This is a genomic window from Roseovarius sp. (assembly GCF_965228755.1).
Lineage (GTDB): Bacteria > Pseudomonadota > Alphaproteobacteria > Rhodobacterales > Rhodobacteraceae > Roseovarius.
Window position 1 is genome coordinate 1 of the sequence record NZ_CBDDIG010000009.1, and the last position, 56,143, is coordinate 56,143.

At 67.1% G+C, this 56,143-nt stretch carries 52 protein-coding genes; 17 read left to right on the forward strand and 35 right to left on the reverse strand.

Annotation, left to right across the window (positions count from 1 at the left end; translation table 11 throughout):
* From ACO07J_RS16420 to ACO07J_RS16450, 7 genes are all read right to left on the reverse strand, one after another.
* Positions 1-449 (reverse strand): SMP-30/gluconolactonase/LRE family protein (locus tag ACO07J_RS16420; RefSeq protein ID WP_422030913.1); only part of this gene is annotated, 449 nt, incomplete at its 3' end.
* Positions 450-476: 27 nt separating this feature from the next.
* Positions 477-1,409: a 3-keto-5-aminohexanoate cleavage protein gene (locus ACO07J_RS16425; protein ID WP_422030915.1), complete on the reverse strand. Its 933-nt coding sequence runs from the start codon at positions 1,407-1,409 to the stop codon at positions 477-479.
* A 2-nt stretch (positions 1,410-1,411) separates the two neighbouring features.
* Complete coding sequence (locus tag ACO07J_RS16430) at positions 1,412-2,353, reverse strand: 3-hydroxyacyl-CoA dehydrogenase (protein ID WP_422030917.1); 942 nt, start codon at positions 2,351-2,353, stop codon at positions 1,412-1,414.
* The gene (locus ACO07J_RS16435) at positions 2,350-3,147 is read right to left on the reverse strand and encodes an SDR family oxidoreductase (RefSeq protein ID WP_422030919.1); all 798 of its coding nucleotides are present in this window, start codon (positions 3,145-3,147) and stop codon (positions 2,350-2,352) included. The genes ACO07J_RS16430 and ACO07J_RS16435 overlap by 4 nt, the downstream gene beginning before the upstream one ends.
* An 11-nt stretch (positions 3,148-3,158) precedes the next feature.
* Positions 3,159-5,219 carry an ABC transporter permease subunit gene (locus tag ACO07J_RS16440; protein ID WP_422030920.1) on the reverse strand — a complete coding sequence of 687 codons (2,061 nt, stop codon included), beginning with the start codon at positions 5,217-5,219 and terminating at the stop codon, positions 3,159-3,161.
* Positions 5,216-6,793 carry a sugar ABC transporter ATP-binding protein gene (locus ACO07J_RS16445; RefSeq protein WP_422030921.1) on the reverse strand — a complete coding sequence of 526 codons (1,578 nt, stop codon included), beginning with the start codon at positions 6,791-6,793 and terminating at the stop codon, positions 5,216-5,218. Before ACO07J_RS16445 ends, ACO07J_RS16440 begins: the two co-directional genes overlap by 4 nt.
* A 76-nt stretch (positions 6,794-6,869) precedes the next feature.
* Complete coding sequence (locus ACO07J_RS16450; protein ID WP_422030923.1) at positions 6,870-7,988, reverse strand: sugar ABC transporter substrate-binding protein; 1,119 nt, start codon at positions 7,986-7,988, stop codon at positions 6,870-6,872.
* A gap of 138 nt (positions 7,989-8,126) precedes the next feature.
* On the opposite strand from ACO07J_RS16450, the gene ACO07J_RS16455 reads away from it, so the two are divergent.
* From ACO07J_RS16455 to ACO07J_RS16480, 6 genes are all read left to right on the forward strand, one after another.
* A complete protein-coding gene (locus ACO07J_RS16455; protein ID WP_422030925.1) occupies positions 8,127-8,801 on the forward strand; it encodes a GntR family transcriptional regulator in 675 nt (224 codons plus the stop codon).
* A gap of 171 nt (positions 8,802-8,972) precedes the next feature.
* Positions 8,973-9,440: a hypothetical protein gene (locus ACO07J_RS16460; RefSeq protein ID WP_422030927.1), complete on the forward strand. Its 468-nt coding sequence runs from the start codon at positions 8,973-8,975 to the stop codon at positions 9,438-9,440.
* A gap of 46 nt (positions 9,441-9,486) precedes the next feature.
* Positions 9,487-10,518 (forward strand): hypothetical protein, encoded by a 1,032-nt coding sequence (locus ACO07J_RS16465; RefSeq protein WP_422030929.1) that lies wholly within the window; start codon positions 9,487-9,489, stop codon positions 10,516-10,518.
* A gap of 52 nt (positions 10,519-10,570) precedes the next feature.
* Positions 10,571-11,596: a hypothetical protein gene (locus tag ACO07J_RS16470; RefSeq protein WP_422030931.1), complete on the forward strand. Its 1,026-nt coding sequence runs from the start codon at positions 10,571-10,573 to the stop codon at positions 11,594-11,596.
* 1 nt (position 11,597) lies between these two features.
* Complete coding sequence (locus ACO07J_RS16475) at positions 11,598-16,583, forward strand: hypothetical protein (RefSeq protein ID WP_422030933.1); 4,986 nt, start codon at positions 11,598-11,600, stop codon at positions 16,581-16,583.
* On the forward strand, positions 16,570-17,700 hold the full coding sequence (locus ACO07J_RS16480) for a hypothetical protein (RefSeq protein WP_422030935.1): 1,131 nt from the start codon (positions 16,570-16,572) through the stop codon (positions 17,698-17,700). Before ACO07J_RS16475 ends, ACO07J_RS16480 begins: the two co-directional genes overlap by 14 nt.
* A gap of 5 nt (positions 17,701-17,705) precedes the next feature.
* On the opposite strand, the gene ACO07J_RS16485 is transcribed toward ACO07J_RS16480, so the two are convergent.
* The 14 genes from ACO07J_RS16485 to ACO07J_RS16550 form a co-directional block, all read right to left on the reverse strand.
* On the reverse strand, positions 17,706-18,383 hold the full coding sequence (locus tag ACO07J_RS16485) for a cysteine hydrolase family protein (RefSeq protein WP_422030937.1): 678 nt from the start codon (positions 18,381-18,383) through the stop codon (positions 17,706-17,708).
* A gap of 21 nt (positions 18,384-18,404) precedes the next feature.
* The gene (locus ACO07J_RS16490) at positions 18,405-19,412 is read right to left on the reverse strand and encodes a phosphotransferase enzyme family protein (protein WP_422030939.1); all 1,008 of its coding nucleotides are present in this window, start codon (positions 19,410-19,412) and stop codon (positions 18,405-18,407) included.
* A gap of 25 nt (positions 19,413-19,437) precedes the next feature.
* Positions 19,438-20,208: a 3-oxoacyl-ACP reductase FabG gene (gene fabG / locus ACO07J_RS16495; RefSeq protein ID WP_422030941.1), complete on the reverse strand. Its 771-nt coding sequence runs from the start codon at positions 20,206-20,208 to the stop codon at positions 19,438-19,440.
* A 34-nt stretch (positions 20,209-20,242) separates the two neighbouring features.
* Positions 20,243-21,055 (reverse strand): ABC transporter permease, encoded by an 813-nt coding sequence (locus ACO07J_RS16500; protein ID WP_422030943.1) that lies wholly within the window; start codon positions 21,053-21,055, stop codon positions 20,243-20,245.
* Positions 21,055-21,909: an ABC transporter permease gene (locus tag ACO07J_RS16505; RefSeq protein WP_422030945.1), complete on the reverse strand. Its 855-nt coding sequence runs from the start codon at positions 21,907-21,909 to the stop codon at positions 21,055-21,057. The genes ACO07J_RS16500 and ACO07J_RS16505 overlap by 1 nt, the downstream gene beginning before the upstream one ends.
* Complete coding sequence (locus ACO07J_RS16510) at positions 21,906-22,979, reverse strand: ABC transporter ATP-binding protein (RefSeq protein ID WP_422030947.1); 1,074 nt, start codon at positions 22,977-22,979, stop codon at positions 21,906-21,908. The genes ACO07J_RS16505 and ACO07J_RS16510 overlap by 4 nt, the downstream gene beginning before the upstream one ends.
* 68 nt (positions 22,980-23,047) lie before the next feature.
* Entirely contained in the window at positions 23,048-24,190 is a 1,143-nt protein-coding gene (locus tag ACO07J_RS16515; RefSeq protein WP_422030949.1) for an ABC transporter substrate-binding protein, read from the reverse strand.
* Between the two features lie 45 nt (positions 24,191-24,235).
* Positions 24,236-24,865: a microcompartment protein gene (locus ACO07J_RS16520; protein WP_422030951.1), complete on the reverse strand. Its 630-nt coding sequence runs from the start codon at positions 24,863-24,865 to the stop codon at positions 24,236-24,238.
* A 31-nt stretch (positions 24,866-24,896) separates the two neighbouring features.
* Positions 24,897-25,184, reverse strand: a complete 288-nt coding sequence (locus tag ACO07J_RS16525; protein ID WP_152491589.1) for a BMC domain-containing protein — start codon at positions 25,182-25,184, stop codon at positions 24,897-24,899.
* A gap of 25 nt (positions 25,185-25,209) precedes the next feature.
* On the reverse strand, positions 25,210-25,452 hold the full coding sequence (locus ACO07J_RS16530) for a EutN/CcmL family microcompartment protein (RefSeq protein WP_422030953.1): 243 nt from the start codon (positions 25,450-25,452) through the stop codon (positions 25,210-25,212).
* Positions 25,449-25,883, reverse strand: a complete 435-nt coding sequence (locus tag ACO07J_RS16535) for a hypothetical protein (RefSeq protein WP_422030955.1) — start codon at positions 25,881-25,883, stop codon at positions 25,449-25,451. The genes ACO07J_RS16530 and ACO07J_RS16535 overlap by 4 nt, the downstream gene beginning before the upstream one ends.
* Complete coding sequence (locus ACO07J_RS16540; protein ID WP_350131322.1) at positions 25,883-26,494, reverse strand: BMC domain-containing protein; 612 nt, start codon at positions 26,492-26,494, stop codon at positions 25,883-25,885. Before ACO07J_RS16540 ends, ACO07J_RS16535 begins: the two co-directional genes overlap by 1 nt.
* Positions 26,491-28,029: an aldehyde dehydrogenase family protein gene (locus ACO07J_RS16545; protein WP_422030957.1), complete on the reverse strand. Its 1,539-nt coding sequence runs from the start codon at positions 28,027-28,029 to the stop codon at positions 26,491-26,493. Before ACO07J_RS16545 ends, ACO07J_RS16540 begins: the two co-directional genes overlap by 4 nt.
* Entirely contained in the window at positions 28,026-29,306 is a 1,281-nt protein-coding gene (locus tag ACO07J_RS16550; protein ID WP_422030959.1) for an aspartate aminotransferase family protein, read from the reverse strand. The genes ACO07J_RS16545 and ACO07J_RS16550 overlap by 4 nt, the downstream gene beginning before the upstream one ends.
* Positions 29,307-29,450: 144 nt before the next feature.
* Between ACO07J_RS16550 and ACO07J_RS16555 the strand changes: the two genes are divergently transcribed.
* The 3 genes from ACO07J_RS16555 to ACO07J_RS16565 are packed head-to-tail and all read left to right on the forward strand — an operon-like array spanning position 29,451 to position 32,945.
* The gene (locus tag ACO07J_RS16555) at positions 29,451-30,209 is read left to right on the forward strand and encodes a DeoR/GlpR family DNA-binding transcription regulator (RefSeq protein ID WP_422030961.1); all 759 of its coding nucleotides are present in this window, start codon (positions 29,451-29,453) and stop codon (positions 30,207-30,209) included.
* A gap of 35 nt (positions 30,210-30,244) precedes the next feature.
* Positions 30,245-32,527: a propanediol/glycerol family dehydratase large subunit gene (locus ACO07J_RS16560; RefSeq protein WP_422030963.1), complete on the forward strand. Its 2,283-nt coding sequence runs from the start codon at positions 30,245-30,247 to the stop codon at positions 32,525-32,527.
* Complete coding sequence (locus tag ACO07J_RS16565) at positions 32,517-32,945, forward strand: diol dehydratase small subunit (RefSeq protein WP_422030965.1); 429 nt, start codon at positions 32,517-32,519, stop codon at positions 32,943-32,945. The genes ACO07J_RS16560 and ACO07J_RS16565 overlap by 11 nt, the downstream gene beginning before the upstream one ends.
* 199 nt (positions 32,946-33,144) lie before the next feature.
* On the opposite strand, the gene ACO07J_RS16570 is transcribed toward ACO07J_RS16565, so the two are convergent.
* Positions 33,145-33,726 carry a TetR/AcrR family transcriptional regulator gene (locus ACO07J_RS16570; RefSeq protein WP_422030967.1) on the reverse strand — a complete coding sequence of 194 codons (582 nt, stop codon included), beginning with the start codon at positions 33,724-33,726 and terminating at the stop codon, positions 33,145-33,147.
* Between the two features lie 95 nt (positions 33,727-33,821).
* Between ACO07J_RS16570 and ACO07J_RS16575 the strand changes: the two genes are divergently transcribed.
* The gene (locus ACO07J_RS16575) at positions 33,822-34,277 is read left to right on the forward strand and encodes a cupin domain-containing protein (protein ID WP_422030969.1); all 456 of its coding nucleotides are present in this window, start codon (positions 33,822-33,824) and stop codon (positions 34,275-34,277) included.
* Between the two features lie 383 nt (positions 34,278-34,660).
* Positions 34,661-35,077 carry a hypothetical protein gene (locus ACO07J_RS16580; RefSeq protein WP_422030971.1) on the forward strand — a complete coding sequence of 139 codons (417 nt, stop codon included), beginning with the start codon at positions 34,661-34,663 and terminating at the stop codon, positions 35,075-35,077.
* Positions 35,078-35,317: 240 nt separating this feature from the next.
* Here the strand turns inward: ACO07J_RS16580 and ACO07J_RS16585 are convergent, their stop codons facing one another.
* The 8 genes from ACO07J_RS16585 to ACO07J_RS16620 form a co-directional block, all read right to left on the reverse strand.
* Positions 35,318-36,934 carry a GMC family oxidoreductase gene (locus ACO07J_RS16585; protein WP_422030973.1) on the reverse strand — a complete coding sequence of 539 codons (1,617 nt, stop codon included), beginning with the start codon at positions 36,932-36,934 and terminating at the stop codon, positions 35,318-35,320.
* A 15-nt stretch (positions 36,935-36,949) separates the two neighbouring features.
* Positions 36,950-37,318: a cupin domain-containing protein gene (locus ACO07J_RS16590; protein ID WP_422030975.1), complete on the reverse strand. Its 369-nt coding sequence runs from the start codon at positions 37,316-37,318 to the stop codon at positions 36,950-36,952.
* A 77-nt stretch (positions 37,319-37,395) separates the two neighbouring features.
* A complete protein-coding gene (locus ACO07J_RS16595; protein ID WP_422030977.1) occupies positions 37,396-38,217 on the reverse strand; it encodes an ABC transporter permease in 822 nt (273 codons plus the stop codon).
* Complete coding sequence (locus ACO07J_RS16600) at positions 38,217-39,107, reverse strand: ABC transporter permease (RefSeq protein WP_422030979.1); 891 nt, start codon at positions 39,105-39,107, stop codon at positions 38,217-38,219. Before ACO07J_RS16600 ends, ACO07J_RS16595 begins: the two co-directional genes overlap by 1 nt.
* Positions 39,108-39,109: 2 nt before the next feature.
* A complete protein-coding gene (locus tag ACO07J_RS16605; protein ID WP_422030981.1) occupies positions 39,110-40,198 on the reverse strand; it encodes an ABC transporter ATP-binding protein in 1,089 nt (362 codons plus the stop codon).
* Positions 40,199-40,280: 82 nt separating this feature from the next.
* Entirely contained in the window at positions 40,281-41,324 is a 1,044-nt protein-coding gene (locus ACO07J_RS16610; RefSeq protein WP_422030983.1) for an ABC transporter substrate-binding protein, read from the reverse strand.
* A 104-nt stretch (positions 41,325-41,428) separates the two neighbouring features.
* The gene (locus tag ACO07J_RS16615) at positions 41,429-42,742 is read right to left on the reverse strand and encodes an NAD(P)/FAD-dependent oxidoreductase (protein WP_422030985.1); all 1,314 of its coding nucleotides are present in this window, start codon (positions 42,740-42,742) and stop codon (positions 41,429-41,431) included.
* Positions 42,743-42,850: 108 nt separating this feature from the next.
* Positions 42,851-44,338, reverse strand: a complete 1,488-nt coding sequence (locus tag ACO07J_RS16620) for a PLP-dependent aminotransferase family protein (RefSeq protein ID WP_422030987.1) — start codon at positions 44,336-44,338, stop codon at positions 42,851-42,853.
* A gap of 113 nt (positions 44,339-44,451) precedes the next feature.
* On the opposite strand from ACO07J_RS16620, the gene ACO07J_RS16625 reads away from it, so the two are divergent.
* The 4 genes from ACO07J_RS16625 (at position 44,452) to mdoH (ending at position 49,548) form a co-directional block, all read left to right on the forward strand.
* The gene (locus ACO07J_RS16625; RefSeq protein ID WP_422030989.1) at positions 44,452-45,555 is read left to right on the forward strand and encodes a mandelate racemase/muconate lactonizing enzyme family protein; all 1,104 of its coding nucleotides are present in this window, start codon (positions 44,452-44,454) and stop codon (positions 45,553-45,555) included.
* Between the two features lie 359 nt (positions 45,556-45,914).
* Positions 45,915-47,519: a glucan biosynthesis protein gene (locus tag ACO07J_RS16630; protein WP_422030991.1), complete on the forward strand. Its 1,605-nt coding sequence runs from the start codon at positions 45,915-45,917 to the stop codon at positions 47,517-47,519.
* 44 nt (positions 47,520-47,563) lie between these two features.
* Positions 47,564-47,737, forward strand: coding sequence for a hypothetical protein (locus tag ACO07J_RS16635; RefSeq protein WP_422030993.1), 174 nt, complete (start codon positions 47,564-47,566; stop codon positions 47,735-47,737).
* Between the two features lie 8 nt (positions 47,738-47,745).
* A complete protein-coding gene (gene mdoH, locus ACO07J_RS16640) occupies positions 47,746-49,548 on the forward strand; it encodes a glucans biosynthesis glucosyltransferase MdoH (protein WP_422030995.1) in 1,803 nt (600 codons plus the stop codon).
* A gap of 4 nt (positions 49,549-49,552) precedes the next feature.
* Here the strand turns inward: mdoH and ACO07J_RS16645 are convergent, their stop codons facing one another.
* The 5 genes from ACO07J_RS16645 to ACO07J_RS16665 all read right to left on the reverse strand — a co-directional run bounded on the left by ACO07J_RS16645 (position 49,553) and on the right by ACO07J_RS16665 (position 54,259).
* Positions 49,553-50,029: a MarR family winged helix-turn-helix transcriptional regulator gene (locus ACO07J_RS16645; RefSeq protein WP_422030997.1), complete on the reverse strand. Its 477-nt coding sequence runs from the start codon at positions 50,027-50,029 to the stop codon at positions 49,553-49,555.
* A 58-nt stretch (positions 50,030-50,087) separates the two neighbouring features.
* Positions 50,088-50,876 carry an SDR family NAD(P)-dependent oxidoreductase gene (locus tag ACO07J_RS16650; RefSeq protein ID WP_422030999.1) on the reverse strand — a complete coding sequence of 263 codons (789 nt, stop codon included), beginning with the start codon at positions 50,874-50,876 and terminating at the stop codon, positions 50,088-50,090.
* Positions 50,877-50,902: 26 nt separating this feature from the next.
* Entirely contained in the window at positions 50,903-52,399 is a 1,497-nt protein-coding gene (locus tag ACO07J_RS16655; RefSeq protein ID WP_422031001.1) for a flavin-containing monooxygenase, read from the reverse strand.
* Positions 52,400-52,418: 19 nt separating this feature from the next.
* On the reverse strand, positions 52,419-53,255 hold the full coding sequence (locus tag ACO07J_RS16660; RefSeq protein WP_422031003.1) for an alpha/beta fold hydrolase: 837 nt from the start codon (positions 53,253-53,255) through the stop codon (positions 52,419-52,421).
* Between the two features lie 134 nt (positions 53,256-53,389).
* A complete protein-coding gene (locus ACO07J_RS16665; RefSeq protein ID WP_422031005.1) occupies positions 53,390-54,259 on the reverse strand; it encodes an HpcH/HpaI aldolase/citrate lyase family protein in 870 nt (289 codons plus the stop codon).
* Between the two features lie 154 nt (positions 54,260-54,413).
* Here ACO07J_RS16665 and ACO07J_RS16670 point away from each other — a divergent pair, with 154 nt between their 5' ends.
* Positions 54,414-55,289 (forward strand): shikimate dehydrogenase, encoded by an 876-nt coding sequence (locus tag ACO07J_RS16670; RefSeq protein ID WP_422031007.1) that lies wholly within the window; start codon positions 54,414-54,416, stop codon positions 55,287-55,289.
* 174 nt (positions 55,290-55,463) lie between these two features.
* Complete coding sequence (locus ACO07J_RS16675; protein WP_422031009.1) at positions 55,464-55,778, forward strand: DUF6968 family protein; 315 nt, start codon at positions 55,464-55,466, stop codon at positions 55,776-55,778.
* Positions 55,779-56,143 lie beyond the last annotated feature (365 nt).

Consider the following 56,143-nt stretch of genomic DNA (forward strand, 5'->3'; position numbering starts at 1 on the left):
CAGGGGCCGTTCGAGCAGATGATGCCGTCATCGAGCTTGTGCACGCTCATGTCGGGATCGACCCGGTAGAGCGCGCCGTTGGCGCCCTCTTCCATCGTGTCCATCGAGCCCGCGAAGAACCGGCCGCGCCGGTCGCACTTGCCGTCGTTGATGCGGTTCTGGTCCTTGCCCGCTTCGGGGTCTTCCAGCAACTCGCAGTCGCCGGTGGCGAAGTCGAGCAGCCAGAAGCCCTTGTCGAGCGAGACGATCGCGCCCTCGCCATCCTTGCGGAGCGCCATCGAGCCGATCTTGCCGGGCACGTCCCAGGCGCGGATCTCGGTGCCGTCGGCGGTGCAGCGGAAGACCCGGCCATCCATCGAGTCGATGAAGTAGAGGCGCTGCTGGTCCACGTCCCAGACGGGTCCCTCGCCGAGGGTCGTCTTCACGTCGAGCAATATGTCGATCTGCATGGTCTTTCCTCCCTGTTCCAGACCTGTTCAGAAATTCACCCGGTCGCCGCCCTTGAGGGCCAGCATCTCGCGCGCCTCGTCGGGGGTGGCGACCTTGAGGCCCAGCCCCTCGACAAGGCGGCGGGCCTTGTCGACCTGCTGGGCGTTCGATTCCGCCAGCTTGCCGCGTTCGATCCAGATGCTGTCTTCCAGCCCGACGCGGATATTGCCGCCCATCGAGACGGCCTGGGTGGCGATGCGGAACTGGTCCTTGCCGGCGCCGAGGACGGACCAGCGGAAATCGTCGCCGAACAGCCGGTCGGCGGTGCGTTTCATGTGCATCACGTCCTCGGGGTGGGTGCCGATACCGCCGAGCAGGCCGAAGACGGATTGCACGAAGAAGGGCGGTTTCACCAGCCCGCGATCGGCGAAATGGGCGAGGTTGTAGAGGTGCGAGATGTCGTAGCATTCGAACTCGAACCGGGTGCCGTTGCCGTAGCAGGTTTCGAGCACGTACTCGATATCCTGGAAGGAGTTGCGGAAGACGAGGTCGCGGGAGTTCTCGAGATGCTCGCGCTCCCATTCGTGCTGGAACTCCTTGTACTTGGCCAGCAGTGGGAAGAAGCCGAAATTCATCGAGCCCATGTTGAGCGAGGCGACCTCGGGTTGCCAGTGGGCGGCGGGGGCGGCGCGTTCGTCGACCTTCATGTAGGGCGAGCCGCCGGTGGTGATGTTCACCACCGCGCCGGTGGCCTGCTTGATGCGCGGCAGGAAGCCGGCGAAGGCCTCGACCGACTGGTCGGGGCGGCCGGTTTCGGGGTCGCGGGCGTGCAGGTGGAGGATGGCGGCCCCGGCCTCGGCCGCGCCGATGGCGGCCTCGGCGATCTCGTCGGGGGTGATCGGCAGGTGCGGGGTCATGGTGGGGGTGTGAATGGCGCCGGTGACGGCGCACGAGATGATGACCTTGTCGGGGGACGGCATGTTCAGTCTCCTATGTCCTTTGCGGCGCTGGCCTTGTGGGCGGCGAGCGCCATAAGCCGCCTGTCGCGCCACGCCTGGCGGCGGCCGAGCGCCTCTTCCGGCAGGGCCGCGCGGCGGTCTGCCTCGATCTTGTCGAGCACTTCCCCGGCCCAGTCCACCCCCGGCTGGCCGGCCATGTCGGTGTAGATGCCGGCATAGCGGGCGACGTAGTCGCGGATGCCGCCGGGGGCGTTGAGGTCGATGGTTTCGAACGGGCCGATGAAGGACCAGCGCAGGGCCAGCCCCTCGCGCAGGCCGATATCGACATCCTCGGCGCTGGCATAGCCGGCCTCGACCAGCCGGAACGCCTCGTGCAGGAGGGCGCCCTGCAGGCGGTTCATGACGAAGCCGTCCACCTCGCGCTGCATGACGATGGGGCGCATGCCGGCGGCGCGGAGCATGGTGGCGGTGCGCTCCATCAGGGCCGGATCGGTCCAGGGGGCCGGAACCAGTTCGGCGGCCGGGACGAGGTAGGCCGGGTTGATCGGGTGGTTGACCATGCAGCGGTGCCGCCCCTTGAGCCCCTCGGAGATGGCCGAGGGCAGCAGGGCCGAGGAGGAGGAGGCGAGCACGGTGTCGGGCGCGGCCAGGGCGTCGAGCCGGGCGAAGATCTCGCGCTTGACGTCGATCCGCTCGAAGGTGCTTTCCTGCACGTGTTGGACGCCGTCGAGCGCCTCTTCCAGCGTCGCGGCGGGGGTGATGCGGGCGAGCGCGTCGGCGGCGGTGCAATCGATGAGGCCGAGGCGTTCCAGTACGGGCAGCATCTCGGCGGCGAAGGCGCGGGCGGCGGCGGGGGCGTCGGGGTTCTCGTCCCAGAGGCGGACCTGATGGCCCGCGCGGGCGAAGACGATGGCCCAGGCGCGGCCGATGAGCCCTGCGCCGATACATGCGACGGGTGCGGTCATCCGAGTGTCTCCAGGTTGCCGTCGACGGGGAAGGATTGCCCCGACAGGTTGCGCCCGGCGTCGGAGATGAGGAAGGCCACGATATCGGCCACGTCGTCGGGCGGGGTCATGCGGCGCAGGGAGATCTGCCCGATATATTCGGCTTTCATCTCGTCATGGGAGACGCCCTTCTGCTCGGCTCTCCTGGCGATGACGTTCTCCATCCGCGGGCCTTCGATGATGCCGGGCAGGATGGCGTTGACGCGGATGTTGTCGGGGCCGAGTTCCTTGGCGAGGCTTTGGGTGAGGCCGATGACGCCCCACTTGGCCGAGGAATAGGGCGTGCGGAAGGCATAGCCGAAGCGGCCGGCGGAGGAGGACATGTTGACGATCGCCCCGCCGCCCGCCTGCTTGAGCAGGGGGACGCCGAAATGGGCGCAGAGGAACTGGCCGGTCAGGCAGATGTCGAGGCAACGGCGCCAGTCGGCGGGGGTGATGTCCTCGACCCCGCCGGTGGGGCCGGCGATGCCGGCATTGTTGACCAGCGCGTCGAGCCCGCCGAGCGTGTCGGCGGTCTGGCGGAAGAAGTCCTCCATCTGCGCCTCGTCGGAGACGTCGGCGGGGAGGGCCAGCTCTGCGTCCAGTTCCGCCTTGGCACGGTCGAGCGCGCCGGGGTCGACATCGCAGATGGCGAGCCGCGCGCCCTGGGCCTTCAGTTGCCGGGCGATGCAGAGCCCGATGCCCGCCGCCCCGGCGGTGACGACGATGCGCTGGCCGGCGATGCCGGGAAGGGTCAGGGTGTCGGTGGTTGGCAAGGTTGTCTCCTTTACTCGCGAAGGGCCAGCACGGCCGCGAGGATGACGAGGCCGAAGAACACGGACCGGAAGGCGAAGGGCAGTGCCGTACCGGCCAGAAGGGTCTGCATGGCGGTGAGCAGCAGCGCCCCACCGACCATGCCGAGGTAATGCCCGCGCCCGCCGGTGATGAGCGTGCCGCCCACGACGACCACGGCGATGGAGGGCAGGAGGTAGTCGTCGCCCATCCCGAGGCTCGCCTGGCCCGAGAAGCCCGCCAGCAGGATGCCGACGATGGCGGCGCAGAGGGCCGAGAGGATGTAGACCGAGACGATCACCCGCCCGGTGCGCACGCCCGAGAGGCGCGCGGCAAGTTCGCTGTTGCCGACGGCGTAGACCCGGCGGCCGAAGGCGGTTCGGCCGAACAGCAGAAGGGCGAGGATGACGAAGATCGCCAGCCCGAAGATAATGGGGGTGACACCGGCGATCTTGCCGGTCATCAGCCAGCGCAGCGCCGGCGGGGCGAAGCCCGCGGGCGTGCCGCCCGACCAGAGCAGGGCGGCGCCTTGAAGGAGGCCGTTCATCGCGAGCGTCACCACGATCGGCGAGAGGCCCAGCGCCACCACGCCCAGCCCGTTCAGGAGGCCGATCACCACCGCCACGCCGAGGACCACGGGCAGCGCCGTCCAGAGGCCCATATCGGTGCCGCCCACCAGCCCGGTCAGCAGCACGCCCGAGAGCGCAATGCACCATGGCAGCGACAGGTCGAGCCCGCCGGTGAGGATCACGGCCCCCTGCCCCAGCGCGAGGATGGTCAGGAAGCAGGACAGCACCAGCAGTGAATCCCAGTAGCGCCAGCCGCTGAAGACGTTGCCCAGCACGATCTCGGTCGCGATCAGCACCAGCACGAGGCAGACGAAGCTGGGCAGCACGTAGCGCATGGTGTGGCCGTGGCGTTGCAGGAAGGTGGGGCGTGGGGCGGCATCGGCCGGCCGGGTGAAGGCGAGGCGCCGGTCCTCGCGCGGGCGCTGGGAGACGAGCCAGCCCTTGCCGCGTGCCCGAAGCGCCTCGGACAGGTCGCGCAGGCGGTGCGACAGGGTGCTGTCGCGCGAGAGCGATCCGGCGAGGACCGCGATGAGCAGCACCGCGCTTTCCGCGATGGTCGAGTAATAGGCCGAGATGTTGAGCGAGAGCAGCAGGTTGACCACGATCATCAGAACGTAGGCGCCGATCAGCGTGCCGATCACCCCGCCCTTGCCGCCGCCGAGCCGCGTGCCGCCGATCACCACGGCCGCGAAGGTGGGCAGCAGCAGGGAATTGCCCACCAGCGGATCGCCCGAGCCGGTCTGGGCGCTGACGAAGACGCCCGCGAGCCCGTAGAGCCCGCCCGCCAGCACGTAGGTCAGGAAGGTCGTGAGCCGGGTATGAAGGCCGGTGGCGTGCGCCGCCTCGGGGTCGCTGCCCACGGCGTAGAGGGTGACGCCGTAGCTGGTGCGCTTGAGCCAGAGCCAGAAACCCGCCAGCACCAGCAGCAGGGTGATGGGCGCGGGCAGCAGGCCGGGGATGGTGTCGCCCAGGTAGACCGCGCCGAGCGTGGGCGAGACGAAGCCGCCGGGCATGTCCATCACCAGCAGGGTGAGCCCCTGCACGATGAACATCACCGCCAGCGTGACCACGATGGGCTGCAGTCGCATGACCGCGACGAAGAAGCCGTTGACCGCGCCGACGCCCATGCCGATGGCGATGCCTACCGCCGTCCAGAGGAGGACCGAGGCCTCGGGGTTCATCGGGTCCATCGAGGTGGCCAGCACCGCGTTGACCAGCGAGACGACCGCCCCGGCCGAGAGGTCGAAGCCGCCGGAGAGGATGACCAGCGTCTGCCCCGCCGCGGCGATGGCCGTGGTGGCGCCGCCGCTGGCCATGAACGAGATGTCGAAATAGCTGAGCGGATAGGGGCTGAGCGAGGCGCTGACGGTCATCAGCAGGGCGAAGACCAGCGCCGCGACAACGACGGCCTGTCCGCGCCGGGCGAGGCGGAGCCAGCGGGGGGCCCCTGCCCCGTTTGCATACTGCGATGAGGTGGTATCGGTCACGTGGCGGCCCCCGTTCCTTCAAGTTCCTGTGCCTGGCGGAGGACCATGGGATCCTGCCCGCCGAGCATCGCTTCGAGCACCGCGCCCTCGGTCAGGGCGTCGCCCTCGAACCAATCGGTCAGGCGCCCTTCGTAGAGCACGCCGACGCGGTCGCACATGTGGACCAGTTCGGGGATCTCGGTGGAGTGGAACAGCACCGATCCGCCCGCATCGGCGTAGTCGCGCAGGAGCTTGTAGAGCTGGGCCTTGGTGCCGACGTCGATGCCGCGGGTAGGATCGAAGAGGAGCAGGATGCGGCTTTGGGCGACCAGCCACTTGGCGATCACGATCTTCTGCTGGTTGCCGCCCGAGAAGGCGCCTGCCGGCAGGTGATGGGCGCGGGCGTCGACATCGACCGAGTCGAAGGCGCCGGCGGCGGCGCGGGCCTCGGCCGTGCCGTCGATGAGCGGGCCGCGGTGGAAACTGGCCAGCACCGGCAGGGTGACATTGGTGCGGCCGGTGAGCTTGAGGAAGAGGCCTTGGGTCTTGCGGTCTTCCGGCACGAGGCCGATGCCGACGGCGGGGTCGAGCGCGTCGGCGGGGTTGCGCAGGTGCAGCGGCGCGCCGTCGAGCTCGATATGGCCGTGGCGGAGGTTCTCTTCGCCGAAGAGCGCGGAAAAGAGCGCGTCCTGGCCCATGCCCTGAAGCCCGGCGATGCCGAGGATTTCGCCCCGGTGCAGGGCAAGGTCGGTCTCGCGCAGCTTGGGCCCGGCCGAGAGGGCGCGGGTGGCCAGCACCGGGGTTTCGCCCGCATGGTCGCTTGCGGGGCGCAGTGGCGGGAAGGCGTTCTCGACCGAGCGGCCGATGATCATCTCGACCACCTCGGCATCGGTCACGTCCTCGACCCGGGCGGATTGCACGGCCTTGCCGTTGCGCAGGATCGTCATGGTGTCGCAGAAGGCGCGCACCTCGGGCATGCGGTGCGAGATGAAGAGCACGGTTATGCCGGCGGCTTTCGCATCGGCGATGATCCGGCCGAGCCAGTCGACATCCTCGCCCGAGAGCGCCGAGGTGGGCTCGTCCAGCAGCAGGATCGAGGGCTTGCGGAAGAGCGCGCGGGCGATCTCGATCTTCTGGCGGGTGGCGAGGTTCAACTCGCCCGCCAGCGCGTCGAGGTCGACGGCGAGGCCCAGATCGGCGAAATGGGCGGCGACCTGGCGGCGGATGCGGGCGCGGTTGAGCGTGCCCAGCGCCGTCCACGGCGCGCGGGGCAGCAGCATGTTGTCGAGCACGGTCAGGTCGGAGACGAGGGTCAATTCCTGGAACGCGGTCTGGATGCCGACGGCATGGGCGTCGCGGGCCGAGTGCAGCCGGACTTCGTTCCCGGCGATGCGGATGGTGCCGGCATCGGGGCGCACGAGGCCCGAGAGCAGCTTCATCGTGGTCGACTTGCCCGCGCCGTTCTCGCCCAGCAGGGCGTGGACGGTGCCGGGGGCGACCGTGAAGCTGACCTCGCTGTTGGCGATGGTGGGGCCGTAAGTCTTGGTCAGGCCCTCGACCTCGACCGCGGGCACACCGGCGGGAGCGGACGACATGGCGTCTCCTGTTCGGTCGTCGGAAAACGGGTGAGCCCGGCGGCGGGACGGGCCGCCGGGCGAGGTGGGTGTCGCCTCAGTTCTCGGCCTGGCCGACGAGGGCGGCGTTCAGGCCGAGCTGCGGCAGTTCCTCGGAGAAGATCGAGGCGAACCAGCCGGGGTTGGAGACGAGCGAGGGCTGGAAGGCGTTGCAGCCGGCCTTCTGTTCGTCCCAGCTGCCGGTTTCGCACAGCATGATCGTTTCGTTGGTGACCAGCGGCAGCGGCAGGGTGGTGTGCTTGTCCACTTCCTTGCCGTCGAGCACGTCGACCGCCAGCTTCAGCGCCAGCGCGCCGGAATAGGGCGGCGAGGCGTAGGAGATGCGCGGCGCGCCCATCGGCTCGTAAGGCGAATTGGCGCCCTCGACCTCGGTGCCCGCCGGCAGCATCTGGATGCGGCCGCCGTTCGAGCCTTCGCCGGCGCAGGGCAGCAGGTTCTCGGGCGAGCTGCCGCTTTCGATCTGCATGGCGTTGGCGGTGTAGCAGCCGACCTGCATCCACAGCCCGTCGATATCCGACCAGTCGCGGGTGGCGAGCAGCTTGTTCAGCTCGGTCCGGGCGACGGCCTGGCTCCACATGCCGACGGCCTCGCCGACGATGTTGATTCCTTCGTGCTGCGAGAAGACCTCCTTGGCGGCGGCGGTGCGGGCGGTGTCGACCGAGGTGCCGGGCACGCCGGTGACCACGATGATGTCGCCGCTGCCGCCAAGCTGTTCGACCAGCCATTCGGCCGTGGCGCGGCCCGCTTCCGTCTGGTCGATGGTGACGTTGTAGGCGCAGGGCTCGGTGATCTCGCCGTCATAGGCGATGACGGTCACGCCCCGGTCGCAGGCGCTTTTGACGACGCTGTTCAGCGCGGTGGGCGAGATCGGAAAGACGACGATGGCGTCGGCGCCGGCCTGGACCATGGCGTTGATCTGCTGGATCTGGCGCTGGGCGTTGGGGCCGGCGACCTGGACCTGAAGGTTGACGCGGTCGGCATAGTCGCTGCTGCCGGCCAGCGCCTTGACCATGTTCGAGGCCTCGGCCTGCCAGTCGTTCCCGATATAGCTCATCGAGAGATAGACGTCATAGGGCTCGTCCTGGGCCAGTGCGCCGGTCGCGGCCATTCCGGCGAGACCGAAGGCCGCGCCCGTCAAAAATTTCTTCGCAAACATATTTCCCTCCCATAGGTGGCGGCGTCTCCTTCGCCGCGATCACGAATCCACGATCCAATATCTTTGATCAAAAGTCAAAACATGTTTTAATGGCCCCGAGAAGGCGCTACTTCTCTGCGGTCAAAACAGGTGTGTTCCATGTTCGAAAGCCTTTCCCCCGTCAAACGCGAGACCCTGCAGTCGATCGTGCACGGCCGGCTGTGCGATCTGATCCTCGAAGGCGAGCTGGCGCCGGGGGAATCGGTAACGGTGGCCAGCATCGCCAAAGCGCTCGACGTCAGCCCGATGCCGGTGCGCGACGCGATCTCGCGGCTGATGGCGCTGGGGGCGCTGACGGTGGTTTCGGGCCGGTCGATCGGCGTGCCGCGGCTGGGGCTCGAGGAGCTGGACGACATGCTGCGGGTGCGGCTTGAGATCGAGGCGACGGCGGTGCGGTGGGCCGCGGGGAACGTCGACAAGGCCTTCCTAGGCGCGCTGGAAACCGTGCTGGAGAAGATGGAGGAGGCCGAGAGGTCGGACCGGGTGAAGGATTTCATCCGGTCGAATTACGACTTTCACTTCACCATCTACCGGCAGGCCGCTTCCCCCCTGCTGCTGCAGTTGATCAGCAATATCTGGCTGCGCATCAACCCGCATTTCCACCTTTTGCACCGGCACGGCCATTACCGGGTGTCGAACCGCCAGCACCGGAAAATGTTCGAGGCGTTGCAGAATGGCGACGGTGAGACGGCGGTGGCGGCCCTGCACGAGGACATCGAGAGCGCCTACAAGGTGATCTCTGCCACGCTGAGCGAGGGCGACGCGACGGGGTAACCCTGGCGTACGGGCTGGCGGGACCGGACGTCCGGGTGTCCGGTTCGCGCAAGTTTCTGCCGGAAGTTGCGAGCTGCCACAATCTCTCCACATTCGGATGAGAGCCATGGGAGCGGTAACGATGATCGCCGTCACCCGGCGGTGCCCGACAGAAATGGAGGACACGTGGTTATGTTCAGCCGAGGACCGGCCTTCCTGCTTGCCGCAGTGATTGCCCTGCCGATCCAGCCCGCGATGGCGGAAACCAGCGTTTCGATCGAAGTGGTCCGGGAAGTGGAGACCGAGGAGGGAGAGCGGGAGCTTCAGCCGGTCGAGACCGCCGTGCCGGGCGAGCCGCTGATCTACCGAATCGAGCTGGAGAATACCGATCCGGTGCCCGCCACCTCGATCGGGTTGTCGCTGCCGCTGGACGAGAGCCTTGCCATCGACCCCGAGTCGGTCTCGGCGGAGACGGATATCGGCGTGGTCTTCTCGGCCGATGGCGGGGAAAATTTTGCCGAGTTCTCGGAGCTGTCCGTCGAAGAGGGCGGCACCGAGCGGCAGGCGCAGCCGACCGACCTCACGCATATGCGCATCGAGATAGAAGAGATCGCCGCCGAAAGCACGATCGCGGTCGAGTACGACGCCGTCGTCCGCTGACACGCCCGGCCCCGCGCCCGCCTGACAACGAGCCCAGGAACCGAACATGCCACTTACTCACATCCCAAGAGCGCTTGCTGTCGCGGCGCTCCTCTCCCTCACCGGCGGCGCCGCACTGGCCGCCGGCACCGAACCCGGCACCAGCGTGTCGAGCACCGTCAGCATCTCGTATTCGAGCGGCGGCACGACGATCACCCAGGACGACGCGGCCAGCGTCGAGTTCGTGGTCGACCGCAAGGTCGACTTCAGCTTCCAGGGGCAGGATGCGGGCGGCACCGTGCTGGCCGACCAGGGCGCTGCCGAGCAGGTGATGGTGTTCCGGCTGGAGAACGAGGGCAATGACAGTTCCGGCTATGATATCGACGTGGCGAGCGCCGGGGATATCGGGCTGACCCATGACCCCGCGGGGAGTGGCGAGCCGGGGACCTATTCGGTCTATGTCGGCACAGAATCGGACCTCGCGCCGGAGGATGCGGTCTATGACCATGACGGCACCACGACGATCGGCGACCTGCCGGCCGACGCGGTGCGCTTCGTCAAGATCGTGGCGCATGTACCGGGCGACGCGAGCGACGCGGCGACGGATACGTTCGACGTGACCGCGACGGCGCTCAATGCCGGGACGAATACGGTCACGACCGAGGTGACCGGCCAGGGCCTTCAGGGGATCGACACGATCTTCACCGACCCCGGCGAGGACGGCACGGAACAGGCGACCGAAAGCTACGTCATCCAGGCGCCGCAGCTTACCGCCGACAAGACCGCCGCCGTGGTGTCGGAGAACCTGTCGGGCGATTTCGACTGTGGCGGAGGCGCCGCCGAAGCCGGGGCCGAGGCCGCCGTGCCGGGCGCCTGCGTCGAATACGTGATCAGCGTCAGCAATGCCGAGGAGGCCAGCACCGACGCCGTCAACGTGACCATCACAGACGAATTGCCCGAGGGCATCACCTTTGCCGGGATCGCCGCGAATACCGGGTTCGACACGGTCAACGAGGCCGGCGGGACAGTGACGGCCGAGCTGGCCGCCCTGCCCCCCGGTGCGACCGCGAGCGTGCGCATCCGCGCGACCGTCAACTGAACCCTGACCCGACCGACCCGCCGACCAGACCGAAGACAAGCCGGAGGACACCATGCCACGCGACACCCGCTTTCTGCTTTCGGCGGCCGCGATCCTGAGCGCCCTTGCCCAGCCCGCCCTTGCCGCCGGCGCCCCGCCGGGCGAGATCGTCTCGAACGCGATGACGCTGAGCTACGACACCGGCGGCGACACGATCACGCAGGAGGAGGTCGCCGAGGCGAGCTTCACGGTGGACCAGCGGCTGTCCTTCACCTTCGCCTCGCTCGACGAGGGCGGGACGGTGAACGTGGAACCGGGCGCGGCGGCGCAGGAGATCCGGCTCATTCTGACCAACACGGGCAACGAGGCGGTGCCGTTCGACATCAATGTCGCGGCGGTGGCCGACCAGCTTGGCCTGACGCTCGACCCCGCGGGGGGCGGCGAGGAAGGGACCTATTCGGTGTTCCTGCTCGACGAACCCGGCGGCACGCCGGTGGCCTATGACCCCTCGGGCGTGGTCTCGACCGGGCCGATCCCGGCGGACGGCTCGCGGATCGTGGTGATCCAGGCGGCCATTCCGCGCAGCGCTGGCGATGGCGCGCTGACCTCCTTCGAGGTGAGTGCCGCGCCGCTGACGCCGAATGGCGGCGGGACGCAGGGCGCCGTGCGCGGACAGGGGCTCGACGCGGTGGATATCGTCTATGCCGACGAGGGCGAGGATGGCAGCGAGCTGAGCGAGACGAGCTACCAGGTGCTGGCGCCGCAGCTGACCGCCGCCAAGGACGTGGTCGTGGTGTCGGAGAACCGGTCGGGCGACTTCTCGTGCTCGGGCGGATCGCCGGACCCGGAGGCGGAGGCATTCATCCCGGGCGCCTGCATCGAATACACGATCACGCTCAGCAACGCGCCCGAGGCCAGCAGCCCGGCGACCTTCCTTCAGTTCAACGATACCCTGCCCGAGGGCGTGACCTTCGACAGTGTCGCGGTCAATAACGGGTTCGACGAGCTGAATGTCGAGGGGGCGATGATCAGCGGCGCGGTGGCCACGCTTGCGCCGGGCAGTTCGGCCTTCGTGCGGATACGCGCCACCGTGGATTGACATGCCGAAATGCCCTGCATCGTTCCGGATAGCGGCGACGGCCCTTCTGATCCTTGCGGGCGCACCGCAGGCCCAGACGCCTGACCAGACCCTGGCGGGTGGCGAGATCACCAACCGCGCGGTGATCGAGTTCGGCACGGGCGACATTCCCCCGATCGAGGCGGAAAGCACCATCACGGTGGTTGCGCCGGACCTGCCGGGGGAGTTGTCGGCCTATCGCGTCTCGGGCGCCGAGGCCGGCGCGGTGGAGCTGGACATCCCGGTGCCCGAATACAGCACGACCGCGCGGGCGGACGGCCCGTTCCAGCCGGTGCCGGATGCCGCGGAGGCCGCCCCCGCCGCCGAGTCCATGCGCAACCGGCTGGCCAGAACGGGCCGGGTCCGGGCCGGGGAGCAGGTATTCTTCGTGCTGGACGATCCGCTGATCAACAGTGATCCGCAGCGGCGCAATACGGCCCTGCTGGAGGTGCAGGATTCGGTGAGCGGCGATACCGAGGTGTTGCGGATCCACGAGACGGGCCCCGACACCGGGATCTTTGCCGGGGGGCTGTGTGCCTGTGCCGACATTGGGCGGACCGCCGACGGACGGCTGGCGACGCGCGAGAACTCGCGGATCATCGCGCGGGCCACCAATCCGCGGTTTCCCAACCGGCGGTTCGAGAACAGCGTCACGGTCGGCCCGGTCTCACCCACCGGGCGGGTGTTCGACAGCCGCAGCGGCACGGCGCTGGACGGGGCGCGGATCACCATCGTCAATGCCGATACCGGGGCGGTGGCGGATGTCTATGGCGAGGACCTGGTGTCGCCCTTCCCGTCGACCGTGACCAGCGGAGGGCGGCCTAGCGATGCCTCGGGGCAGAGCTATGATTTCCCGCCGGGGGGCTACCGGTTTCCCTATGTCGAGCCGGGCCGCTACCTGTTCGTTCTGGAGCCGCCCGACGGCTATGTCGCGCCCAGCCGGCTGACGCCCGAGCAGATCGGCAACACGGTCAGCGCCGAGGCGCGGGTGACCGGCGCCTCGTACCTTGAACCCTTCGACATCGCGCCGGGGCAGACGCTGCTGTACGACATCCCGCTCGACGGTGGGGCGATGCTGGATCTGACGCGCACCGGCTCGACCGACGAGGCCGAGGCGGGAGAGGCGTTGCGGTTCACGGTCACGGTTGGCGCGTCGGTGCCGGGCGATACGGAGGTCGATCTCGAGGACCGACTGCCGCAGGGGCTGAACTATGTGCGCGGGTCGTTCCGGATCGACGGGCAGCGGGCGCCGGGGCGGCTGGAAATGTCGGCGGACGGGCGCAGGCTTTCCATCGAGGACCTGACGCTGTTGCAGGGCGAGCGGCGGCGCGTCAGCTACCTGGCCCGGGTCACGCCCGCCGCGCCGGACAGGGGCATACTGACCTCACGCACCACCGCCTCGGGCGATGATTTCGCCACGCTTTCCACCGCGCACCGGCTGTCCATCGTGCCCGCCTTCGAGCGGGACGAGAGCGCCGTGCTGGGCCATGTGCAGGTGGGCTGCGGCCCGCCGCGCCGGGCCGAGCGTGACCTGTCGGGCATCCGGGTGATGCTGGCCAACGGGCGGTTTGCCGAAACGGACGCGCGCGGGCGCTTCACCTTCCGGGGGATCGTGCAGGGCACGCATGTGCTGGCGGTCGATCCGCTGACCCTGCCGCGCGGGTACGCGCCGGTCCTGTGCCGCAACAACACGCGGCGGGCGGGGTCGGCGGAGTCGATCTTCGTCGAGACGCGGGAAGGGTTCGTGCGGAACGTGCGGTTCTACATCCGCGAAACCGGGATCGCCGAGCCGCCTGAGCCGGAGATCGCCATGCCGCCGGGGATCGAGGCCTATGACGCGGATTGGCTGGACGCCGCGCCGCGCCGGACCGGGATCGCCTATCCGCCGGACAATCACCTGCCGCCCACGCGCAGCCTGTCGGCGGCGATCGTGCGGGGCAAGGGGCAACGGACGGAGCTGATCCTCAATGGCGAGCCGGTGCCGGAACTGTATCGGCGCCCGGCGATTGCCGGGGAGGACGGCGAGACGTTCCTGGAAATCTGGCGCGGGGCGGAGCTGGAGGGTGGGGTGAACCGGCTGCGGCTGGTGCTGCGGGATGCCAATGGCAACGTGGTAAAGGAGGAGACGCGGCGCATCCGGTTTGCCGACACGCCCGCCGGGCTGGAGGTGGTCGAGGAGATGTCGGACCTGACGACCGACGGGCGCAGCCGGCCGAGGGTGGTGTTCCGGGCGACGGATGCGGAGGGCACGCCGCTGCATCCCGGCGCGATCGTCACGGTGTCGGTGGCCCGCCCCTTCGCCTTTGCCGCCGACGAGCGGATGCATGACGCGCGGCAGGGGGCCGAGCCGATGCAGCGCACGACCGCCACGGTGGATCCGGACGGGTATTTCCGGATGCGTCTTGCGCCAAGCCGGCGGTCGGGGTTGGCGCGGTTCGCCCTCGAGGGGGCCGAGGAGCGCCCCACCGCGACGGCGCGCATCTCGGCGTCCGAGCGGCCGTGGACGGTGGTGGGGCTGGCCGAGGGGACGCTGGCGGGGAAACCGGTGGCCGACGCCATGGCCGACCCCGGCGACCGGCGCATCCTGTCCTTCGGTGACGTGGCCATCGACGGGCGGGCGGCGATCTATGCCGAGGGGGTGGTGAAGGATGACTGGCTTCTGACCCTGCGTTATGACAGCGCAATCGACCCCGACGAGCGGGATTTCTTCGCCGAGGATCCCGACCGCGACTACATCGTCTATGGCGACGAGAGCCGCGAGGGGGATGCCGCCAGCAGCAGGAGCCCGCTGTATTTCCACCTCGAGCGCGAGGGGATCGACCTGCTGTATGGCGATTTCGACACCGGGATCGGCAGTGACCGGCTGGCCGAATACACAAGGCGGCTGACCGGCGGACGGGCGATCTTCGAGAACGAGCGCCAGCGGCTGACCCTGTTTGCCGCCCAGACCAGCCTCGGCTTTGCCGAGGACCGGTTCGCCGCCGACGGCACGTCGGGGCCGTTCGACCTGCGCCGGTCGGATATCCTGCCGAACTCGGAAACCATCGTGATCGAGACCACCGCCCGGAACGACCCGTCGCGGGTGATCAACCGGGTCCAGCTGCGCCGGGGGTCGGATTACACGATCGACTACGTGGACGGGCGGATCTTCTTCTCCGCCCCGATCCTGTCGCGCACGCCGGAGCTGGACCCCAACACCATCGTCGTGACCTACGAGACCGAGACCGACCGGAGGAGCGGGTTCATCCTTGGCGGGCGGTACGAGGTGCAGGTGAACGACCGGCTGCGGGCGGGCCTGACGCTGGTGCACGAGGATGACATTGCCGATACCGACGGGGCGGGCCGGTTGCTGGGGGTCGATGCCGAGTACCGGGTGAGCGATACGCTGACCTTCGGCGCCGAGGTGGCGATGTCGCAGCAGGAGGCGTCGAACGTGCTGGGGGCCGGGCGGGAGGCCCATGCCGCCGAGATCACGCTGCGCTATGACGACGGGGCGAGCGTGGTCGATGCCTATGTCCGGACGGAAAGCACCGGTTTCGGGATCGAGAACATCGTCGAGGGGCCGCAGACGATCAACAGCGCCGGGCTGACGGCCAGCGTGGTGCTGGCCGACCGCAGCGAGGTGGACGAGGACGGCGAGACGCAGACCGATATCCTGCGCTTCGAGGCGAACGCGCGGACCGAGCACAATGTCGACACGCGCGAGACGCTGACGCTGGCCGAAGGGCTGGTGCTGCGCGAGGAGAACCGGCGGACGCGGGGCATCGGGCTGCGGTTTGCCGAGCGGCGGAACGCGCCCGACGGGCCGGACGGGCGGGCGCTGAAGGCCGTTGGCCGGTTGACTTATGAAAGCGAGGACGGGCGGTTCCGCATGGCCGCGGGACAGGAGGTGAGCCTGTGGGAGGAAGGCGGGCTGGCCGAGGCCGACCGGGGCACGCTGACGCTGCAATACGATGTCAGCGACAGGCTGACGTTGTGGGGCACGAACGAGGTGGCGCTGGGGCGGGATTTCCGGGTCGATATCCTTGCCGCCGGGGCCGATTACCAGGTCTGGGAGGGCGCGGTGCTGACGGGCGGGCTGGTCAACGCGATGACCCGCAGGAACGCGCAGACGGTGGGGCATCTGGGCCTGCGGCAGGATCTGGAGATGAGCGAGTACGCCACCGGCTACCTTGGCGTCGAGGCGCAGGATTCGCTGGCCGGCAACCTCGAGGATAGCGGGCCGTTGCAGCGCGCCGGCCTGACCAACCCGCGCCTGTCGGAGGGGTTCGTGGTCTACCGCGCGGGGTTCGAGCGGGTGACGGAGGCGTGGAAGGCCTCTGTCGATACCGAGCTGGGCTATACCGACGAGAACGACCATTTCCGCCTTCAGGCGCGGGCCACGACACCGCTGACCGCGAACCTGTCGATAGGGGCCTACGCGAATTTCTACCGCGCCTTGCGCGAGGACGGCACGCGGGAGCTGGACCACGAGATCCGGTTCAGCTCGGCCTGGCGTCCGGAGGACCGGCCGATCATCTTGCTGGAGCAGTTCGAGGTGATCCGCGAGCGCGACGAGATCGTCGACGAGACGCGGGTGGTCAATTCGCTGCTTTATACCGAGGAGCTTGACGAGCGGAACGAGGTGACCCCGCGGCACGGTCTGAAATATATCGAACAGTCCTTCGACGGCGAGACGGTGACGGATTTCCTTATGCTGGTGGGCGGCGAGTACCGGCATGACCTGACCGAGAAGTTCGATATCGGCCTGCATGGCGCGGCGCTGTGGTCGGCCGAAAGCGAGACCACCGATTTCTCGGCCGGGGTTTCGGTGGGGCTGACGCCGTTCAAGAATGGCTGGCTGTCGATCGGCTACAATTTCACCGGCTTCCGCGACGAGGATTTCAGCGAGAACGGGTACACCAACGAGGGGGCGTTCGTGCAGTTCCGGTTCAAGATCGACCAGGAGAATTTCAATGAGATTTTCTGAGGCGGTGCAGGGGCTGGTTCTTGTGGCGGCGCTGGCCCTGCCCGCCGGGGCGCTGGCGCAGGCCTGTGGCGCCGGGGGCGAGGCGCTGCGGGTGGACTGGTCGGATGCGGGCTGGAAGCGCGGCGGCCTGTCGAAAACGGTTCAGGCGGGCCGGGTGGATGCGACGGGCGACGGGCCGACCGAGCCGGTACAGGTCAGCGTCACCGGGTCGACCAACCGGCTGGAAAGCGGGTATCCGGCGGTCAGCTCCGAGTATACCGGCGGCCGAGGTGGTGGGGAGGAGACGCTGGCGATGCAGGTCGATTTCGGCAGCAACAGCCAGTCGATCACCGTCCAGTTCGATTTCGAAATGCCGGTGGACGGGCTGTCTTTCGACATCTTCGACGTGGATTTCCTGCCCTACCTGGTCTTCCAGCGGGGGTTTCGCGACGGGGTGACCATCACCGGCGTGACGGAGGATGGCGGCACGGTGAGGCCCACGCTGCGCTCGCCGCACGTGCCGGCCGGGCAGAACACCGCGTCGCGGGCGACGGTGTACCTGGGCGCGCCGCTGGCGGCGAACCAGGTGGTCGGCTACAGGGAAAACGCCGATGCAGGGTCGGATGCGGGCAACGTGATGGTGCGGTTTGGAGCGCCGGTGACGTCGGTGCGGCTGGAGTATACGAACGGCCTCTATGCCCCCTCCCCCAACCCGCAGGCGCAGGCGATTGCCCTGTCGGATATCGATTTCTGCGTGGCGCTGGCCGCCAACCTGGAGGCGACCAAGACGCAGGAGGTGATTTCGGAGTCGCCGCAGGCCTGTGGTGATTTCGGATCGCGCGCCGCCGGCGGGGCCGAGGCGGCGGTGCCGGGGGCCTGTATCGAGTACCGGATACGGGTGACGAATACCGGCGGCGGCACGGCGGATGACCTGACGCTGTCGGACGAGCTGGACGACAACCTCGTCTTTCGGGCGGCGCGGATGGAGGGGTTCGCTTCCGGGGGGCCGGGGTTCGGCCTGACGATGCCGGCGGCCGGGCAAGGCTGTGGCGGGGGGCAGTGCCGGGTCAGCCTGGCCGATGCCGCCCTGCCCGCCGGGGCGACGGGCGAGGTGGTGATCCGGGCGACTGTCGAGTAGCCGCGTCAGGCGAGGAAGCCGGGGAGATCGTCCATCGCCACGACGTGGCAGTAGATCATGTTGATGATCTCGAGCTCGCGTTCGTGCAGATCATCGGTGGCGGCGGCGCAGGCGTCGTGGACCACCAGCACCTCGAAGCTTTCGTCGGCCAGCGAGCGGACGGTGGAGCTGACGCACTGGTCGGTGAAGATACCCGCGACGATGACATGGCGGATGCCGATATTGTGCAGCATCAGCCGCAGGTTGGTGCCGGTGAGCGCGCTGTCGGTGGTCTTGGTGACGACGATCTCGTCGCCCTGGGGCGCGAGGGCATCGACGAGCTGGCTGTCCTCGCGGTCCTTGGGCAGCAGGAGGTAGTTGAAGCCCGGCTTCTTCTGGCTGAGCGAGCGGTCGCGGCCGTCCTGTGTCTGGCAGGCGATGCGGGCGAACATGACCTCGAGCCCTTCCTTGCGGGCCCAGTCGATGAGCCGCGCGTTGTTGGGGATGACGATGTCGTTCATCCGGTCGAAGAAGGGCTGCCAGCGGCGGGCCTCGGCGTCGTCCTCGGGCGGTTCCAGATAGGTGTTCTGGATGTCGATCACCAGGAGCGCGGTGCTGGCCGGGTCGAGGGTAATGTCCTCGGGCTCTTCCGCGGTTGCGTAGTAGAAGCTGCGGAAGGCGGTTTTCCAGTTCCAGTCGCTCATTTCCGGCCCTTTCCCGGTTGGCTATGCGCCGATCCTGTCCATGTAGGCCTGGCCCAGCCGCGCGGTGGTAGCGGCGAAGCCGGGGGCCAGTTCCTGGGGTTCGGGCGCCTCGATATGGCTGCCGATCCAGGCCAGAAGGGCCATGCGGCGGAGCATGATGAAGGTGTCGATCTCGGCCTCTTCCGCCTCGCTCATGGGGCGGACCGAACGGTAGCCGCGCACCCAAGCCGCGCGCATGGCGGGGATGCGGGGATCATCCTCGATGAAGCTGATGGCGGCGGCGAAATCGTAGAGGAACCAGCCCCAGCCGCAATCGTCGAAATCGATGAGTCGGGTGCCGTTGCCGTCGACCAGCAGGTTGGCGAGCCGCATGTCGGCGTGGATCAGGTTGAAGCGGTCGGGCGCCTTGCCGAAGGCGTCGAGCCGGTTGCAGATGGTCTGCTGCACCTGTTCCAGCACTTGGGCCACCTCGGGCGTGACCTCTGGCGCGTCGCGCCAGTCGCCCCAGGTGGCGTTGGGGCCGAAAACGGCGGCGGCATCCCATGTGAGCCGCTCGAACCCGTCGGGCTTCTGCCAGTTCAGCACGTGGTCATGACAGCGCGCGGCGATGGTGCCCAGCTCCTCGAACCCGTCGGTCATGTCGCCGCTTTCATCCGGTTCGGAGCCTTCGACGAAGTGGAAGAGCACCATGTAGCGCGGGTCGGCCAGCCCCTCGGTGCGGCCCTGCTGGATGGGGTCGCCGTTCTTGCCGACGTAATAGCCGGGCGTCGTGACCACGCCATCGCGGTCGAGCGCCTCGAGCCAGGCAAGTTCGCATTCGATGGCGCGGTGGGAGTGGTAGTTCTCGCGGTGAATGCGCAGGACGGACTTGTAGCCGCCCGGCGCTTCCACGAGGTAGGTCGCGTTCTCGGAGACGTTGATCAGCCGCGCCGTGGCGCCCTCGGGCACGTCCCACAGCGACAGCGAGTCCTGCGCCAGTTTTTCGAGATGGCGCAGCAACTCCTCCAGCGGCATGTCCGATCCTGACATCGCGATCCTCCTTCGGCTGTGGTGGTCAGATTTCTTCCATCGCCTCGAGGGATTCAGGCAGGATCTGGCCGCCGTCAATGACAATCTGCTGACCGGTGATGTATCCGGCCTCGTCGGAGGCGAAGAACAGGGCGGCGTTGCCGATGTCTTCCACGTCGCCCAGCCGCTTGAGCGGGATCGAGGCGGCCATGGTGTCGAGGTAGTCCTGCCCGAGGTCCTGCAGCCCTTCGGTGTAGATGTTGCCCGGCATGACGGCGTTGATCGTGGTGTTGTAGCGCGACAGTTCCATCGCGGCAGTCTTGATGAAACCCAACTGGCCGGACTTGGAGGCGCCGTAATGCGACCAGCCGGGGAAGCCGGTGTGGGGCCCGGTGATCGAGGAGGTGATGACGACACGGCCCTTGCCGGCCTTCTCGAAATGCGGGATCGCCGCCTTCACGCAGAGGAAGGAGGAGCGCAGGTTGGTGGCCATCACCTGGTCCCATTCGGAGGGGTCCATGTCGACCATCTTGGTCTGCGGGAAGGCGCCGGCATTGGCGCAGAGCACGTGCAGGCCGCCCTGGGCCTCGGCGGTGCTGTCGATCATCTTCTTGACCGAGTCCCAGTCGGAGACGTCGCAGACCTCGTAGCGCACGTGGCCCTCGATCTCGCTTGCCGCCTTCTTCAGGTCGGCCTCGTTCCGGGCGGCGAGGGTGACCTTGGCGCCCTGGCGCGCGAAGACCGTGGCGATGCCGCGGCCGATGCCCTTGGAGCCGCCGGTGACGATGACGCTTTTGCCCTTGAGTGACGTAAGCATGGTTTTTCCTCCGTGTTGGTGTGTTCTCTGGTTTTTAGTCCTGGGCCGTTCTGGCCTCTTTGTTTGCCCGCATCAGCCAGACCACCGCGACCGCGAAGAGGATCAGCAGGAAGGAACCGACGACCGACATGATGCCAAGCGTGGGCACCAGCGGCGAATAGCCCGAGACCATCTTGGCATAGAGCCATTCCGGCAGGGTCGAGTCGGCCCCCGTGGTGAAGAGCGACAGCGGGAAGTTGCCCCAGCTGAGCAGGAAGGCGAAGAGGCCGGCCGAGACGATGCCGGGCATGAGCAGCGGCAGGGTGATCTCGCGCAGGACGGTGAAGGTACCGGCGCCCATGTCGCGGGCCGCTTCCTCGAGCGCGGGGTCGAAGCTGTAGGCGCGAATGGCGACGATCAGCGTGGCGATCGGCGTGATCCAGACGAGGTGGGCGACGACGGCGGTCTTCCAGGTGGGAATGATGCCCAGCGAGTTGAACCACATCAGCAGCGCCAGCCCCAGTACCGTCTGCGGGAAGAAGATCGGCAGCAGGATGAGCTTCTGGAAGGTGTTCCGGAAGCGCCACTGGTAACGGGCGAAGGCCAGCGCGCCGAAGAAGGCGAAGACAAGCGCGATCACGGTGACCAGCAGCGCGACCGACAGCGAGGTCAGGAGCAGCTCGCTGACCGTGCTGCTTTCCAGCGCCTCGCCGTACCACTTGGTCGAGTAGCGTTTGATCGGGAAGCTGAGGTAGCGCGCCCGCGACACAGAGGCGAAGCCCACCGACACGAGCGGCAGGTAGAGGAAGACAATCATCAGAATGCCGTAGATGAACAGGACGGTCCGGGTCAGGCGGCTGGGGTTCATCAGCGTTTCCTTCCCATGATGGCGTCGAGATCGACCTTGGAGACGCCGAACAGCGCCAGCGTGCCGATGATGACGATGAGGATCATCGAGAGCGCCGAGCCGAGCGGCCAGTTCTGGCCGAAGGTGAAGGCGGTTTCGATGTCGTCGGCGATGGCGATGACCGCCTGCCCGCCGAGGATCTTCGATTCCGCCAGCGCCCCGGCCGCCAGCACGAAGCTGAGCAGGGAGCCCACGACGATGCCGGGGGCGGCGAGCGGGATCTCGATCTGCCAGAGCACCTGCCAGCGGGTGGCGCCGAGGTCGTAGGCGGCCTGCCTTGTGTCATCGGGGACCATGGATATGCCCTGTGCCAGCGGGAAGAGCATGAAGGGCAGGTAGACGTAGACGAGGCCGAAGACGATGATCGGCACGCCGTAGAGCGGGCTGTCGAAGCCGATGCCCGTGAGGGCGCGGAAATGCCCCTCGATCAGCCCGCCCTTCATCAGGGTCAGCACCCAGCCGAAGAGGCGGATGTTTTCCGAGACGAACAGGCTCATGACGATGGCGATGGTCAGCACGATGGTGAAGCGCTTGAAGATCTTGGCCATGGCGTAGGCGAGCGGCCAGCAGACGATCAGCAGGATGACGGTGGAAGCCAGCGCCATGCCGAGCGACCACAGGAGCGACTTGTAGTAGCCCTGCTTGAAGAACACCGCGTAGGCCGAGAAATCGGGCGTGTTGGCCAGCGAGAAGACCTTGGGCGGCATGATCGAGAAGATCGCCACCACGACCAGTGGCGCGAGGAAGGCCAGCACCATCAGCAGGGTCACCGGCAGGGCCGACAGGAGCCCCAGTCTGCGGTCGAGGGTCTTCATGCGGCCTCGTCGATGAAATGGGTGTTGGCGGCGTTGAAGCCGACGGTGAGCTGTTCGCCCTCGGCGACGGCGCGGCGGTCCTCGCGCAGCTTCTCGACGGTGACCATGCCGGCGGCGGTCTCGATCTCGTACTGGATGCGGGAGCCGAGCGCGTACTCGCCGTGCAGGGTTCCGGTGAGGGTGAAGTCGAAACCCGCGCCGTCATCGGCGAAGCGGACGTATTCGGGGCGGACCATCAGGAGGCCGCGTGCGCCCGAGGGCGCCTTGGCCAGCGTGGCGCCGGGGCGGACGGTGAGCACGTCGCTGGTGACGGTGCCGTCGCCGGCGGCGGTGACGCCGAAGAGGTTCACCTCGCCCATGAACTCGGCCACGAAGCGGCTGACCGGGGCGCCGTAGATCTCGTCGGCTTCGGAGATCTGCTCGATCCGGCCTTCCTTCATGATGGCGATACGGTCGGACATGACCATCGCCTCTTCCAGCGAGTGGGTGATGTAGACGAAGGTCTTGCCGGTGCGGGCGTGCAGGTCTTTCAGCTCTTTCTCGAGGGTCTTGCGCAGGCGGTAGTCGAGCGCCGAGAGGGGTTCGTCGAAGAACAGAATCTCGGGGTCGAAGGCCAGCGCACGGGCCAGTGCCACGCGCTGTTTCTCGCCGCCGGAGCATTGCGAGATGCGCTTGTCGTAATAGCTTTGCGGCAGGCGCAGGAGGTCGAGCAGTTCGAGGGCGCGGGCCTTGCGGCGGTCGGGCGCCTCCTTGCGGAGCTTCAGCGGAAACTCGATGTTCTGGCCCACGGTCATGTGCGGGAAGAGCGCCAGCGACTGGAACACCATGCAGGTCGGCCGCAGGTTGGCCGGCGTCTGGTCGATGCGCTTGTCGCGCAGGCGGATTTCGCCGCCGGTCAGGTCGTCCATCCCCACCAGCAGGCGGATCAGGGTCGACTTGCCGCTGCCCGAGGGGCCGACGATCGTGAAGAATTCGCCCTCGTTGATATCGAGGTCGATCCGGTCGAGTGCGGTGAACGTTCCGAATGATTTCACGACGCCGCGCAGGCGCAGGAATGGCGAGGAATCCATGCTCTACCCTTGGAAACTGGAAATTCTGGCGGATGGCCCCGGCGCGGGTGGCGCCGGGACCGGCCGGATCACGACCGACGTTCTTCGGTGTAGATGTCGATCAGCGTGTCGTAGGAGGCGACGACCTGGTAGTCGAGCGAGCGCTCCATCTCCTCGGCGAGGGTGTCCATCTGGATCGCGTCCAGCTCTTCCTCGTCGAACAGCGCCATCACCGCCTCGTCGCCCATCTGGCTGACCGGGTTGTAGGTGCCCTCGGTGAAAGCGACGGCCTTGGAGATTTCCGGCTGCTGCACGAATTCGAGGAATTCCTGCGCCAGGTCGCTGGGATCGGGGTTGTTGACCAGCGAGGTCAGCTCGATCCAGACCACGCCGCCCTTGCCGTCGACCGGGCCCGAGCGGGGCGTGATGCCGCGCACGTTGGTGGCGCCGTCATAGCGCGCCGGCGATGCGGTGTAGGTGCCGCCGGTGAAGTAGGCGTCGATCTCGCCGTTGATGAGCGCGGTGTTCATCGCCACCAGATCGTCGGTCATCAGCTTGGCGCCGCCGAAGATGGTCTTGGCGGTTTCGCGGAACTTCTCGACATCCTCGCCCTCGATCGGTTCGAACGGGTTGAGGCCGGCGGTCAGGCACATGTGCATGACGTTCCAGTTGTCGTAGGTCAGAACGCCGTAGCGGCCCTGCATTTCCGGGTCGAGGAACAGGTTCCAGCCCTGGTCTTCGGCCATGTCCTGGCTGATGACATCGGTGTTCACCACGAAGCTGAACGGGCCGTAGCGCTGGGGCATGCCGATCAGCTCGCCATCGTCGGCAAAGGACAGCTCGTAGGGCGGGTTCTTGAAGGACGGCAACATCTTGTCGAAATACGGCATGAAGCGGTCCTTGTTGAGCGGCTTGATCAGCCCCTCGGGATAGAGCCGGTCGCGCGCCCAGGGCTGGTTGACGTTGATCAGGTCCCAGACCGAGGTTTCCCCGGCGCGGAGCTTGTTGATCATGTCCGGGTCGGATGTGCCGCTTTCGGCGCGGATGGTGGCATCGGGGTGCGCGTCGCGGAACGGCCCGAGCACCTCGTCGGAGTTGTAGCCTTCCCAGCACAGGATGTTCATCCGGTCACTGCGGGCGGCGAATGCCGGGCTCAGCGGGCCCGCGGCTGCGAGGCCTGCCAGGACGGCAGAGCGGCCCATGAACTGTCTTCTGGAAAATCTGTTGGTCATATTCAGTTACCTCCGGTTGGTTGGTTTGGTTATATTGCGCCCCGTTCAGGCGGAGCGGCCTTTTATTTTTTCTAGCGTCTGAGTGATTTTATCTCTAGCCGTTTGCATGTCCTCGAGGGTGCCGGACATGAAAATCCGCCCCGTGGCGCCCATCATTTGAACATCGTTGATCACGGCCTGGGGTGCGGCCTTCTCGGCCTCGTTGGCGGCAACGCAGGCGAAAAGCGCCGGCGTCATCTCGTAGATCAGGAGCGCCACGCCCGGCACCAGGATCGAGCCGTCGCGCGAGCGGTTGAGGATGATCGCATGCTGGTCGGAGAGATCCTCGATGATGTCGTGGTAGAGGATCTTCGGCGCAAGCTGGTCGGTGGCCTTGGCGCCGATGCCCTTGAGGATCGCCTTGCCGGCGGCGTCGAGGTCTTTCATGTCGTCGGCGTGCAGCTCCAGCAGGCCGAACTGGCGCTCGGTGAAGAGGATGCCCGGCTCCATGTCCGGCGCTTCCTTGAGCGCGAGGTCGGCGATGCGGTGGATGCTGAGCGCCGGGGCCACCTCGATGATCAGCGAGTTCTGGCCGCGGAAGGGCGGGTAGGCCCGCGCCCGCAGGGGGGAGGAGAGATAGGCCGCGAATTGCGGCTGCAGATCTTCGATCGGAAGATATACGCGAAGCTCTGTCATGATCCGGTCCGGTCCCCCTGCGGTGGTGCGGTTACTTGGAGACGGCCGCGGCCGAGAAATGCTTGCCGAGATCGGCATGCGGGCGCGGGATGACGTGGACCGCGGTGACTTCGCCGACCTGGCTTGCGGCTTCGGCGCCGGCTTCGGTCGCGGCCTTGACGGCGCCCACGTCGCCCTTGACGACGACGGAGACGAGACCGCCGCCGACTTCGTTGCGGGCGACGATTTCGACGTTCGCGGCCTTGACCATGGCGTCGGCCGCGGAAAGCGCGGGCACGTAGCCTTTGGTTTCGATCATTCCGATTGCGAGATTAGCCATGGGTGTGTTCCTTCATGGTTGACTGTTACTTCGTTTCGTCGATTGAGCCGATGATCAGCGCGTCCACGGGCACGGTCTGGCCCTGGAAATAGCCGGCGGCGACCGAGCCCTGGGTGACCAGCACGGTTTCGCCCGTGTCGCAGCCCAGCGGGTCGAAGGCGATCAGCTTGGAACCGCCGTCGGTCTCGACCTCGAGCAGCGCCCCGCGCGGCAGCGAGGGCACGCGGCGGGTCGACCAGACCTTTCCGATGACACGGCCTTGTATCATGTCTTATCCCTTTCGATCCGGATGCCACGGCGGCGCGCCTCGTCCCGCGCGAGCGGGGTGAGCCGGCTGGCCGGCCCGATGCGCAGGCTGCGGGCGGAGGGGGCGAGCGCGTTGATGTCGCGCTCGGTGATCAGTGATTTTTCCAGCCGCTCGGGGGCCTTGCGGGCCGGGCCGGTGACCATTGGCATGGAAGGGGCCGATGGTGCGCGGGTGGGCGTGGTCAGTTCGAAGACCAGCTCGCCCCGCGCCACACGCTCGGCGAAGCCCGGCTCGGAGGCGCGTTGCAGGAGATCCTGGGCAAAGCGCGTCAGGTCGGCGCCCGAGGTGATGCGCACCTGTTCCGTGGCCGGCGCGCCCTGCCCCGCCTCGGACCGCAGCGCAGCGATTTCCTCGCGCAGGATGGCGCGAATCTCGTCCCGGAGGGCTGACATCACGACGCTCCTGCATCACGTAACGCGCCTTCGGCCGCGTTTCTGGCGTTGCGCACGTCGGCCTCGGTGCCGGCAAGGTAGAGCCGGCCGTTGGCGCCGATCATCCGCATGTCGATGAGCTTGACGTCGGCTTCCTTCTCGGCCTCGTTGCAGGCGAGGATGGCATAGGCCGCCGACTGGCATTCGAGCAGGTAGATGCTATCGCCGCCCAGCACCATCGAGCCCAGCTTGTTGCGGTTCATCAGGAACGCGTGCTGGTCGTCGACATTGGTGACGAGCTTGGAGGCGAGAATCTTGGGCGGGGCGACGTCGTTGGCCGTCTTGCCCAGCGCCTCGAGGATGGCGGCGGCGCCGGAATGGACCTCTGCCGTCGAGCGGGAGTGGAATTGCAGCGTGCCGAACTGGCGTTCGACCACCAGGAGGCCCGCGTGGACATCGGCGCTTTTGAGCACGGTGTCGGTCAGGGCCTCGACATCCAGCCCCGGCGCGATCTCGACGATCTGGGCGGCCATGCGCAGGCGCGGCAGGGTGCCGCGCATCCAGGTGGAGATGTAGGCCAGCGTCTGCGGCTGAAGCTGGTCGATGAAGATCGAGGCGCGGAGTTCGGTCATGCCTCGCCCCCCTTCAGGCTGCGGAGTTCTTCGAGGATCAGGCGGCGGAGTTCGTCGCGGCTGACATCGCCGGAGGATTGGGCCGGTTCGGGCGGCGGGGCGGCGGGTTTGGGGGCCGCGCGGCCGGAGGAGACGGCCGAGAGGTCGATGCCGGCGAGGTTGGCGGGCAGGTCCTTGGCATAGGCGATGCGGGTCCATTGCACGAGGTGCTGTGGCCCGAGATTCTCGCCGATGGAGGAGCGGCCGGCGAAGCCCGTGCCGATGGTGAAGGAGGGCGGCAGGTGGGTGGCGAAGCCCGCCGCGCCTTGCGAACAGGGGGCGTTGACGACGACGCGGTAGACCGGGACGCCCTGGGAGAAGGCGACGAGGCGGTCACTGTCCTCGCCATGGAAGGCGGCGGAGTGCCCTGCCCCGCGGCGCGCGGTGTGCTTGGCGAAAGTCAGCGCCTGCTGGAAATCGGTGGCCGCCGTCAGGGTCAGCACCGGGCAGAGCTTTTCGCGGAAAAAGAGGTCATCCTGCCCCGGGGTGGCGACAACCGGCACGAGCACCTTGGTAGAGGGGTTGACGCGCAGGCCCGCGCGTTCAGCGATCCAGGTGGCGCTTTTGCCGATGGCTTCGAGGTTGAAGCCCTTGTCGGTAAAGAGATAATCGCGCAGGCGGTCGGTGTCGGCCTCGTTGCAGACATGCGCTCCCGCCGAGCGCAGGGCGCGTTCCATGTTGCCGCGGTTGGATTCGAGGGTCAGGGCCACGCTTTCGTTGGTGCAGAGCACCGAGTTGTCGAAGGCCTTGCTTTCGACAAGGCAGCGGGCGGCGGCGTCGACCTTGGCGGAGGGGTCGATATAGGCGACCGCGTTGCCCGGCCCCACGCCCATCGCCGGGTTGCCCGAGGAATAGGCCGCGCGGACCATGGCGGTGCCGCCGGTGGCGAGGATGACGTTGATGCGGTCGGAACTCATGATGTCCTGCACCAGCGGGATCGAGGGATCCTCGACGCATTGGATGAGGCCCGCGGGGGCGCCCGCCGCTTCTGCCGCCTGTGCGAGATGCCGGGCGGCGGCGGCGGAGACGGTTTTCGCCGCCGGGTGCGGGCTGAGGACGATGGCGTTGCGGCTGAGGATGGCCAGCATCGCCTTGTAATACACGGTGGCAACCGGGTTGGTGGCTGGCGCCAGCGCAAAGACCACGCCCGCGGGTTTGGGCAGTTCGATGATCTTGGCGTCCTCGTTCACGCGGGGGGTGACGAGGTCGAGGTCGCGGTAGTAGTCGAGCAGCTCGTGGGTGCAGAGCTTGTTCTTGATGGTCTTGTGTTCGACCACGCCGAAGCCGGTTTCCGACACCGCTTCATCGGCGAATTGCGCGGCCTTGTCGTGGCCGGCTTTTGCCACGGCCTCGGCGATGGCCAGCACCGCCTCGCGGCTGAAATCCTTGTAGTAGCGGGCGGCCCAGGCGGCGCGGCCCACCTTCATGCGGGCGCGGGAGAGCTCCCTGTCGGGGACCGCGAGGCGGGGGGCGTCAAACGTCGCGTGTTCGGTCATGCCGCGCGCCTCATGGTCTTGAGAAGTTGCCGGGCGCGGGGCATGGCGGCGTCGAACCGGTCCATGATTTCCTGGCAGGTGTCGACGTCGAGCACGACGCCGGGCTTGAATTGCAGCACCCGCTTGTCGAGCGAGGAGAAGATCGCCCAGACGCCGTTTTCATAAAGCGCGCGGGAGACGGCGACGGCGCCCTCGGGGTGGTCGAATTCCAGCCCCAGCACCACGCCGCGCTGGCGGACGCCGACGAAGATGTCGCTGTGGCGTTCCATCATCTCGGCCATGGCCTGCGAGAAGAACTCGGCGACGAAATGGACGTTCGAGACGACCTCGGGGCGTTGCAGCATCTCCATCACGTGATGGCCGACGAGGCAGCCGAGTTCGGCACCGCCGGAGGTGCTGATATGGGCCGCGCCGTCCTCGACCAGCCACTGGCCGCATTCCTCGGTCGTGAGGCAGGCGCTGATCGGGTAGATGCCGCCGCCCAGCCCCTTGCCACAAACGAACATGTCGGGGGTGACGCCGTAGCCCTGCCAGCCCCACATGACGCCGGTGCGCATCAGGCCGGTCTGGACCTCGTCGGCGATGAACTTGGTGCCGTACTTGCGGCAGAGGTCCTGGCAGGCCTTGAGGTAGCCGTCATCGGGCATAGGGAAGCCGTAAGTGGCGGGGATGGTTTCGACGATGAAGCCGGCGACGTCGCGGTTCTTGAGCACCTGTTCGAGCGCGTCGATGTCGTTGAAGGGGACCTGCAGGAACTCGTCGGGCTTGTCCGAGAGGAAGATCTTGGAGAAGCGTTCATCGCCGGTGGCGACGGAGAGGCCGGAATGGCCGTGATAGCCCTTGATGATCGAGACGATCTTGCGCCGCTTGGTGGCGTAACGCGCTGTTTTCAAGGCGATTTCCACCGCCTCGGCGCCGCCCGACCCGAAGATCGCGTACTTCATGTGGGGCGCGGTGTTCACCAGCTTCTCGGCAAAGGCCGCGCGGGCGACGGAGGGGAACCAGTGGTTGCCCATGTCGAAATAGTCGAGCCCGGATTTCAGCACCTCGACCAGTTCCGGGTGGCGGTGGCCGAAATTGTAGGTGCCGCCGTTGAGGTGCAGGTCGATCAGGCGCTTGCCGGACATGTCGTAGAGGAAATACCCCTCGCGACGGTCGATGACCATCGGCGTGCCGGCCTCTGTCCAGAAGCTGACCTTGCCGGGATTCCAGTATTCCGCGGCCTTTTTCAGGAGATCTTCCTTCGAGTCGAAGGAGAAGTAACCGTAGTTGAACACGCGATTCCCCTTTGCAGATCACCCGGAGATTAGCAGGAAATTAACGTGTCACAACATTTTTTGACCGACTTCGGTCATTTTACCTTAGATTTTTGAGGCAACTCCCGTATATTGCGTGCAATTCAGCAGGGCGCCGACCGCGAAATGTCTAAGAAAACACAAAGACATGACCAGATTCTCAGCATCCTCGAGGTGAACCCCTCGATCCGGGTGGCGGAGCTTGCAGAAGAACTGGGCGTGTCGAGCGAGACGGTGCGGCGCGACCTGAGCGAGCTGGACGAGACCGGGCGGATCAAGCGGACCTATGGCGGCGCCGTGCGCACCAAGACGTTCGAGCCGGCGCTGGCCGAGCGGTTGCAGCTTCACGTCAAGGAGCGCGAGCAGATCGCCCAGCGCGCGCTGGAGCGGGTGGGCGATGCCGGAAGCCTGTTCATCGGCGGCGGGGCGACGACGCTGCATTTCGCGCGGGCGCTGCGGGGGATCGACCGGCAGCTGACCGTGCTGACCCCGGCTTTCAGCATCGCGACCGAGCTTTCGGTCAACCCGCTGATCCAGGTGATGTCGCTGCCCGGCGTGGTCGAGCCGCGCGAGGGGCTGGTCTATGGCGCCGAGACGATCAAGTGCATCAAGCAGTTCCGCACCCCGATCGCGGTGACCGGCGCCTCGGGCGTCGACGAAGAGGGGATGAGCGAGGCGCTGCTGCACGCCGGTCAGGTCTACTCTGCAATGATCGAGGCGGCGGACGAGGCGCTGATCCTGGCCGATGCGTCGAAGTTCGGGCACCGGTCGCTGCAGCGAATCATCGACTGGCAGCCCGGCGTGACGCTGATCACCGATGAACGCCCGCCGCCGCCGCTGTGGGATGCGATCCGTCAGGCCGAGGCGGATATAATCGCCGGCTGAACGATTTCTTAAGGCACAGGGAGGTGCCGCGGACGATGAGCAACAGCTACGACGCCAACCGCTGGAAACGGTTCGACGACTGGGACGCGCGCCCGCTGCGGCATGACCAGTTCGCGGTAGAGGACCCTGAGAACGGGTTTTCCGCCTTTGCCGGGGCCGCCGACCCCAAGCCCGGCCTGACGGTCGGGAACGGGCGGGTCGCGTCGATGGACGGGATCCCGGCGGCCGAGTTCGACATGATCGACGCCTTCATTGCCGCGCATCACCTCGACATGGACGTGGCGGAGGAGGCGATGGCCATCCCGTCGGAGCGGCTGGCGCGGATGCTGGTGGACATGAACGTGCCGCGCGAGGAGCTGGTGCGGCTGGCGCGGGGCTTGACGCCGGCGAAGCTGGCCGAGGCGGTGGCGCAGCTCAACGCGATGGAGATCGCCTTTGCCTATTCCAAGATGCGGGCGCGGAAAACGCCGGGAAACCAGGCACATGTGACCAATGCCAAGGATGATCCCCTGCAGCTTGCGGCGGATGCGGCGATTGCCGTGGCGCTGGGGTTCGACGAGATCGAGACGACGATGCGGGTGGCGCGGAACTCGTGGTCGAACGCGCTGGCCTGTTGCGTGGGCTCGGTCGTGGGGCGGGCGGGAACGCTGTTCCAGTGCTCGAGCGAGGAGGCCGAGGAGCTGGAGATCGGCATGGCCGGTTTCACCTCCTATGCCGAGACGGTATCGGTCTATGGCACGGAAAGCGCCTTTGTCGACGGGGACGATACGCCGTGGTCGAAGGCGTGGCTGGCCGCCGCCTATGCCTCGCGGGGGATCAAGATGCGCTGTACCTCGGGGGCGGCGTCGGAATTGCTGATGGGGTATCACGAGGCGAAATCGCTTCTGTATCTGGAGGCGCGGTGCCTGTGCCTGCAGCGGGGCATGGGCTCGCAAGGGACGCAGAACGGCGGGATCGACGGGGCGCCGCTGGCGTCCTCCATCCCCGGCGGCGTGCGGGAGATCTGGGCGGAGAACCTGCTGGCGGTGTGGCTGGACCTTGAATGTGCATCGGGCAACGATGCGCGGCACTCGGAATCCGAGATGCGGGTGGCGGCGAAGGTGTTGCCCTTCCTGATCGGGGGGTCGGACCTGATCTGTTCGGGGTTCGGAAGTATCCTGAAATACGACAATTCGTTCAACCCGTCCTCGTTCAACGGCGAGGAGCTGGAGGAATTCCTTGTTCTGCAACGGGATTTCGAGGCGGATGGGGGCCTGACCCCGATCGAGGATGCCAGCGCGCTCGGTCTGCGGCGGCGGGCGGTGGATGCGCTGAGCCATGTGCTGAAGGACCTGGGGCTGGCGGAGCCGACGGAGGTGATGAAGCGTTCGGTGGCGGTGGCGTCTGGGTCGAACGACACGGAGAGTTTCGCGCCGCGCGACGTGGCGGTGATCAGCGACCGGATCAGCAGCCGGGGGATCACGGTGATCGACGTGATCCGCTCGCTGTATGGTGGCGGGTTTCGGGAGGAGGCGGAGAACCTGCTTTTCCTCGTGAAACTTAGGGTGTCGGGGGATTATTTGCAGACTTCGGCGATCATTCGCGACGGGCATGTGATCAGCGCGATCAACGATCCGAATGACTATACCGGCCCCGGCACCGGCTATCGGGTGAGCGAGGCGCGGCGGGCGGAGCTGGCGGCGATACGGAACGTGCTGGACCGCGAAGAGGTGCTGCGGCGGGAGGCGGCGAGCGAGGCCGGAGAGGCGCGCGCGGTGGAGTATCGGACGATGGGGCCGGCGGAGCGCGGCGACGATCCGGGCGAGGTGGTGGTGGGCGTAAGCCCCGGATTTGGCACGAAGATTTTCCGGACGCTGGCCGGGCATCCGCTGAGCGCGGTGCTGCGGGCGTTGAGGGACGGAATCGAGGCCGGTGGCGGGCGGATGCGGGTGCTGCGGATCCGGCATACGGCGGATACGTCTTTCCTGGGGCTGAGCGCGGCGCGGCTGTCGGGGTCGGGCATCGGGATCGGCATCCAGTCGAAGGGGACGGCGGTGATCCATCAGAAGGACCGGCTGCCGCATAACAACCTCGAGCTTTTCTCGAACGCGCCGGTGACGACGCTGGCGCATTACCGGGCGCTGGGGGAGAACGCGGCGGGCTATGCGAAGGGCGATTTGCCGGCGCCGGTGGTGGTGCCGACGCAGGGCGAGGCGCTGGGGGCAAGGTTCCATGCGCGGGTGGCGCTGACCTATGCGATCGAGACGAAGATGTGCGAGAACAACGCCTCGCCCGAGGCGTTGGAGATCGATTTCGCGGAGGGGGCCGATGGGGGATAAACCACTGGGCGTGAAGGATTATCCGCTGGCCGAGACCTGCCCCGAGCGGGTGACGGGCCATCGTGGCAAGGCGCTGGATGCGCTGACCATCGAGGCGGTACTGAGCGGTGAGTTGCAGATGGAAGACCTGCGGATCACGGCGGAGGCGTTGAGGCGGCAGGCGGAGATTGCGCGGGATGCCGGGCGGGCGGCGCTGGGGCGGAATTTCGAGCGGGCGGCGGAGATGACGCGGGTGCCGCAGGCGGTGGTGATGGAGGTCTACGAGCTGCTGCGGCCGGGGCGGGCGCCGTCGAAGGAGGCGCTTTTGCAGGCGGCGCAGGGGCTTCGGGAGGAGTATGGAGCGGAGGCGCTGGCCGGGCTCGTGGAAGAGGCGGCGGAGGTCTACGAGAAACGGGGGCTGTTCCGGACGCGGTATTGAGGGGCGGCGATTCGTTGGTTAACGGCTTTGTTTCGAAGGGATTTCGACGTCGGTATCACGTCGGTATTTCGTCGGTATCGCGTCGGTTTCGGGGTCTGTGACGGCGAGGGTTGATGTGGCGTCCCGCGCGCAACACGCGATATCTGGGGGGTGGCGCAACACCCACGGTGGCAGGTCGCCCGACCGTCAGGGCAGGCCGTCAGAGCACTCGGTCGAGCATGGCATCGACCATGAACGCGACCACCTCCCGGGCCTGGTCGGGGGAGGCGCCGGCGACGTCGATCAACGCGATCAAGGCTTCCATTCCGGTCGAGGCCGACAGGGCGCAGACGAGCGTTTCCTTCTGGTCGTCCCTCAGCCCGGTGTCATGTTCCGAGAGCGCGCGGTGGAACATGGCGACGCGGCGACCGCCCCGCGCGGCCACCCTGCTTTCGGCGGACCATGCGCGCATCGACGCGGCGAGGAACTGCCGGAACTCGGGTTCGTTCTCGAGCGCGAGATCGAGGAAGTACAGGCAGATCGCCTTGAGCTTGCCGCGCAGGTCCGGGGCGCCGCTGACGACGGCCTCGTAGGGCTTGACCGCGATGTCGAGCACGGCTTCTGCCACGAGGAGGTCGGCGTCGGAAAAATAGCGGTAGCTGGTGGCCTTGGAGATGCCGGTTTCGGCGGCGGCGGCGGCGACGGTCACGGGTTTGCCTTCCGACAGCAGTTTACGGGCCCCGTCCAGGATGGCCTGTCGCGTGCGCGCGCGTTGTGCGGATCGGCCTTTGGTCTTGGGCATTGCGGATTCCGTGGCTTGCCGTTCGTGAGACTATTGTCTTATTTTGAGACATGTGTATCATGAATTCGATATTGCTGCAAACAAGGATTGTCGACATGGCACCGCAACCGCGCACCTATGATGTCTTGAATATTCTGCTGAAATTCCATGCCTTTCCGGAAGAGACCGACGGGAAGTACTGTCTCGTCGAGTGCCTCGTGCCCGTGGGGGCCGGTGCGCCGCCCAACCATCATGCCGGTGAGACGGAGGGGTTCTTCATCATTGACGGACAGGTTGCCTTCAACATCGGCGGAACGGACAGGGTCGCGGGGCCGGGTGATTTCGTTGCGGTGCCCGACGGCGAGACCCACGCGTTCCAGGCCATTGGCGACGGCCCGGCGCGGCTGCTCATCCTGAATGCTCCCGGGCATATGCACAAAGCCTTCTTCACCGGCATCGGCAGGCCGCTTCCGGAGGACCAGACGACATTGCCAACGCCGTCGGAGCCGGACCTGGGGGCGGTCCTGAAGGTTGCGGAACAGGCGGGGATGACGATCTCGGTGCCGCAGTAGGGTTCTGCTTGCGCGAAGCGGTGGAGTGTTTGGGAGCGCGCGATGTCTCCCGACGGTGAGGAGCCGCGCATCGGCGGGCCGTGGTGCGGCGAGCCGACGGGGGTAGCTGCCGCTTTATGGCTGCCGAGTACGTCCATCATGGGAGCGTGGCACTAAGGCTGCCAAATCGCCGTGCCGTCAGGACGGCCCACCTCTCGGCGATTGCAGGCAATCGCCTGCCGGCCAGCGGACGATGCGCGGCGGGCTTCGCCCTGGATTCCGCGCGGGGACTTCGTGGATAGGTGAGGTTTTAGCCGGAAACGAACGAGCGCACTGCGGAGCGGGCGTTGCAATGCCGGGGACAGCATCTAGACTGCCCCCGTACCGCACGCATCGGGATGGGCATGAGTGAAGCAATCGACCTCAGGCGGCACGTAGAACTGTGCCTCGAAGCCCTTGAAGCGATCGTGCCGCTGGCCGACGCTGCCGGGATTGAGACCGGTTATGACGACGCTTACGACGAGTGGGAAGAAATCGTCGAAGCGCTGTACCTCTCCTTCGTCGTCCGGCCGGTTTGCGACGACTTGCCCGATCGGGGTATCCGACAGTTTCACCGGCCCGGCTTCGAGACGGATGGCGAGGCAGGAGCGGCGATCCTCGTCGATCATGACGCTCGCGCATATTTCCTGTTTAACTTCGCCAAGGGCGACGGCAACCGGATGCGGCTGGTTCTTCGTCCGGTGGACGGGGTGGGTGAGGATGTTCTTGCCGGTGCCGAAGATTGCGTGAACTTTCGGGTCGGTGTGCTCGGCAAAGGTTGAACTGAACCCTCACGGTTTGTTGGAGGGAGCCATCTTTCCTGACGGTGAGGAGCCGCGCGTCGGCGGGCCGTGGTGCGGCGAGCCGACGGGGGTAGCTGCCGCTTTATGGTTGCGACGTACATCCAACCCTCCAGCGTGGCACTTCACCTGACAAATCGCCGTGCCGTCGGGGCGGCCCGACGATGCGCGGCGGGCTGAAGCCCTTTGTTCCGCGCGGGGGCTAGCCTCTCCCCCCTGCCCTTACCCCTGATCCGCGAGCACCATATCCGCGGCCTTCTCGCCCAGCATCACCACCGGCGCGTTGGTGTTGCCGGAGGTGAGCGTCGGGAAGACAGAGGCGTCGGCGACGCGGAGGCCGGTGATGCCGTGGACCTTCAGGCGGGCGTCGACCACGTCGGTGGCGGGGTCGGGGCCCATGCGGCAGGTGCTGACCGGGTGGAAGACGGTGCCGGCGCGGGCGCGGATGTCGTCGATGAGCTCCTCGTCGGTTTGCACCTCCGGGCCGGGGGCGATTTCGGCCTCGATGATGCGCCGGAAGGCCGGGGTTTCGGCGAAGCGGCGCATGAGCTTGGAGCCTTCGAGCATGTCCTGCATGTCTTCCTCGGTGGCGAGGTAGTTGGGGAAGATGCGCGGCACGTCGAACGGGTCGGGCGAGCGCAGGGCGATGTGGCCGCGGCTGGTGGGGCGCGTGGGCTGGGCGCCGAGGAGGAAGCCGGGGAAGGTGTCGGGGTTCATCAGGGCGCGCTTGCCGGGGACGGCCTTGGTGTAGCTGACGGGTGAGAAGAAGAGCTGCATGTTGGGTTTCGCGAGGCCCGGCCGGGTGCGGACGAAGCCGCCCGCCTGGTTGACGCCGAGCGAGAGCGGGCCGCGTCTTGTTAGGATGTAGCGGGCGCCGTGCCAGAGCTTGCCGTACCATGGCCCGAGCTGCTGGTTGAGCGTGGGCACGCGGGAGCGGAAGAGGTAGTCGATGCCGAGATGGTCCTGCAGGTGCTGGCCGACGCCGGGGCTGTCATGGACCACCTCGATGCCGTGCGACTGCAGGTCGGCGCCGGGGCCGATGCCGGAGAGCTGGAGAAGCTGGGGCGAGTTGACCGCGCCGGCGGCGACGATCACCTCGCGGCGGGCGCGGGCCTCTTTCATCGTGCCGCGCTGGCTGTAGGCGATTCCGGTGGCGCGGGTGCCGTCGAAGAGAAGTTTCGTCGCGTGGGCATGGGTTTCGACGCGCAGGTTGGGGCGGTGGCGGGCCGGGCGGATATAGGCGCGGGCGGTGGACATGCGCATCCCGTCACGGGCGGTGTTCTGGTAGGTGCCGACGCCCTCCTGCCGTGCGCCGTTGAAATCGCGGTTATGGGGGAATTGCAGTTCCTCCCCCGCCTTGATGAAATCGGCGCAGAGCGGGTGGAGGTCGCGGTCCATGGTGCAGACATGCAGGGGACCGTCGCCGCCGCGCCATTCGTCGGCGCCGCGGTCGTTGGTTTCGGCCTTGCGGAAATAGGGCAGCACGTCGTCCCAGCCCCAGCCGGGGTTGCCCATGTCGCGCCATTCGTCGAAATCCTCGGGCTGGCCGCGGACATAGACCATGGCGTTGATCGAGCTGGAGCCGCCCATCACCTTGCCGCGCGGCCAGTAGGAGACGCGGCCGCCGGTGCCGGGGTCGGGTTCGGTCCGGTACATCCAGTTGACGGATTTGCGGTAGAAGGTCTTGCCGTAGCCGATCGGCATCCAGATCCAGAAGTTGAGATCGCTGCCGCCGGCTTCGAGCAGGAGGACGGTGTACTTGCCGTTTTCGCTGAGGCGGTTGGCCAGTACGCAGCCCGCCGAGCCGGCGCCGACGACGATGAAGTCATGGTCTGACATGGGGGTGCCGGGCGTTCAGATATCGGGAGAGGCGCTGATGACGAAGAGCTTGCGCATGTGTTCGTGGATGACCCATTCGCCTGTCCAGCCCTGCGGCAGGATCAGCAGGTCGCCGGGGCCGATGTCGCGGCTTGCCCCCTGCCCGCCCGGGCCCGAGACCGTCGCCCGGCCCGAGATGATGTGGCAGTATTCGCCCGCCGCCGTGCGGTCGGCGGTGAAGTGGCCGGGGGTGCATTCCCAGACGCCGATCTTGGTGTGCCCGTCGGCCGAGGTCCAGAGGAGGCTGGAGGCTTCCTGCTGCCCTTCGGTGAGGGTGGTGGGCTTGGGGGCGAAATCACCGAGCGGTTGCTTGGCGAGGTTTTCGAAGGTCTTGAGGTCGATCATCGGGGGCTCCGGTGGTTGGAAGGAAGGACGGGGCGGGAGGCCGGCGCCCCCTGCCCCGTCCTGCGTGTGGGGTGTGGTCAGGGCTTTCTCTGCTGTCCGAAGACCTGGGCCAGCACCATCATCACCGTGGTGACGAAGATCATCAGGGTCGAGATGGCGGCGATCGTCGGGTCGATCTGGTCGCGGAGCGCATTGAACATGTTGCGGGTGAGCGTCGGGTTGTCGCCGCCGGAGATGAACATGGCCACGACCACCTCGTCGAAGGAGGTGAGGAAGGCCAGCAGCGCGCTGGTGACCACGGCGAAGCGGATCTGCGGCAGGGTGACGGTGAAGAACGCCTTCCAGCGGGGGGCGCCGAGGCTGCGGGCGGCCTGTTCCTGGCTCATGTCGTAGCCCTTGAGGGCCGAGCCGGACACGATGACGACGAGCGGCAGGGCCAGCACGGTATGGGCCAGCACGAGGCCGGTGACGGTGTAGAGGATGTTGAGCTGGACATAGGCGTAGAAGGCGCCGATGGCGACCAGCACGAGGGGCACCATCATCGGGGTGATCATCATCACGAAGGCCATGCGCACGAAGGGCACGTTGGAGGTGTGCAGCCCGTAGGCCGCGGCGACGCCGACCGGCGTCGCGACCAGCATGGTCAGCACCGCCGTCTGCAGCGAGGTGCGGGCGGCCTGCATCCATTCCTCGGAGCCGAAGAAATTGTCGTACCAGCGGGTCGACCAGTGTTCGGGCGGGAATTCGAGGTACTGGCTGTCGGAGAAGGACATCGGGATCACGATCAGCGTGGGCAGCACCAGCAGGATCATGGTGATGACCGCGAAGACATAGAGCCAGAGGCGCTGGCCGTGGGTGACCTGGGTTTCCGAGGCGGGGGATTTGAACCAGCTGGCCATCAGTGCCCTCCCGAGGTGATCTGGTCGAGGCGGAGGAAGCGGGAGGCGATCCAGAGGATCACGAGGGTCATGATCAGCAGGACCACGCCCATGGCGCTGGCCGCGCCCCAGTTCACGAAAAGCTCGATGTTGGAGACGATCTTCATCGACACCATGATGACCTTGCCGCCGCCCAGCACCGCCGGCGTGACGAAGAAGCCGAGGCAGAGGATGAAGACCATGAGGGAGCCGGCGAAGAGGCCCGGCGTGGTGAGCGGGAAGAACACCGTCCAGAAGGCCCGGCGCGGGTTGGCGCCGAGGTTGGCGGCGGCCTTGAGATAGTCGCGGTCGATGGCCTTCATCGCCCCGTAGACCGGCAGGATCAGGAAGGGCAGCATGATGTGGACCATGCCGATCAGGGTGCCGGTCATGTTGTGGACGATCTTGAGCGGCTCGTCCCAGAGGCCGAGATTCATGGCCCACTGGTTCACCAGCCCCTGTTTCTGAAGGAGGACGAGCCAGGCGTAGGTGCGCACGAGAAGCGAGGTCCAGAACGGCAGGAGCACGGTGATCAGGCAGAGATTGGCCAGCCGGTTGGGGAGCTGCGACATGAAATAGGCCAGAGGATAGCCGATCAGGATGCAGAGGCCCGTGGTCAGCACGCTGACCTGGAAGGTGGTGATGAAGATGCGGATGTAGGATTTCCGCTTGATCATCCGTTCGTAGTTTTCCAGCGAGAATTCCCCGGTGGCGCCGATGAAGGAGACGTAGAAGAGCCAGCCCACGGGGATGACGAGGATGATCAGGATGAGCAGCATCGCCGGTGAGCTGAGCCCGAAGAGGCGGAGGCGTTCGAGGCGGCCGTCGGCGCGGAGGCCGGCCTCGTTGGGGCGGAGGGCGGTGGTGGTCATGCTCAGACCTCGCGCCCGTCGATGAGCACCGTGTCCTCGGGCGCCATGGTCAGCGTGACGGTATCGCCCACATGCGGCAGCGAGGTGGCCCGGTCGCCGCGGACGGCACCGCGCATGACGATCTGTTGCCCGTCCTGAAGGCGGGCGTGGAGGAGGAAGCTGTCGCCCTGGTAGACCACGTCGCTGGCGGTGGCGGTGAAGTTGTTGGCGCCCTCGACGGGCCCGGTGTCGGAGAGGAGCACGCGCTCGGGTCGGATCATCAGCTGCAGGTCGGGCGTGTCGGGCAACTCGCCGCTGTAGCGCAGGGCGGTGTCGCCGTAGCGCACGTCCGATCCCGTGCGGCTGACCGGCAGGAAGGTGGATTCGCCTATGAAGTCGGCGACGAAGCGGTTTGCGGGGCGTTCATAGAGGTCGCGCGGGGTGGAAAGCTGCATGATGCGGCCATGGTTCACCACCGCGATGCGGTCGGACATGGTCAGCGCCTCGCGCTGGTCATGGGTGACGTAGACGGTGGTCATGCCGAGCTGTTCGTGGAGGTGGCGCAGTTCGATCTGCATCTGGTCGCGCAGTTTCTTGTCGAGGGCCGAAAGCGGTTCGTCCATCAACAGGATGCGCGGTTCGAAGACGATGGCGCGGGCGACGGCGACGCGCTGTTTCTGGCCGCCGGAAAGCTGGTCGATGCGGCGGTCGCCGTAGCCGCCGAGCTGGACGGTTTCGAGCGCGCCTTCGACCCGCTCGGCAATCTCGGATTTGGGCACTTTGCGCAGGCGGAGGGGGTAGCCCACGTTGCCCGCCACGGTCATGTGCGGGAAGAGCGCGTAGCTCTGGAAGGTCATGCCCACGTCGCGCAGGTGGGGCGGCTTGCGGATCACCTCGTCGTCGCCGAATTTCAGGCTGCCGCAATCGGGCCGGGTGAAGCCCGCAAGCACCATCAGCAGCGTCGTCTTGCCCGAGCCGGAGGGCCCCAGAAGGGTGAGGAATTCGCCGCTTTTGACTTCGAGCGAGAGATCGTCGAGCGCGTGGACCGGGCCGTAGGTCTTGGTGACGTTGCTGATCGAAATCGGCAGGGCTTCGGTGGCTTGGGTGGTCAAGGTGTGGTCCCCCGGCGTTCTGGCTGGATGATGCGGGCGGGCGCCGCGATGGACGCCCGCCCTTTCGGTTGTCAGGCCGGACCTATTCGGTCAGCATTTCCTGGTACATCTCGGCCGCGGTCTGTTCCCATTCGGCGTACCATTCGAGCGAGATGGGAAGCTGCTTGGCCGCGTTCTCGGGCGAGGACGGCAGGGAGGCCGCGACCTCTTCGGAGATTTCGCCGGTGTCGTAGGCGCCCTTGTTGGTGGGGCCGTAGGTGATGTATTTCGGCAGGTCGTCCTGGTATTCCGCCTTGGAAATCTCGGCGAGGAATTCCATCGCCAGATCCTTGTTCGGCGCGCCCTTCGGGATGGCGAAGCAGTCATAGTCGAGCAGCGCCTGGTTGAAGGTATAGGAGACCTTGCCGCCATCCTTGGCGGCGTTGTCGAAGCGGCCGTTCCAGCCGGTGGTCATGTCGACCTCGCCATCCTTCATGAGCTGGGCGTGCTGGGCGCCCGAGGACCAGTAGACGGCGATGTTGGGGCGCAGCTCGCGGATCTTGTTCAGCGCGCGCTCGATGCCTTCCTCGGAAGAGAGCACCTCGTACACCTCCTCGGGCGGGACGCCGTCGGCCATGAGCGCGGGTTCGAGCGCGCCGGAGACGGTGTTGCGGTAGGCGCGGGTGCCGGGGAATTTCTCGGTGTCGAAGAAATCCGCCCAGTTCTGGGGCCCGTCCTCGCCATAGGTGTCGGTGTTCCAGGCCGCCACGACCGAGAACACGTCGCCGCCGACGCAGTATTCGGAATAGAGCGTCTCGTAGAAGTTCGACACGTCGATCACGTCATAGTCGAGCGGTTCGAGCAGCCCCTCGGCGCCGGCGCGGGCGGCGGAGCCGGAGCCGCTGGCGACGAGGTCGAAGGTGACCTGGCCGGTCGAGACCTGGAGGCGGACGTCGGCCATGCCGCCATAGGTTTCCTGTTTCACGGTGATGCCCATGGCCTCGGAGGCGGGTTCGAACAGCGCCTTGCTCTGCGCCTCCTGGTAGGAGCCGCCCCACGAGGCGACGGTGATTTCCTTGTCCTGGGCCAGCGCGCTGGTCGAGGCCAGCAGCGCGACCGCGAGGGGTGCGGCGAGTGTGGGTTTCATGGTTGGTGTTCCTCCTGTCAGAGTTGGATATGCCGCGTTTCCCGCGACGGTTGCCGGTTGTTGTTGTCTTTCGCAGGCTCGGCGCGCACCGGCGAACATCTCGGTCAGGCGTGGGCGGCCCTCCGGTATTGGCGGGTGTCCTGCCAGCGGTACCAGGCGACGGCGGCGGGCAGGAACCAAGGCTTGCCGGTGTATAGGGGGCGCGTGGGGAACGGCAGGTCGTCGAAGGCGGTGGCGCCCTCGGCGAGGCCGAGGATCTTCTGGCCCGTGCGCATGCCGAGATAGCTGGCCATCGACACGCCGGAGCCGCAGTAGCCCATGGCGTAATGGATGCCGTCATGGGTGCCGGTGTGGGCGAGCTCGTCGAAGCTGTAGGCGACGGTGCCCATCCAGGAATGGGTGATCTGGCGGTCGCGCAGTTGCGGGAAGATGCGGCACATACTTTCGAACAGGCGCGGGCCGGAGATATTTGGATCGGTTTCCGCCGCCGAGACGCGGCCGCCGAAGAGGATGCGTTTCCGGTCGGGCGAGGCGCGGTAGTAGTAGAGCACCTTGAACGTGTCGCTGGCGATGCGGTCGGTGGGGAACAGCTCGTTCACGAGGGATTCGGGCAGTTCCTCGGTGGCGATGATGTAGCTGCCGATGGGGATGACCCGGCGTTGCAGCCACGGCGTGAGGCCGGTGGTGTAGCCGTTGGTGGCGACCACGACCTCGCGCGCCTCGACGGTGCCCTTTTCGGTGGTGACGCGGAAGCCGTTGACCTGCCGTTCGATGCCGGTGACGCGGCAATGGCCGAGGATCTGCGCGCCGGCGTCGGTGGCCAGCCGCAAGAGGCCGCGGTGGTATTTCGCGGGGTGCAGAGAGCAGTGGTTGGGGTAGACGAGGCCGCCGTAATAGGTGTCGGTGCCCAGTTCCCGCTTCTGTTCGGCGCGGGGGACGGTGAAGCACTCGATCCCCTCCTGCGCCTGCAGTTTCTCGACGTCGCAGGCGAGGGTTTCGTAGGCGTCGGGGGAATGGGCGGCGTGGAAGCGGCCGACCTTGCGGAAATCGCAGTCGATGCCTTCGGTCTTGACGAAATCCTCGATCCACGAGAGGGCCGATGCCCCCTCGCCCCGGATGGCGCGGGCCTTCTGCTTGCCGTGCTTGGCGGCGAGCTTTTCGAGCGAGGGCTTGATGCTGGTGCTGATCTGGCCGCCGTTGCGGGTGGAGCAGCCGTAGCCGGGGTCGTCGGCGTCGAGCACGAGGGTGGAGCGGCCGCCGCGCGCCGTCTGGATGGCGGCGTTGAGGCCGGTATAGCCGGAGCCCACGATGACCACGTCGACGGATACCGGCAGGTCGCCGGAAAAGTCCGGCGCCGGGCCGACATCGTCGAGCCAGTAGACTTGGTGGCGCGGTGCCGTCGATGTCGATGTTGCCATCGGTATCCTCCAGACGCGCGGGATGCGGCGAGCGCCGCCCTGCGCGGGTTATCGTCAAAACGCTAGGGCAGGATTGGCCCGCACCTCATATCCAATTTGATAAATTGGTCAGACCAATTTGCCCCGCCATGCCGGCAGGTCGCGGATCGCCTCGATGCCGCGGTGGATGTCTTCCGGGGCGACGCTGCCGAAGCCGAATACGAGCCCCGATCGGCCGATCGGGTCAAGGCAGTATCGCGAGAGCGGCGCCAGGGTGACGCCCTTTTCGGCAGCCTGGGCCACAAGCGCCTGTTCATCGACCGCGCCGGAGATGAAGGCGGGGGTGTGGAAGCCGCTGGCGGTGTCCTGCAGCGCCACGCAGTCGGGGAGCGATTGCGCCGCCTCGACCAGCGCCTCGTAGCGGGCCTTGTAGAGGCGGCGCATCAGGCGGATGTGGGTGGCGAAATGCCCCTCGTCCATGAAATCGGCGACGATGGCCTGGGTGGCGGTGGGCGGGCCACTGGCCCAGAACTGGAACATCCGGTCGAACACGTCGGTCATGCGTTCGGGGACCAGCACGAAGCCCAGCCGGAGCGCCGGGAAGAGCGACTTGGAGAAGGTGCCGACATAGAGCACGCGGCCGGCATTGTCGGTGCCGCGCAGCGCGGGCTGGGCGGCGCTGCCGTAGTAGAATTCGCCGTCGTAATCGTCTTCGATGATGAGCGCCTGCGCCTCTTCCGCCGCCTGCAGAAGCTCGAACCGGCGGGAGAGGGACATGACGTGGCCCAGCGGCTGCTGGTGCGAGGGGGTGACGAAGGCGAGGCGGAAATGCGGGGCCTTGGCGAGGCCATCGGCGACGATCATGCCTTCCTCGTCGACGTCGACGGGGACCAGTTCGGCGCCTTCGGAGAGGAGCGCGTTGCGGGCACCGGAGGCGCCGGGGTTTTCCATCCACACGCGGTCGCCGGGGTTGAGCAGCAGGCGGCCGATGAGGGAGAAGGCGTGCTGGGCGCCGCAGGTGATGAAGATCTGTTCGTGGTGGCAGCGGATGCCCTTCAGCGCGCTGAGATGGGTGGCGATGGCGCGGCGGAGCGCCTCGAGCCCCTTGGGCTGGCCGTAGCCCATCACGTCGCTGCGGGCGCCGCGCAGGTGGCGGGCCGACAGGCGCGACCAGTGGGCGATGGGGAAGGCATCGAGCGCCGGCAGCGCGGTGACGAAGGCGCGGGGCTCGTGCGGGAGCCAGGTGCGGGTGGCGTAATCCTTCTCGGCATGGCTGATGGCGTAGGAGAGGCGCGGGTTGGGGCCGGAATGGGTGGCGTCGGGCGGGGCCGTGGGCGGGCGCTGGTTTTCCAGCGTCTCGCTGACGAAAGTGCCGGCACCGACGCGGGAGACGAGCATCCCTTCGGAGACCAGCCGGTCGATGGCGTCGATCACGGTGGTGCGGGAGACGCCCAGTTCGCGGGCGAGCGTGCGGGTGGCGGGAAGGCGTTCGCCGGGCGGCAGGCCGCCCGACAGCAGGATGTCGCGGAGCGCCATGTAGAGCTGCACGCTGACGGATTTGCGCGATTTGCGGTCGATCTGGATGGACGACAGCAGCGCCCCGGCAGCGTGTTTCATGGGCCCTCCGGACCAATTGGTCTGGCCAACTTGCCGAAATGGATATACCGGACCGGCCAATTATTTTCCAGCCTGCAATCCGACACTTCAGCGCCAAGGCCCGGTTGACCCAGATGAAACTGCAAAAACTCGAGACTTTCACCGACAGCTTCGTCTGTTTCGTCAGGGCCACCGCCGAGGATGGCGCCGAGGGCTGGGGGCAGGTGGCGCCCTATTACGCCGATATCACCGCGCAGGTGCTGCACCGGCAGGTGGCGCCCTATGCGCTGGGTATGGATTGCGGGGATATCGACGGGATGCTCGATATCGTGCGGGACCGTGAGCACAAGTTCCCCGGTTCCTACCTGCGGCGGGCGATGGGCGGGGTGGATACCGCGCTCTGGGACATGCGGGGCAAGCGCGAGGGCAAACCGGTCTGCGAGCTGATCGGGGGCAGCGCGGGACGCGTGCGCGCATATGCGTCGTCGATGAAGCGGGACATCACCCCGAAGGACGAGGCGGAGCGGTTCCTGCGGCTGCGCGATGCGCACGGGTTCGATGCGTTCAAGTTCCGGATCGGGGCCGAGGTGGGCCGCGACCGTGACGAGTGGGAGGGGCGCACGGAGGAGATCGTGCCGACCATCCGCCGGGCGCTGGGGGACGGGCCGGCGTTGCTGGCCGATGCGAATTCCTGCTACTCGCCCGCCAAGGCGATCGAGGTGGGCAGGCTTTTGCAGGATCACGGGATTTCGCATTACGAGGAGCCCTGCCCCTATTGGGAGTTCGAGCAGACCCGCGAGGTGACCGAGGCGCTGGAAATCGATGTCTGCGGCGGCGAGCAGGATTGCATGATGGCCAACTGGAAAGGGATGATCGAGGGGCGGATCGTCGACGTGCTGCAGCCGGACGTGCTGTATATCGGCGGCATTGCCCGGACCCTGCGGGTGGCGCGGATGGCCGAGGCGGCGGGGATGCCGGTGACGCCGCACGCCGCGAACCTGTCGCTGGTGACGCTGTTCACGATGCACCTGCTGCGGGCGATTCCCTGCGCGGGCAAGTACCTGGAGTTCTCGATCGAGGGGGCGGATTACTATCCCTGGCAGGAGGGGCTGTTCCGGAACGATCCTTACGAGGTTGTCGACGGGCACGTGACGGTGACGGATGCACCGGGCTGGGGGGTGGAGATCTGCCCCGACTGGCTGGACCGGGCCGAGTACCGGGTGAGCGAGGCGGGCTGAGACCGGTTTCACCGCAGCGTATCGCTGCAACCCTTGGTTCATCGGGGCCCGTGCCCGACCGGTGACGCCGGCGGGCGGGCGGAGAGAATCCGGCCCCGGAAACCGGGCCGGAGCCCTTGCCGATTCCGCATGGGGACGTAACGCGCGGCGGGCATTCCGGCGGCGTCATGCCGATATGTGCCCAGCGAGGCGGCAGGTATACGCCAGCCTCGGCCACGTTTCGCTCAATTCGCACGGTTTGGACGGAAAGCCGTGAGATACCAGTTTTTTAGCCCGGCGAAATGTGTAAACCGAACAAAAGTCGAAAGCCCGCGCGGCTGCTGCGCGAGAGCTCGAATCAGAATTGGATGCGGTCCCGCATGACGACAAAACCTTTCCACCTTACGCGGCGCGGTGTGCTGCTTTCCTCGTCGGCGCTGATGCTGCTGACGGCGGGCGGCGCGCTCTCGCAGGAGGCGAATGACGAGGCGGCCGCCGAGGCGCCGGATACCGATGCCGACGCGTTCAGCTTCGAACGGCTGGTCGAGGAGATGCGCGCCGGCGCCCAGCGGGCGGACGCGCCGAACACCGTCGAGAACAGCTTTCTCAACACGCTCAATTACGACGATTACCGGCTGATCCGCTTTGTGCCGGAGCGGGCGCGTTTCGGCGCGATCGACCACACGCGGTTCGAACTGCACGCCTTTCACATGGGCTGGCTGTTCAACCGGCCGGTTCACCTGTTCGAGGTGGCGGACGGGCGCATCCGGCCGATGGAGTTCGACACCGACGATTTCGTCTACGAGCGCACGGCACGCGAGAAGGTGCCGGAACATGCCCCGCTTCCCGGGGTGGCGGGGTTCCGGCTGCACAACCCGATCAACCGGCCCGACATCATGGACGAGCTGATCGCGTTCCAGGGCGCGTCGTATTTCCGGGCGCTTGGCCGGGGGTCGACCTATGGCCTGTCGGCGCGGGGGCTGGCGGTGAATACCGGGTCGGACGTGCAGGAGGAGTTTCCGCGCTTCACCCGGTTCTGGATCAGCCGGCCGCAGCCCGGCTCGGACGTGATCACCGTGTGGGCGGCGCTGGAGAGCCCGTCGCTGACCGGGGCCTACGAGTTCGTCATCTCGCCGGGCCGCGACACGCAGATGGAGGTGACGGCGCGGCTGTTCTTCCGCAAGGATATCGCCCAGCTGGGCGTGGCGCCGCTGACCTCGATGTTCCTGTATGGCGACCGGAACCGGGCGAAGTTCGACGATTTCCGCCCCGCGGTGCATGACAGCGACGGGCTGGCGATCGTGCGGGCCGACGGGCACCGGGTGTGGCGGCCGCTGTCGAACCCGCCGCGGCTGGCGTCGAGCTTCTTCAAGGAGGACACGCCGCGCAGTTTCGGCCTGTGCCAGCGCAACCGGGAGTTCGATCATTACCAGGATGCGGCCGCGCTCTACGAGCGGCGCCCGTCCTGCATGGTCGAGCCGATCGGCGACTGGGGACACGGGTCGATCCGGCTGGTGGAGATCCCCTCGGACCTCGAGATCAACGACAACATCGTCGCCTTCTGGGTACCGACACAGCCGGCGAAGGCGGGCGAGGAGATGACCCTGCGCTACCGGTTGCACTGGGGCGACCTTCCGCCCGAGGAGAAAGGGGACCTCGCCTATGTCAAGGCGTCACGCGCCGGGATCGGCGGCGTGTCGGGCGTGGAGAACGAGGACGGCTCGCGCAAGTTCGTGATCGATTTTTGTGGTGGGCCGATGGAACCTTTGCCGCCGGAGGCGGTTGAGGACCTGACGGTCGTCGCTTCGGCGGTCGGAGCACGTATTACTTCGCAGGTTCTTCACCGTATCCCGGGTAACAATATGTGGCGTCTGGTGCTTGACGTGATCGGCGAGGGCGAGGTGATCGAGCTGTCGGCGCACGTAGAGGGTTACGGTCAGATACTCACGGAAACATGGCTTTTTCAATGGCTTACGGGACAATAGCAACAGACGAGGCAATCGCCTGTATCGGCGTCGGCGCGGGTGAGGTGCGTGCACCTTTCCACCGCTCCGGCTTTTCCGAGGAGGCCTGCACGCTGCCTGCGGCACCGCTGGCGATGCCGCTGCAGACGATCGAGGCCGAGGCCGGCATCATTCACAGGATGCTGCGGCGGCTGCGCCCCGGGGGGCAGTCACGGACGTCGATGGACGTCGGCGCCTGATCCTTGGCATGGGGTCGTCGCGCAGGACACTGGCGGTGCTGTACTCGCTGAGATCGGTGATGATCCTGGCGAGCCTGCTGGCCGGGCTCGGGGCGTTCATCCTTTTCCTGGAATTCGGCGAGGCCACGGGCCTGACATGGATCGACGTGTTCCGCGCGGTGCTGATCCTGATCTCGACCATGTGGCTGGCCTGGGGGGCGATGCTGGCCTTTGTCGGCATGACGTCGCGCGCGCGGCCGCCCGACGGGGTGGACGATGCGCCGATCCGGGGGCGGACCTGCATCCTGATGCCGGTCTATAACGAGAACCCGCGCGAGAGCTTTTCCCGGATCGCCGCGATGGAGACATCGCTGCGGGAGATCGGCGACCCGGCGGAGATACATTTCGCCATCCTGTCGGACACGCGCGACGAGGCGATTGCCGCGCAGGAGCGGGCCGTGTTCCGGCGGATGGTGGAAGAATGCAACGGCGTGGGCCGGTTCTTTTACCGGCGGCGGGAGAAGAACACCGGCAAGAAGGCCGGTAACATCCAGGATTTCATCATGACGTCGGGGGCGGCCTATGACTATGCCGTGATCCTCGACGCGGATTCGCTGATGGAAGGCGAGACCATCCTGACGATGATCCGCCGGATGGAGGCCGAGCCGCAGCTTGGCCTGTTGCAGACGCTGCCCAAGATCATCAGGGCGGAATCGCATTTCGGGCGGGCGATGCAGTTCTCGGCCAGCTTCTTCTCGCCGGTCTTTGCCCGCGGCCTTGCCATGGTGCAGGGGCGGACAGGGCCGTTCTGGGGCCATAACGCCATCGTCAACGTGCGGGCCTTCGCGCAATCCTGCGGGCTGCCGGAGCTGAAGGGCGCGCCGCCCTTCGGCGGGCACGTGATGAGCCACGACTATGTCGAGGCGGCATTGCTGGCGCGGAACGGGTGGATCGTGCGGCTGGATGACGACCTTGAAGGCTCGTTCGAGGAAGGGCCGGAGAATATCGTCGACCACGCCAAGCGCGACCGGCGCTGGTGCCAGGGGAACCTGCAGCACCTGCGGATCATCGGCGCGCCCGGGCTGAAGCCGTGGTCGCGATTCGTGTTCGCACAGGGGGTGATGGCGTTCATCGCGCCGCTGTTCTGGATGGGATTCATCGCCGCGTCGATCGCGGCGCCGCTGTTGGTGACGCCGCCGGATTACTTCCCCGTGCCCGGCTGGCCCTTCCCGCAATTCCCGCAATCGGCCGCGTCGATGGCGATCAGCCTGGCCATCGGCATCTTCGGACTGCTGTTCCTGCCCAAGCTGCTGGTCACGGCGCGCGCCATCCTGTCGGGCGAGGCGAGGCGGTTCGGCGGGCCGGTGCGGGTGGTCCTGTCGACGTTGTGGGAGCTGCTGCTGTCGTCGCTGACCGCGCCGGTGCTGATGATGTTCACCATCCGGTCGGTGCTGGAGGTGCTGATGCGGCGCGACGGGGGCTGGCCCACCAACAACCGGGGCGATGGCATCCTGCAATGGCCCGAGGCGGTGGCCGCGTCGTGGTGGATCATCGTGGCGGGATGTATCGGGCTGTTTGCCGCGTGGTTCCTGACGCCCGAGCTGTTTCTGTGGCTGTTGCCGGTGGGGGTGCCGATGATCCTTGCGCCGGCACTGCTGCGATGGGGGTCGCTGCCGTCGCGCGGGCAGCTGATGATCACCCCGGCCGAGCAGGCGCCGGGGCGGGTGATCCAGCTTTACGATGCCGTGCTGACGCGCTGGGGTGTCGATGCGCAAAGCTCGATCCCGGTGGTGCCGCTGCGCCTGCCGGAGAAGGACGGGCTGAAGGCGTGAGGGCTCAGGCGCCGCGCTGCCACGGGGTTGTGGGGTAATCCGCCTCGCCCTTGGGTTCGTGGAAGGCGAGGATGCGGGACAGGTAGTCGAGGAAATCCGACTGTTCCTGCGCGGTCAGGGGCGAGAGCAGGTAGTGCTGGCTTTCGGTGATGCGGTCGCGGAGCCGGGCGAGCAGCTGTGCGCCGTCCTCGGTGATGTCCACCACGCGCGAGCGGCGGTCGCTTTCCTTGACGGTGCGGCGGAGGAGGCCGCGCTTTTCCAGCCGGCGCAATACGTCGCCGGTGGTGGAGGCGTCGAGATAGGCGAGCGCGGCGATGGCCGTCTGGTCGAGTTGCCGGTTCTGGGCGAGGATCTGCAGGATGGTGTACTGGACCGGGGTGATTTCCGCCGTCTCGAGCGTTTCGTGGAAAAGCGAGATGGCCACCTGTTGCAGCCGGCGGATCATGAAGCCGGGCTGATCGGGCAGTTTGCGGATGGTCATGCGGGGGCCATGGGTGGTTCCGGGTGTCTTGCGACGAGAGCATTCGGGCGGGGGGCTGTCAACCGCTCCCTCCGCCGAGATCGCCGGTCTGGAGCATGCCGGAGGCGAGGTAGCCGCCATCGACCGGCAGGGTTATGCCGTTGATATAGCGGGAGTCTTCCGAGAGCAGGAAGAGGATCGCCGGGGTGATGTCGTCGACGCCCGCGAGTTTGCCGGTGGGGATCATCGGCAGGACGGCGGCGCGGGTGGCCTCGGTGTAGAGGTCTTCGGTCATGGCGGTGACGGTGGGGCCCGGGGCGACCGCGTTGGCGGTGACGCCCGCCCGGCCGAACTCGAGGGCGAATTGCCGGGTGAGGCCGATGATGGCGGATTTGGAGGTGCCGTAGGCGGCCCGGCCGATCCCTGCGCGGTAGCCCGAGACCGAGGAGAGGCTGACGATGCGGCCGTAGCGGCTGGCGCTCATGGCCGTGGCGGCGCGGCGGCCGCAGAGGAAGCTGCCGCGCACGTTGACGTCGAGCACTTTCGAAAAGGTGTCGCCGGACATTTCGGCCATTGGCGCGACCTGGAGGATGCCGGCGCTGCTGACGAGGCCGGTGATCGGGCCGGCCCAGTCTTCGGCTTTGGTGAAGGCGGCGTCGACGGAGGCCTCGTCAGTGACGTCGAGGGTGAGGGGAAGCGCCTGCCCCCCTGCCCCGGTGACCTGGGAGACGGTGGCGGCGACGCGGGCTTCGTCGATATCGGCCACGGCGACGGGCACGCCTTGAGCGGCCAGGGCGATGGCCGTGGCCTGCCCGATGCCAGAGCCGCCGCCGGTGATGACGGTGACGCCTTGCTTGAAGCTGAACATGATCCGGTACCCTCGGTTGATATGCGTCAGGCCGGAACGGTCGCGTCGCGGACCATGTAGCCCTTGGTGGCGAAGGTGCCGTTTTCCTTGCGGAATTGCGACATGTAGTCGGGCCAGATGGCGGTGAGCTTGCCGCTGCGGGGGTGGAGGTACCAGCTTTGGCAGCCGCCGGCGATCCAGACCGTGCGTTCGGCGCGGTCGTGGATGGACTTGACGTAGGCGGCCTGGGCCTCGCGGTCGGGTTCGATGACCTTGTCGCCTTCGAAGAGGTAGTCGAGCGCGCCGCGGATGTATTCGATCTGGGTTTCGACCATGTAGATCATCGTGCCGGCGCCGAGGCCGGTGTTGGGGCCGAGCATCATGAAGAAGTTCGGGTAACCGTGCACGGTGGTGCAGGCGAAAGCCTGTCCGCCGTCCTGCCACTGGTCCGAGAGGCGGCCCGTCTTGCCGTGGATGACCTCGGCGATGGGCAACTCGGTGGCCTCGAACCCGGTGGCGAGGATCAGCATATCGAGCGCGACATGGGTGCCGTCGGTGAGGACGACGCCGGTTTCGTCGACGCGGGCGATGCCGGTGGTCTCGAGCGTCACGTTCTCGCGCTGGATGGCGGGGTAGTAGTCGTTCGAGATCAGGATGCGCTTGCAGCCGACGGAATAGGGCGGGGTCAGTTTCTCGCGCAGGGCGGGGTCGGCGACCTGGTCTTCGAGATGGCCGCGCGACATCTCCTCGATCTGGGCGAGGAAGGCGGGGATCTGCAGGCGCTGGGGGAAGCGGCTTTCGTTGCCCCAGAAGAGCTCCTTGCGGAAGTCCTGAAGCATCTCGGGGAAGCGGGCGAACATGCCCTTCTGCGCCTCGGAATAGGGGGCGTCGCGGCGGGGGACGATATAGGGCGCCGTGCGCTGGAAGACGGTGAGGTGGGAGACGTCGGGCGCGATTTCCGGCGCGATCTGGATCGAGGAGGCGCCGGTGCCGATGATGCCGACGCGTTTGCCGGTGTAGTCGTAGTCGTGATCCCATTGCGAGGAGTGCATCATCTTGCCGGTGAAGCTGTTCAGCCCCTCGATATCGGGCATGGCGAGGTCGGAGAGGTGGCCGGTGGCCGAGACGAGCGCGCGGGCGCGGTAGGTGCCGGTGGTGGTCTCGACCTGCCAGAGGTCTTCGGCCTCGATCCATTCGGCGCGGGTGACGGTGGTGCCGAAGCGGACCTTGGGATAGATGCCCTCGTCTTCCGCCGTGTCCTGCAGGTATTTCAGGATTTCCGGCTGTTTGGAGTAGGTGCGGCTCCAGTGCGGGTTGGGGCGGAAGGAATAGGAATAGAGGTGCGAGAAGACATCGCAGCCGGCGCCCGGGTAGTGGTTGTCGCGCCACGTGCCGCCGACGTCCTGGCCGCGTTCGAGCATGAGGTAATCGCGTGTGCCCTCGCGTTCGAGGATGACGGCGAGGCCGAGGCCGGAGAAGCCGGTGCCGACGATCAGCACCTCGGCATCGACCTGCTGTTTCGGGGTGGTGGTCTGGATGTTCATGGGGACCTCGGCTGTGGGCTCAGGCATGGATGGGGGCGTGGACGGTGCCGGGCGCGTCGCGCTCGGGCTCGTCGATGAAATCGCGAATCAGCATCAGCAGGTGCGAGGGGCGTTCATGGGCCACGGCGTGGCCCGAGGGCACCTCGGCGAAGCGGGCGTTCTCGATAGCGCCGAAGAGCAGCTTGGAGTGGTAGATGGGCACCATCTGGTCGTGACTGCAGCCGATGACGAGGGTGGGCGCGGTGATGTTGGCGACGGCGTCGGTGATGTCGACGGTGCGATTGAAGACCATCTTGGCATAGCGGTCGGAGCCGTCGCCGATCTTGTCGACCAGCGCGTCGACCTCACCGGGCAGGCGCATGGTGAGGAAGGCGTGGCTGAAGGCGGTCATGACCATGAAGCCGGGCATGGCGGCGCTTTTCTCCTCGTGCAGCTTGAACCAGACGTCGTAGCGCAGGTGCTGGTGGATGTCGGTCTTGATCCAGCCGGCGATGAGGGTGAGGGATTTGACGATCCCGGGCGTGGTGCCGGCGAGATGCGCGGCGACGACGGCGCCGAAGGAGCAGCCCGCCAGGTGCACCGGGCCGTCGCAAAGGGCGGCGATGACGGCGCGGGCCTGGGCGGCGTAGGTGTCCGCGGTGGCGCCGTCGGTGTCGACGAAGTCGAAGGCCACGACGCGGCGGCCGTCGGCGAGCATCGGGAAGAGCGCCCAGTAGGTGCTCTGGGCCGAGCCGCTGGTGCCGTGCAGGAGGACGATGGTGTCCTCGCCCCGCCGGTGCGGCGCGGAATCGTAGGTGCGAATGGTGCGCCCGTCATGGGTGATCTCGCCGTCCACGACATCGGGTGTGAATGCCATAGGTCCCTTCCCTGCCCGGGTCTTGCCGGATATTCATGAGTATACTTAGTATTATCGTAGAGGGCGGCAATACCCCTTGTCAACCGGCCGTCTCAAGCCGGGCTCCGCGGGTCGGTGCGCGGGCGCTGCCGGGGTCAGATCACCCCGAGCGCGCGGGCCCGTTCGATCAGTTGCAGGGCGGAGGTGTAGCTGGGCACCTCGACGAGGTGGCCGTCGAGCTCGGCGCGGTCGCGCCCCTTTTGCCGGGCCGCTTCGAAGGCGGCGATCACCGCCTGCGCCTGGGCGATTTCCGCCGCGCCGGGCGTCAGGACCTCGGTGACGATGGGGGCCTGGTGCGGCGCGATGGCGGCCTTGGCGCGGTAGCCCAGCGACCGGCCATAGAGCGTGTCGGCCCGGCAGCCATCGGCATCGGAGAAGGTGTAGGGGCAGTCGATCGACAGGGCGCCGGCGGCGGTGGCCTCGACATGCATGCGCTGGCGGCAATAGGCCAGCTCGCCCCCGTCGCGCGTGCGGGGGGCGCCGAGGTCGAGCGCGAGATCCTCGGTCGCGCACAGGAGCGCGGTGACGCGCGGGCTGCAGGTGGCGATGGCGTAGGTCTGCATGATGCCGCGGGCGGTTTCGAGGTTGGGGACGATCTTCGTGGTGCCGGGGGCGATGCCGAGGGTGTCTTCGAGCCGGGTGATCCCGGCATCGAGCGCGATGATGTCCTGCGGGTCGCGGACCTTGGGCAGGTGGACGGCATCGGGCCGGCCCTTCATGACGGCGGCGAGGTCGTCCAGCCCGTCGCCCGCCAGCGGGTTGATGCGGACGGTGGCCAGCACCCCCGCCGCGCGCCAGGTGTCGTAGAGCCGTTCTGCCCGCGAACGGGCATGCGGGCGGAGGTCGGGCGGGGTGAAATCCTCCAGCTCCTGTATCAGGACGTCGGCGCCGCTTTCGGGGGCGACGTCGAGGGCGGCATCGTCGCCGCCGGGGACGAACAGCCATGTTCTTGCGCGTGTGTACATGCCGGGGTCTCCTGGGCTGGGAGCGGGGTATGTTTCGTTTAACGCAAGTCGGGGCGCGGCGCGACAGTGGCCGTTCGGGCAGGTTTCGCGCTTGATGAATTGGGCCGCAGGGAACATCCTGCGGGGACTGTTCGCGAGGGAGGAGCGCGCGCCGATGAAGGGTGAGGCATCACGGGAGGACGGCGCGGAGGTGGCGGCGGCGATGCTCCGGCTGGGGCTGGTCGGGCGCGGTATCCAGTTGTCGCGCACCCCGGCGATGCACGAGGCGGAGGCGGCGGCGCAGGGATTGCGCTGTCGGTACGAGCTGCTGGATACCGAGGCGGGCGTGGCGGATGACCTTGCCGACATTCTGGCGCGGGCCGAGGCGAAGGGGTTTGCCGGGCTGAACGTGACCTATCCCTACAAGCAGGCGGTGATGGCACATCTCGACGGCGTGTCGGAGGCGGCGGCGCGGATCGGGGCGGTCAATACGGTGGTGTTCCGGGATGGCGGGCGGTTCGGGCACAACACGGATTACTGGGGGTTTTCCGAGAGTGTGCGGCAGGGATTGCGGGGCGCGGCGATGGGCCGGGTGCTGTTGCTGGGCGCCGGCGGCGCGGGGGCGGCGCTGGGGTTTGCGCTGGCCGATCTTGGCGTGCGGCGGCTGATGATCGCGGACACGCGGGAGGGGGCGGCAGCGGCACTGGCCGGGGCCGTGGGCGCGGTGGCCGAGGTGGTCGAGGATGTGGCGGAGGCGGTGCAACTGGCAGACGGGGTGGTCAACGCGACGCCGGTGGGCATGGCCAAGCTGCCGGGCACACCGATCCCCCCTGCCCTGCTCGAGCCGCGGCACTGGGTGGCCGATATCGTGTATTTCCCGATGGAGACGGCATTGCTGCGCGCGGCCGGGAAGCGGGGCTGCCGGGTTCTGAGCGGGGCGGGCATGGCGGTGTACCAGGCGGTGCGGGCGTTCGAGCTGTTCACTGGGCGGGCGGCGGATGCCGGGCGGATGCGGCGGACCTTCGAGGCGATGGCGCCGGAGGGTGCGTGAAAAAGTTGGGGGCTTGAGGTAGCCGTTTGCATTTCGAGGAGCGACTTGTGGCCGAGATCCCTGCGGGACCGACTTTAGGTTCAATAATGCGCCGGAGGGCGGCTTTGCGGGACAAAGTTGCCGTTTGGATCGTCCGCTGTATGATGATCCTGATGCAGGTTTAGTGAGGCGTCGATGCAAGAACCTTTTGTCGAAAGAGTCTTCGAGATTGACGGGCAAAATGTCGAGTGTCGCTTCTACCGGCCCGCACGAGATGGCACGGACTTTCTTTGCAGATACACCATTAACCTTCCAGGCAAGCCAAGGGAGAGCCACGGCTACGGTGTCGATGCCATTCAAGCGTTGCTGCTCGCGATGAAGAAAGCTCATGTGGAAATGTTGGTCCTACGCAACAAGAAAGGTCACCGCGTCGAATGGCTCGATGATGCGAACCTTGGTCTCCCGATTGACGAATTACTCCGCGACTTGTCACCTAAGAATAGCTATTAGAAAGTCGTCACTCTGGGCTCGAACCGGCACTTCGCCGCGCCGTGCAATAAGGTCAGGTGCGCGAACAGAGTGGTCACTGAATCCCGACGGTGCGAAGCCGCGCATCGACGGGCCGTGGTGCGGCGAACCGACGGTGGTGCTGGGCAATTTATGCCTGCCAAGCACATCCAACATGGGAGCGTGGTACTCCAGTTGCCAAATCGCCGTGCCGTCGGGGCGGCCCGTCGATGCGCGGCGGGCTGAAGCCCTTTGTTCCGCGCAGGCGCTTCATTGACAGGTCAGCTTCGGACTCAAACCGGCCATCGCGATCCGAGCCCTTGGCGCTCATTTGCACCACGAAATGGAAAACGCCGGGTGCGCGTGGC

Bases quoted from the DNA above. Each gene is read 5' to 3' on its own strand.
- ACO07J_RS16425 (WP_422030915.1), bottom strand. From the start codon at position 1,409: ATGCCGTCCCCCGACAAGGTCATCATCTCGTGCGCCGTCACCGGCGCC.
- ACO07J_RS16430 (WP_422030917.1), bottom strand. From the start codon at position 2,353: ATGACCGCACCCGTCGCATGTATCGGCGCAGGGCTCATCGGCCGCGCC.
- ACO07J_RS16445 (WP_422030921.1), bottom strand. From the start codon at position 6,793: ATGTCGTCCGCTCCCGCCGGTGTGCCCGCGGTCGAGGTCGAGGGCCTG.
- ACO07J_RS16450 (WP_422030923.1), bottom strand. From the start codon at position 7,988: ATGTTTGCGAAGAAATTTTTGACGGGCGCGGCCTTCGGTCTCGCCGGA.
- ACO07J_RS16455 (WP_422030925.1), top strand. From the start codon at position 8,127: ATGTTCGAAAGCCTTTCCCCCGTCAAACGCGAGACCCTGCAGTCGATC.
- ACO07J_RS16460 (WP_422030927.1), top strand. From the start codon at position 8,973: ATGTTCAGCCGAGGACCGGCCTTCCTGCTTGCCGCAGTGATTGCCCTG.
- ACO07J_RS16465 (WP_422030929.1), top strand. From the start codon at position 9,487: ATGCCACTTACTCACATCCCAAGAGCGCTTGCTGTCGCGGCGCTCCTC.
- ACO07J_RS16470 (WP_422030931.1), top strand. From the start codon at position 10,571: ATGCCACGCGACACCCGCTTTCTGCTTTCGGCGGCCGCGATCCTGAGC.
- ACO07J_RS16475 (WP_422030933.1), top strand. From the start codon at position 11,598: ATGCCGAAATGCCCTGCATCGTTCCGGATAGCGGCGACGGCCCTTCTG.
- ACO07J_RS16480 (WP_422030935.1), top strand. From the start codon at position 16,570: ATGAGATTTTCTGAGGCGGTGCAGGGGCTGGTTCTTGTGGCGGCGCTG.
- ACO07J_RS16485 (WP_422030937.1), bottom strand. From the start codon at position 18,383: ATGAGCGACTGGAACTGGAAAACCGCCTTCCGCAGCTTCTACTACGCA.
- ACO07J_RS16490 (WP_422030939.1), bottom strand. From the start codon at position 19,412: ATGTCAGGATCGGACATGCCGCTGGAGGAGTTGCTGCGCCATCTCGAA.
- fabG (WP_422030941.1), bottom strand. From the start codon at position 20,208: ATGCTTACGTCACTCAAGGGCAAAAGCGTCATCGTCACCGGCGGCTCC.
- ACO07J_RS16500 (WP_422030943.1), bottom strand. From the start codon at position 21,055: ATGAACCCCAGCCGCCTGACCCGGACCGTCCTGTTCATCTACGGCATT.
- ACO07J_RS16505 (WP_422030945.1), bottom strand. From the start codon at position 21,909: ATGAAGACCCTCGACCGCAGACTGGGGCTCCTGTCGGCCCTGCCGGTG.
- ACO07J_RS16510 (WP_422030947.1), bottom strand. From the start codon at position 22,979: ATGGATTCCTCGCCATTCCTGCGCCTGCGCGGCGTCGTGAAATCATTC.
- ACO07J_RS16515 (WP_422030949.1), bottom strand. From the start codon at position 24,190: ATGACCAACAGATTTTCCAGAAGACAGTTCATGGGCCGCTCTGCCGTC.
- ACO07J_RS16520 (WP_422030951.1), bottom strand. From the start codon at position 24,865: ATGACAGAGCTTCGCGTATATCTTCCGATCGAAGATCTGCAGCCGCAA.
- ACO07J_RS16525 (WP_152491589.1), bottom strand. From the start codon at position 25,184: ATGGCTAATCTCGCAATCGGAATGATCGAAACCAAAGGCTACGTGCCC.
- ACO07J_RS16530 (WP_422030953.1), bottom strand. From the start codon at position 25,452: ATGATACAAGGCCGTGTCATCGGAAAGGTCTGGTCGACCCGCCGCGTG.
- ACO07J_RS16535 (WP_422030955.1), bottom strand. From the start codon at position 25,883: ATGTCAGCCCTCCGGGACGAGATTCGCGCCATCCTGCGCGAGGAAATC.
- ACO07J_RS16540 (WP_350131322.1), bottom strand. From the start codon at position 26,494: ATGACCGAACTCCGCGCCTCGATCTTCATCGACCAGCTTCAGCCGCAG.
- ACO07J_RS16545 (WP_422030957.1), bottom strand. From the start codon at position 28,029: ATGACCGAACACGCGACGTTTGACGCCCCCCGCCTCGCGGTCCCCGAC.
- ACO07J_RS16555 (WP_422030961.1), top strand. From the start codon at position 29,451: ATGTCTAAGAAAACACAAAGACATGACCAGATTCTCAGCATCCTCGAG.
- ACO07J_RS16560 (WP_422030963.1), top strand. From the start codon at position 30,245: ATGAGCAACAGCTACGACGCCAACCGCTGGAAACGGTTCGACGACTGG.
- ACO07J_RS16565 (WP_422030965.1), top strand. From the start codon at position 32,517: ATGGGGGATAAACCACTGGGCGTGAAGGATTATCCGCTGGCCGAGACC.
- ACO07J_RS16570 (WP_422030967.1), bottom strand. From the start codon at position 33,726: ATGCCCAAGACCAAAGGCCGATCCGCACAACGCGCGCGCACGCGACAG.
- ACO07J_RS16575 (WP_422030969.1), top strand. From the start codon at position 33,822: ATGGCACCGCAACCGCGCACCTATGATGTCTTGAATATTCTGCTGAAA.
- ACO07J_RS16580 (WP_422030971.1), top strand. From the start codon at position 34,661: ATGAGTGAAGCAATCGACCTCAGGCGGCACGTAGAACTGTGCCTCGAA.
- ACO07J_RS16585 (WP_422030973.1), bottom strand. From the start codon at position 36,934: ATGTCAGACCATGACTTCATCGTCGTCGGCGCCGGCTCGGCGGGCTGC.
- ACO07J_RS16590 (WP_422030975.1), bottom strand. From the start codon at position 37,318: ATGATCGACCTCAAGACCTTCGAAAACCTCGCCAAGCAACCGCTCGGT.
- ACO07J_RS16595 (WP_422030977.1), bottom strand. From the start codon at position 38,217: ATGGCCAGCTGGTTCAAATCCCCCGCCTCGGAAACCCAGGTCACCCAC.
- ACO07J_RS16600 (WP_422030979.1), bottom strand. From the start codon at position 39,107: ATGACCACCACCGCCCTCCGCCCCAACGAGGCCGGCCTCCGCGCCGAC.
- ACO07J_RS16610 (WP_422030983.1), bottom strand. From the start codon at position 41,324: ATGAAACCCACACTCGCCGCACCCCTCGCGGTCGCGCTGCTGGCCTCG.
- ACO07J_RS16615 (WP_422030985.1), bottom strand. From the start codon at position 42,742: ATGGCAACATCGACATCGACGGCACCGCGCCACCAAGTCTACTGGCTC.
- ACO07J_RS16620 (WP_422030987.1), bottom strand. From the start codon at position 44,338: ATGAAACACGCTGCCGGGGCGCTGCTGTCGTCCATCCAGATCGACCGC.
- ACO07J_RS16625 (WP_422030989.1), top strand. From the start codon at position 44,452: ATGAAACTGCAAAAACTCGAGACTTTCACCGACAGCTTCGTCTGTTTC.
- ACO07J_RS16630 (WP_422030991.1), top strand. From the start codon at position 45,915: ATGACGACAAAACCTTTCCACCTTACGCGGCGCGGTGTGCTGCTTTCC.
- mdoH (WP_422030995.1), top strand. From the start codon at position 47,746: ATGGGGTCGTCGCGCAGGACACTGGCGGTGCTGTACTCGCTGAGATCG.
- ACO07J_RS16645 (WP_422030997.1), bottom strand. From the start codon at position 50,029: ATGACCATCCGCAAACTGCCCGATCAGCCCGGCTTCATGATCCGCCGG.
- ACO07J_RS16650 (WP_422030999.1), bottom strand. From the start codon at position 50,876: ATGTTCAGCTTCAAGCAAGGCGTCACCGTCATCACCGGCGGCGGCTCT.
- ACO07J_RS16655 (WP_422031001.1), bottom strand. From the start codon at position 52,399: ATGAACATCCAGACCACCACCCCGAAACAGCAGGTCGATGCCGAGGTG.
- ACO07J_RS16660 (WP_422031003.1), bottom strand. From the start codon at position 53,255: ATGGCATTCACACCCGATGTCGTGGACGGCGAGATCACCCATGACGGG.
- ACO07J_RS16665 (WP_422031005.1), bottom strand. From the start codon at position 54,259: ATGTACACACGCGCAAGAACATGGCTGTTCGTCCCCGGCGGCGACGAT.
- ACO07J_RS16670 (WP_422031007.1), top strand. From the start codon at position 54,414: ATGAAGGGTGAGGCATCACGGGAGGACGGCGCGGAGGTGGCGGCGGCG.
- ACO07J_RS16675 (WP_422031009.1), top strand. From the start codon at position 55,464: ATGCAAGAACCTTTTGTCGAAAGAGTCTTCGAGATTGACGGGCAAAAT.